General features: G+C 68.6%; 61 protein-coding genes, 2 tRNA genes and 3 pseudogenes (1 of these 66 only partly in view). 30 read left to right on the forward strand and 36 right to left on the reverse strand.

What is annotated here, in order from left to right:
* Positions 1-138 precede the first annotated feature (138 nt).
* The 10 genes from pth to AWC16_RS00590 form a co-directional block, all read right to left on the reverse strand.
* Positions 139-723, reverse strand: a complete 585-nt coding sequence (pth, locus tag AWC16_RS00545) for an aminoacyl-tRNA hydrolase (RefSeq protein WP_085262891.1) — start codon at positions 721-723, stop codon at positions 139-141.
* Positions 724-735: 12 nt separating this feature from the next.
* Positions 736-1,377, reverse strand: coding sequence for a 50S ribosomal protein L25/general stress protein Ctc (locus AWC16_RS00550; protein ID WP_085262892.1), 642 nt, complete (start codon positions 1,375-1,377; stop codon positions 736-738).
* Positions 1,378-1,516: 139 nt separating this feature from the next.
* Complete coding sequence (locus AWC16_RS00555) at positions 1,517-2,389, reverse strand: oxidoreductase (RefSeq protein WP_085262893.1); 873 nt, start codon at positions 2,387-2,389, stop codon at positions 1,517-1,519.
* 29 nt (positions 2,390-2,418) lie between these two features.
* Positions 2,419-2,688 (reverse strand): hypothetical protein, encoded by a 270-nt coding sequence (locus AWC16_RS00560; RefSeq protein ID WP_085262894.1) that lies wholly within the window; start codon positions 2,686-2,688, stop codon positions 2,419-2,421.
* Complete coding sequence (locus AWC16_RS00565) at positions 2,688-3,056, reverse strand: heme-binding protein (RefSeq protein WP_085262895.1); 369 nt, start codon at positions 3,054-3,056, stop codon at positions 2,688-2,690. The genes AWC16_RS00560 and AWC16_RS00565 overlap by 1 nt, the downstream gene beginning before the upstream one ends.
* 58 nt (positions 3,057-3,114) lie before the next feature.
* Positions 3,115-3,744, reverse strand: coding sequence for an LpqN/LpqT family lipoprotein (locus tag AWC16_RS00570; protein WP_085262949.1), 630 nt, complete (start codon positions 3,742-3,744; stop codon positions 3,115-3,117).
* A 23-nt stretch (positions 3,745-3,767) separates the two neighbouring features.
* Positions 3,768-4,112 (reverse strand): arsenate reductase (glutaredoxin), encoded by a 345-nt coding sequence (gene arsC / locus AWC16_RS00575; RefSeq protein ID WP_085262896.1) that lies wholly within the window; start codon positions 4,110-4,112, stop codon positions 3,768-3,770.
* Between the two features lies 1 nt (position 4,113).
* Positions 4,114-5,094 carry a ribose-phosphate diphosphokinase gene (locus AWC16_RS00580; RefSeq protein ID WP_085262897.1) on the reverse strand — a complete coding sequence of 327 codons (981 nt, stop codon included), beginning with the start codon at positions 5,092-5,094 and terminating at the stop codon, positions 4,114-4,116.
* Positions 5,095-5,203: 109 nt separating this feature from the next.
* Complete coding sequence (gene glmU / locus AWC16_RS00585; protein WP_085262898.1) at positions 5,204-6,706, reverse strand: bifunctional UDP-N-acetylglucosamine diphosphorylase/glucosamine-1-phosphate N-acetyltransferase GlmU; 1,503 nt, start codon at positions 6,704-6,706, stop codon at positions 5,204-5,206.
* A 57-nt stretch (positions 6,707-6,763) separates the two neighbouring features.
* Positions 6,764-6,835, reverse strand: a tRNA-Gln gene (locus AWC16_RS00590).
* 87 nt (positions 6,836-6,922) lie between these two features.
* On the opposite strand from AWC16_RS00590, the gene AWC16_RS00595 reads away from it, so the two are divergent.
* The 3 genes from AWC16_RS00595 to AWC16_RS00605 are packed head-to-tail and all read left to right on the forward strand — an operon-like array spanning position 6,923 to position 12,113.
* Positions 6,923-7,525, forward strand: coding sequence for a TetR/AcrR family transcriptional regulator (locus tag AWC16_RS00595; RefSeq protein WP_024442510.1), 603 nt, complete (start codon positions 6,923-6,925; stop codon positions 7,523-7,525).
* Between the two features lie 59 nt (positions 7,526-7,584).
* Entirely contained in the window at positions 7,585-11,223 is a 3,639-nt protein-coding gene (gene mfd, locus AWC16_RS00600; protein WP_085262899.1) for a transcription-repair coupling factor, read from the forward strand.
* A 5-nt stretch (positions 11,224-11,228) separates the two neighbouring features.
* A complete protein-coding gene (locus AWC16_RS00605; RefSeq protein WP_085262900.1) occupies positions 11,229-12,113 on the forward strand; it encodes a nucleoside triphosphate pyrophosphohydrolase in 885 nt (294 codons plus the stop codon).
* A gap of 29 nt (positions 12,114-12,142) precedes the next feature.
* On the opposite strand, the gene AWC16_RS00610 is transcribed toward AWC16_RS00605, so the two are convergent.
* Genes AWC16_RS00610 through AWC16_RS00620 form a run of 3 tightly spaced genes read right to left on the reverse strand, consistent with a single transcriptional unit; the run spans position 12,143 to position 14,389 of the window.
* Positions 12,143-12,526, reverse strand: coding sequence for a type II toxin-antitoxin system VapC family toxin (locus AWC16_RS00610; protein WP_085262901.1), 384 nt, complete (start codon positions 12,524-12,526; stop codon positions 12,143-12,145).
* The gene (locus AWC16_RS00615; RefSeq protein ID WP_085262902.1) at positions 12,523-12,792 is read right to left on the reverse strand and encodes a hypothetical protein; all 270 of its coding nucleotides are present in this window, start codon (positions 12,790-12,792) and stop codon (positions 12,523-12,525) included. Before AWC16_RS00615 ends, AWC16_RS00610 begins: the two co-directional genes overlap by 4 nt.
* A 49-nt stretch (positions 12,793-12,841) precedes the next feature.
* On the reverse strand, positions 12,842-14,389 hold the full coding sequence (locus AWC16_RS00620; protein WP_085262903.1) for a PPE family protein: 1,548 nt from the start codon (positions 14,387-14,389) through the stop codon (positions 12,842-12,844).
* Positions 14,390-14,513: 124 nt separating this feature from the next.
* On the opposite strand from AWC16_RS00620, the pseudogene AWC16_RS24800 reads away from it, so the two are divergent.
* From AWC16_RS24800 to AWC16_RS00650, 7 genes and pseudogenes are all read left to right on the forward strand, one after another.
* Positions 14,514-15,182 (forward strand): annotated as a pseudogene (locus AWC16_RS24800) (DUF2275 domain-containing protein); the annotation flags it as partial.
* Positions 15,183-15,323: 141 nt separating this feature from the next.
* A complete protein-coding gene (sigC, locus tag AWC16_RS24805; protein ID WP_234812067.1) occupies positions 15,324-15,884 on the forward strand; it encodes an RNA polymerase sigma factor SigC in 561 nt (186 codons plus the stop codon).
* Between the two features lie 239 nt (positions 15,885-16,123).
* The gene (locus AWC16_RS00630) at positions 16,124-16,858 is read left to right on the forward strand and encodes a lytic transglycosylase domain-containing protein (RefSeq protein ID WP_085262904.1); all 735 of its coding nucleotides are present in this window, start codon (positions 16,124-16,126) and stop codon (positions 16,856-16,858) included.
* Positions 16,859-16,941: 83 nt separating this feature from the next.
* Entirely contained in the window at positions 16,942-18,231 is a 1,290-nt protein-coding gene (gene eno, locus AWC16_RS00635) for a phosphopyruvate hydratase (protein WP_085262905.1), read from the forward strand.
* Positions 18,232-18,249: 18 nt separating this feature from the next.
* Positions 18,250-18,900: an FtsB family cell division protein gene (locus AWC16_RS00640; protein ID WP_085262906.1), complete on the forward strand. Its 651-nt coding sequence runs from the start codon at positions 18,250-18,252 to the stop codon at positions 18,898-18,900.
* Positions 18,893-19,384, forward strand: coding sequence for a DUF501 domain-containing protein (locus AWC16_RS00645; protein ID WP_085262907.1), 492 nt, complete (start codon positions 18,893-18,895; stop codon positions 19,382-19,384). The genes AWC16_RS00640 and AWC16_RS00645 overlap by 8 nt, the downstream gene beginning before the upstream one ends.
* Positions 19,381-20,328: a Ppx/GppA phosphatase family protein gene (locus tag AWC16_RS00650; protein WP_085262908.1), complete on the forward strand. Its 948-nt coding sequence runs from the start codon at positions 19,381-19,383 to the stop codon at positions 20,326-20,328. Before AWC16_RS00645 ends, AWC16_RS00650 begins: the two co-directional genes overlap by 4 nt.
* An 85-nt stretch (positions 20,329-20,413) precedes the next feature.
* On the opposite strand, the gene AWC16_RS00655 is transcribed toward AWC16_RS00650, so the two are convergent.
* The 13 genes from AWC16_RS00655 to AWC16_RS00715 all read right to left on the reverse strand — a co-directional run bounded on the left by AWC16_RS00655 (position 20,414) and on the right by AWC16_RS00715 (position 29,715).
* Positions 20,414-20,872, reverse strand: a complete 459-nt coding sequence (locus AWC16_RS00655; RefSeq protein ID WP_085262909.1) for a DUF1942 domain-containing protein — start codon at positions 20,870-20,872, stop codon at positions 20,414-20,416.
* 50 nt (positions 20,873-20,922) lie between these two features.
* Positions 20,923-21,606 carry a response regulator gene (locus AWC16_RS00660; RefSeq protein WP_085262910.1) on the reverse strand — a complete coding sequence of 228 codons (684 nt, stop codon included), beginning with the start codon at positions 21,604-21,606 and terminating at the stop codon, positions 20,923-20,925.
* A complete protein-coding gene (locus AWC16_RS00665) occupies positions 21,606-24,116 on the reverse strand; it encodes a sensor histidine kinase (protein ID WP_109561230.1) in 2,511 nt (836 codons plus the stop codon). The genes AWC16_RS00660 and AWC16_RS00665 overlap by 1 nt, the downstream gene beginning before the upstream one ends.
* A gap of 37 nt (positions 24,117-24,153) precedes the next feature.
* Entirely contained in the window at positions 24,154-25,314 is a 1,161-nt protein-coding gene (locus AWC16_RS00670; protein WP_085262912.1) for a PPE family protein, read from the reverse strand.
* A 50-nt stretch (positions 25,315-25,364) separates the two neighbouring features.
* Entirely contained in the window at positions 25,365-26,174 is an 810-nt protein-coding gene (locus tag AWC16_RS25450) for a PE family protein (RefSeq protein ID WP_085262913.1), read from the reverse strand.
* Between the two features lie 134 nt (positions 26,175-26,308).
* Positions 26,309-26,593 carry a WXG100 family type VII secretion target gene (locus AWC16_RS00680; RefSeq protein ID WP_085262914.1) on the reverse strand — a complete coding sequence of 95 codons (285 nt, stop codon included), beginning with the start codon at positions 26,591-26,593 and terminating at the stop codon, positions 26,309-26,311.
* Positions 26,594-26,625: 32 nt separating this feature from the next.
* Positions 26,626-26,922, reverse strand: coding sequence for a WXG100 family type VII secretion target (locus AWC16_RS00685; protein ID WP_085262915.1), 297 nt, complete (start codon positions 26,920-26,922; stop codon positions 26,626-26,628).
* Positions 26,923-26,958: 36 nt separating this feature from the next.
* Positions 26,959-28,062: a PPE family protein gene (locus AWC16_RS00690; protein WP_085262951.1), complete on the reverse strand. Its 1,104-nt coding sequence runs from the start codon at positions 28,060-28,062 to the stop codon at positions 26,959-26,961.
* 30 nt (positions 28,063-28,092) lie between these two features.
* Positions 28,093-28,392 (reverse strand): PE family protein, encoded by a 300-nt coding sequence (locus AWC16_RS00695; RefSeq protein WP_085262952.1) that lies wholly within the window; start codon positions 28,390-28,392, stop codon positions 28,093-28,095.
* Positions 28,393-28,597: 205 nt separating this feature from the next.
* Positions 28,598-28,882 (reverse strand): WXG100 family type VII secretion target, encoded by a 285-nt coding sequence (locus AWC16_RS00700; protein WP_085262916.1) that lies wholly within the window; start codon positions 28,880-28,882, stop codon positions 28,598-28,600.
* A 16-nt stretch (positions 28,883-28,898) separates the two neighbouring features.
* Positions 28,899-29,195, reverse strand: a complete 297-nt coding sequence (locus AWC16_RS00705) for a WXG100 family type VII secretion target (protein ID WP_085262917.1) — start codon at positions 29,193-29,195, stop codon at positions 28,899-28,901.
* 49 nt (positions 29,196-29,244) lie between these two features.
* Positions 29,245-29,406, reverse strand: a complete 162-nt coding sequence (locus AWC16_RS25455; RefSeq protein ID WP_085262918.1) for a PPE domain-containing protein — start codon at positions 29,404-29,406, stop codon at positions 29,245-29,247.
* Between the two features lie 9 nt (positions 29,407-29,415).
* The gene (locus AWC16_RS00715; protein ID WP_085262919.1) at positions 29,416-29,715 is read right to left on the reverse strand and encodes a PE family protein; all 300 of its coding nucleotides are present in this window, start codon (positions 29,713-29,715) and stop codon (positions 29,416-29,418) included.
* 198 nt (positions 29,716-29,913) lie between these two features.
* Between AWC16_RS00715 and AWC16_RS00720 the strand changes: the two genes are divergently transcribed.
* The 3 genes from AWC16_RS00720 (at position 29,914) to AWC16_RS00730 (ending at position 30,891) form a co-directional block, all read left to right on the forward strand.
* Entirely contained in the window at positions 29,914-30,390 is a 477-nt protein-coding gene (locus AWC16_RS00720) for a hypothetical protein (RefSeq protein WP_085262920.1), read from the forward strand.
* Entirely contained in the window at positions 30,391-30,744 is a 354-nt protein-coding gene (locus AWC16_RS00725) for a hypothetical protein (RefSeq protein ID WP_085262921.1), read from the forward strand.
* Positions 30,745-30,817: 73 nt separating this feature from the next.
* Positions 30,818-30,891: transfer RNA gene (locus tag AWC16_RS00730), tRNA-Leu, on the forward strand.
* Between the two features lie 5 nt (positions 30,892-30,896).
* On the opposite strand, the gene AWC16_RS00735 is transcribed toward AWC16_RS00730, so the two are convergent.
* Positions 30,897-31,181, reverse strand: a complete 285-nt coding sequence (locus AWC16_RS00735) for a hypothetical protein (protein ID WP_133055896.1) — start codon at positions 31,179-31,181, stop codon at positions 30,897-30,899.
* Between the two features lie 244 nt (positions 31,182-31,425).
* On the opposite strand from AWC16_RS00735, the gene AWC16_RS24825 reads away from it, so the two are divergent.
* From AWC16_RS24825 to AWC16_RS00765, 6 genes and pseudogenes are all read left to right on the forward strand, one after another.
* On the forward strand, positions 31,426-31,902 hold the full coding sequence (locus AWC16_RS24825; protein ID WP_264016737.1) for a limonene-1,2-epoxide hydrolase family protein: 477 nt from the start codon (positions 31,426-31,428) through the stop codon (positions 31,900-31,902).
* Positions 31,903-31,930: 28 nt separating this feature from the next.
* A pseudogene (locus AWC16_RS00745) lies at positions 31,931-32,248 on the forward strand (type II toxin-antitoxin system VapC family toxin); the annotation flags it as partial.
* A 452-nt stretch (positions 32,249-32,700) separates the two neighbouring features.
* The gene (locus tag AWC16_RS00750; RefSeq protein WP_234812065.1) at positions 32,701-33,681 is read left to right on the forward strand and encodes a YncE family protein; all 981 of its coding nucleotides are present in this window, start codon (positions 32,701-32,703) and stop codon (positions 33,679-33,681) included.
* Positions 33,682-33,722: 41 nt separating this feature from the next.
* Entirely contained in the window at positions 33,723-35,363 is a 1,641-nt protein-coding gene (locus AWC16_RS00755; RefSeq protein ID WP_085262925.1) for a long-chain fatty acid--CoA ligase, read from the forward strand.
* Entirely contained in the window at positions 35,363-36,421 is a 1,059-nt protein-coding gene (locus AWC16_RS00760; protein ID WP_085262926.1) for an NAD(P)H-dependent amine dehydrogenase family protein, read from the forward strand. Before AWC16_RS00755 ends, AWC16_RS00760 begins: the two co-directional genes overlap by 1 nt.
* A 4-nt stretch (positions 36,422-36,425) precedes the next feature.
* A complete protein-coding gene (locus AWC16_RS00765; RefSeq protein ID WP_085262927.1) occupies positions 36,426-37,286 on the forward strand; it encodes a patatin-like phospholipase family protein in 861 nt (286 codons plus the stop codon).
* Here the strand turns inward: AWC16_RS00765 and AWC16_RS00770 are convergent.
* Positions 37,283-38,329 (reverse strand): patatin-like phospholipase family protein, encoded by a 1,047-nt coding sequence (locus tag AWC16_RS00770; RefSeq protein WP_085262953.1) that lies wholly within the window; start codon positions 38,327-38,329, stop codon positions 37,283-37,285. The genes AWC16_RS00765 and AWC16_RS00770 overlap by 4 nt on opposite strands.
* Before the next feature lie 277 nt (positions 38,330-38,606).
* Here AWC16_RS00770 and AWC16_RS00775 point away from each other — a divergent pair, with 277 nt between their 5' ends.
* Both AWC16_RS00775 and AWC16_RS00780 read left to right on the forward strand, forming a co-directional pair.
* Complete coding sequence (locus tag AWC16_RS00775; protein ID WP_085262928.1) at positions 38,607-39,143, forward strand: cysteine dioxygenase; 537 nt, start codon at positions 38,607-38,609, stop codon at positions 39,141-39,143.
* Positions 39,144-39,154: 11 nt separating this feature from the next.
* On the forward strand, positions 39,155-39,541 hold the full coding sequence (locus tag AWC16_RS00780; RefSeq protein WP_085262954.1) for a rhodanese-like domain-containing protein: 387 nt from the start codon (positions 39,155-39,157) through the stop codon (positions 39,539-39,541).
* Between the two features lie 91 nt (positions 39,542-39,632).
* Here AWC16_RS00780 and AWC16_RS00785 read toward each other — a convergent pair whose 3' ends face one another.
* The 3 genes from AWC16_RS00785 to AWC16_RS00795 are packed head-to-tail and all read right to left on the reverse strand — an operon-like array spanning position 39,633 to position 43,160.
* Entirely contained in the window at positions 39,633-41,327 is a 1,695-nt protein-coding gene (locus AWC16_RS00785; protein ID WP_085262929.1) for an alpha/beta hydrolase, read from the reverse strand.
* A 9-nt stretch (positions 41,328-41,336) separates the two neighbouring features.
* Positions 41,337-42,110 carry an enoyl-CoA hydratase gene (locus tag AWC16_RS00790; RefSeq protein WP_085262930.1) on the reverse strand — a complete coding sequence of 258 codons (774 nt, stop codon included), beginning with the start codon at positions 42,108-42,110 and terminating at the stop codon, positions 41,337-41,339.
* Between the two features lie 21 nt (positions 42,111-42,131).
* Positions 42,132-43,160, reverse strand: coding sequence for an enoyl-CoA hydratase/isomerase family protein (locus AWC16_RS00795; protein ID WP_109561231.1), 1,029 nt, complete (start codon positions 43,158-43,160; stop codon positions 42,132-42,134).
* A gap of 211 nt (positions 43,161-43,371) precedes the next feature.
* On the opposite strand from AWC16_RS00795, the gene AWC16_RS00800 reads away from it, so the two are divergent.
* Positions 43,372-44,220 carry a Bax inhibitor-1/YccA family protein gene (locus tag AWC16_RS00800; RefSeq protein ID WP_085262931.1) on the forward strand — a complete coding sequence of 283 codons (849 nt, stop codon included), beginning with the start codon at positions 43,372-43,374 and terminating at the stop codon, positions 44,218-44,220.
* Between the two features lie 130 nt (positions 44,221-44,350).
* The gene (locus AWC16_RS00805) at positions 44,351-45,196 is read left to right on the forward strand and encodes a hypothetical protein (RefSeq protein WP_085262932.1); all 846 of its coding nucleotides are present in this window, start codon (positions 44,351-44,353) and stop codon (positions 45,194-45,196) included.
* Positions 45,197-45,249: 53 nt separating this feature from the next.
* Here AWC16_RS00805 and AWC16_RS00810 read toward each other — a convergent pair whose 3' ends face one another.
* Both AWC16_RS00810 and AWC16_RS00815 read right to left on the reverse strand, forming a co-directional pair.
* The gene (locus AWC16_RS00810) at positions 45,250-46,467 is read right to left on the reverse strand and encodes an acetyl-CoA C-acetyltransferase (RefSeq protein WP_085262933.1); all 1,218 of its coding nucleotides are present in this window, start codon (positions 46,465-46,467) and stop codon (positions 45,250-45,252) included.
* A 34-nt stretch (positions 46,468-46,501) separates the two neighbouring features.
* The gene (locus AWC16_RS00815; RefSeq protein ID WP_085262934.1) at positions 46,502-47,356 is read right to left on the reverse strand and encodes an SGNH/GDSL hydrolase family protein; all 855 of its coding nucleotides are present in this window, start codon (positions 47,354-47,356) and stop codon (positions 46,502-46,504) included.
* Positions 47,357-47,538: 182 nt separating this feature from the next.
* Between AWC16_RS00815 and AWC16_RS00820 the strand changes: the two genes are divergently transcribed.
* From AWC16_RS00820 to AWC16_RS00835, 4 genes and pseudogenes are all read left to right on the forward strand, one after another.
* A complete protein-coding gene (locus tag AWC16_RS00820; protein ID WP_085262956.1) occupies positions 47,539-48,585 on the forward strand; it encodes an alpha/beta hydrolase in 1,047 nt (348 codons plus the stop codon).
* A 46-nt stretch (positions 48,586-48,631) separates the two neighbouring features.
* Positions 48,632-50,026, forward strand: a complete 1,395-nt coding sequence (locus AWC16_RS00825; RefSeq protein WP_085262935.1) for a cystathionine beta-synthase — start codon at positions 48,632-48,634, stop codon at positions 50,024-50,026.
* Positions 50,027-50,096: 70 nt separating this feature from the next.
* Positions 50,097-50,734: pseudogene (locus AWC16_RS00830) on the forward strand (RDD family protein).
* On the forward strand, positions 50,731-51,891 hold the full coding sequence (locus AWC16_RS00835; protein ID WP_085262936.1) for a cystathionine gamma-synthase: 1,161 nt from the start codon (positions 50,731-50,733) through the stop codon (positions 51,889-51,891). The pseudogene AWC16_RS00830 and the gene AWC16_RS00835 overlap by 4 nt, the downstream one beginning before the upstream one ends.
* Positions 51,892-51,917: 26 nt before the next feature.
* Here AWC16_RS00835 and greA read toward each other — a convergent pair whose 3' ends face one another.
* Positions 51,918-52,412 (reverse strand): transcription elongation factor GreA, encoded by a 495-nt coding sequence (greA, locus tag AWC16_RS00840; protein ID WP_085262937.1) that lies wholly within the window; start codon positions 52,410-52,412, stop codon positions 51,918-51,920.
* A 137-nt stretch (positions 52,413-52,549) separates the two neighbouring features.
* The gene (locus AWC16_RS00845; RefSeq protein WP_085262938.1) at positions 52,550-52,972 is read right to left on the reverse strand and encodes a DUF4307 domain-containing protein; all 423 of its coding nucleotides are present in this window, start codon (positions 52,970-52,972) and stop codon (positions 52,550-52,552) included.
* Between the two features lie 153 nt (positions 52,973-53,125).
* Between AWC16_RS00845 and mca the strand changes: the two genes are divergently transcribed.
* The 3 genes from mca (at position 53,126) to AWC16_RS00860 (ending at position 54,767) form a co-directional block, all read left to right on the forward strand.
* Positions 53,126-53,998: a mycothiol conjugate amidase Mca gene (gene mca / locus AWC16_RS00850; protein WP_085262939.1), complete on the forward strand. Its 873-nt coding sequence runs from the start codon at positions 53,126-53,128 to the stop codon at positions 53,996-53,998.
* Positions 53,995-54,294 carry a hypothetical protein gene (locus AWC16_RS00855; RefSeq protein ID WP_085262940.1) on the forward strand — a complete coding sequence of 100 codons (300 nt, stop codon included), beginning with the start codon at positions 53,995-53,997 and terminating at the stop codon, positions 54,292-54,294. Before mca ends, AWC16_RS00855 begins: the two co-directional genes overlap by 4 nt.
* A gap of 149 nt (positions 54,295-54,443) precedes the next feature.
* The gene (locus AWC16_RS00860; RefSeq protein ID WP_085262941.1) at positions 54,444-54,767 is read left to right on the forward strand and encodes a DUF732 domain-containing protein; all 324 of its coding nucleotides are present in this window, start codon (positions 54,444-54,446) and stop codon (positions 54,765-54,767) included.
* A gap of 21 nt (positions 54,768-54,788) precedes the next feature.
* On the opposite strand, the gene AWC16_RS00865 is transcribed toward AWC16_RS00860, so the two are convergent.
* Positions 54,789-54,915, reverse strand: partial view of a PPE family protein gene (locus AWC16_RS00865; protein WP_085262942.1) — the end only. Its footprint extends 986 nt past the window's final position; the window shows 127 of its 1,113 coding nt (coding positions 987-1,113); its start codon lies off the right edge, out of view — the gene reads right to left on this strand; it ends in the stop codon at positions 54,789-54,791.

Consider the following 54,915-nt stretch of genomic DNA (forward strand, 5'->3'; position numbering starts at 1 on the left):
TGCATGTTTTGAGCCAGACTCCAGATGGGAAAGAACCCAACCACCGCAACAGCGGCAACACCGACAATGACACTGAGAGCGTGTTTGTACAGCGACACGCCGAGTTCGGCGTACAACGGCGCACGCTCGCGGATGGGGTCAGCCCCAGGCGTGTATGACGTTCTGTGCGGGCTCCAGCCCCAACTCGACCAGCAGCTCGGTGGCGTCGGCGGCTTGCTCGCAGATCGTCGGCAACTCCTCGCGTTCCCGCGCACCGAACGCCTGCAGCACAAAGGCCGCGGGATCCTGGCGTCCCGGCGGCCGGCCGATCCCGAGACGGACCCGCTGAAAGTCCTTGGTGCCCAACACGGTCGCTACCGAGCGCAGACCGTTGTGGCCGCCCTCGCCACCACCCTGCTTGAGCCGGATCCGACCGAAGTCCAGGTCGAGGTCGTCGTGAATCACCACCATGGCTTCCGGCGGCACCGAATAGAACTTGGCCAGCGGCCCCACCTGGCGCCCCGACTCGTTCATGTAGCAGCGGGGCCGGGCCAGCACCACCGAGCGCCCGCTGAGGCGCCCGGTGGCCACGTCGGCGCCGGACTTCTTGTGCAGCTTGAACGCTGACCCGATCCGCCCGGCGAGCAGGTCGACGACCATGAAGCCCACGTTGTGCCGGGTGCGGGCATAGTTCGGGCCCGGGTTGCCCAGGCCGACCACCAGTATCGGCGGTGACTCGGCCATGCCGTACTCGGACTACTCGGTCTCGGCGGCTTCGGCGGCCTCGCCGGCCTCTTCGCCGGCTTCCTCGCCCGCCTCGGCCTCAGCCTCCGGCTCCTCGGCGGCCTGCGCCTCGGTCACGTTGACCAGCAGCAGGTCCGGGTCGGAGATCAGGGTGACGCCCTTGGGCAGCTCCAGGCCGCTGGCCGTGAACTGGGTGCCGGCCTCGGCGCCCTCGATGGAGAGGGTCAGCTGCTCCGGGATCGACAGCGCCTCGGCCTCGACCTGGACGGTGGTGTTGTCCTGGGTGACCAGCGTGCCGGAGATGGCGTCGCCTTCGATGACGACGTTGACGTCGACGGTGACCTTCTCGCCGCGCTTGACCACGATCAGGTCGGCGTGCTGGATGGTGCGGCGGATCGGGTGCACCTCCAGCGCCTTGGTCAGTGCCAGCTGCTCCTTGCCCTCGATGTCGAGGGTGAGCACCGCGTTGGTGCCGGAGTGGCGCAGCACGGCCGCGAAGTCGTGGGCGTTGAGCTCCAGGTGTTGCGGGTCGGTGCCGTGGCCGTAGAGCACCGCGGGGACCTTGCCCTCGCGGCGGGCCCGGCGGGAGGCACCCTTGCCGGTCTCGGAACGCACCGACACGGTGAGCTTGTTGGGGGTCGAAGACTTGGCCATCGGTACTCCTTGGTTGCTGCGGCGTGCATGAGGCACGGCCAGATCGCGACAACCATCTAGGAGGTCCTCGCCGATAACGGCGGCCGGAATGGGTGGCCGCCCTCGCCGTGACGCCTGGTCAGGCTAGCGCATCAGCACCTCAGAGCGGAAATTGCGCCCCGGTGAGCTGCGCGGACAGCTCCCACAACCCGGCGGCGGTGGAGCCGCGCTTGGCCAGCAGGCTGCGGCCCACCGAGCCGGTGGGGCCGATGAAGGCGAACCGCGGACCGACGAAGGTGTTGCCGGACAGATCCTGCGACGCCGCATACAGGGTTTGGCGCGCCCCGAAGTCGGGGCTGGTGGCCAACAGGCCGTTGCCGAACGTGCGCATCAGCACGTCACCCACCCGGTTGCCGGTTTGGCCCTGCAGGTTGGTGCTCGAATAGCCGGGGTGGGCGGCCAGCGCGCGCAGCGGTGAACCGGCCGCCACCAGCCGGCGCTGCAGTTCGCTGGTGAACAGCAGATTGGCCAGCTTGGACTGGCCGTAGGCCAGCCACGCCGAGTACCGCCGCGACTCCCAGTTCAGGTCTTTCAGGCTCACGTAGCCCATCCGGTGCAGGAACGACGACACCGTGACCACCCGGTCGGTGATCTTGGGCAGCAGCAGGTTGGTCAGTGCGAAATGGCCCAGGTGGTTGGTGCCGATCTGACTCTCGAAACCGTCGACGGTCTTGGCGTAGGGCACCGCCATGATGCCCGCGTTGTTGATCAGGACGTCGACCTGTGCCGTCTCGTCGGCGAACCGCCGCACCGAGGACAGGTCCATCAGGTCCAGGGCGCGCACGGTCACGTCACCGGGCATGTCGGCCGCGGCGGCCCGGCCCTTGTCCGTGTTGCGAACCGCCAGCGTGACACTGGCGCCCGCCCGGGCCAGCTCGCGTGCCGTGACGGCACCCAATCCGCTGTTGGCGCCGGTGACGATGACGCTGCGGCCGGCGAACGAGGGAAGGTCTGCGGCAGTCCAGGAGCTCATGGCTGCCACATTAGTGATCGCCGGCGCCGTCAGTGGCAGTTGTTGGTGTCGATCCAGCGGCCGTTGTAGCCGACGCAGGTCTGCACCGGGGGCGGTGGTGGCGGCGGCGGGGGCATGTCCTCGGGCAGCGGCGCGTAGTAGGCCGGCGGCGGTGTGAGGTCGGTGCACCCGCTGACATGGATGCGCCGGCCCACGCCGACGCACACGTCGGCGGCGGCGGTGCCGGCCGGCGTGACGACGACGAGCCCCGGCACCACGGCCAGCGCCAGGGCCGCGGCGGCGCGGATCCGGCGGGCCATCACTGGCTCAGCAGGGGGCGGTCGGGCTCGGCGATCCCGCAGCGGCTGCGGAACTCGACCATGGGCGCGCGGATACCCAGCAGGTCGGAGTGCGCCTGCGGGTTGTCGGCGAAGAAGCCGCGAACGGCCTCGGCCATCTCGCCGTCGGGCCGGTCGCGCAGGCCGGTGTAGAAGGCGTTGACGTCGGGATGGGCGAACAGGTAGCCCGAGGTCGACGTCGCCACGCCGCCGGCCACACTGGCGAAGTCGGCGGCCGTGCATCCCGGCGGCGGCTCGGCCATCGCGGCCGGCGGGGCCAGCAGACCGGCGGCGAGTGCGGCGGCACCGATGCCGGCGACGCGCAGCGGGCGGGTGAGGGTGAGGGCCATGGCAAACTCCCTTCGACGGGTGCGTCGCACTGTAACAAGCCCCGGGAGCAGAGCGGGATCACTTCGCGGCGACGGTGAACCCGTTCATGATCGCCTCGACATCGGCGGCCTGCTTGGGCGCCTCGTCGGCCGGGGCGGTGACCGCCAACTGCGCCAGGTAGCGCTGGTTGGCCGGTGCCGAACCGGTGGCGATCACCATCCGGAACCAGCTGTGCAGGCGCTCGCCGTTCATGTCGTGGGTGCCCTGGACCATCGACGACGGAAAGCCCTGGTAGTCCTCGTTGGAGGCGTCCAGCAGCCGGAACTTCGGCGTGAGCTGGGCGTCGACCACCCCGTGTCTGATGGCTTCGTTCGCGTCGAAGTCCCCGGTGAGTTTGACCACGCTCAAGATCGCCCGGGGGTATTTCTCGCCCTTGCCCAGGACCAGGGTGGTCGCCGGCAACATGGGGTTCTCTTTCTTGGTCCAGCCCGCAGGGGTGGGGATCGACACGGTCAGGTCGGTCGGTGCGTTGGGGGCCACCGCTTCGGCAGCCACGCCCTGATCCTCCAGGTATCGCCCCACCGTCACCGGTGCCTCGGGAGTCTCCGAGGTGGTGGTGGTTGCGGTGCCGTTGGTCCAGATCGATTGGTAGTCAGGCGTTTTGGCACCGCATCCCGACACCGCTGCGATCAGAGCCGCGCAGGCCATCCCCGCGGCCGCCAAGCGCGGCCTCACAGGATCTCGCGGACCGCGTCAATCGGGCGGGCCAGCCGGGTGCCGTTGCCGGTGACGACGAATGGGCGCTGGATCAGGATCGGGTTCGCGGCCATCGCGTCGAGCAGTTCGTCGTCGGTTGCCTCAGCCAGATTCAGCTCGGCGTACACCGCCTCGCCGGTGCGTACCGCGTCGCGCACTCCGATCCCGGCGTCGTGGATCATTTTCGCCAGCTCCGCGCGTGACGGCGGGGTTTTCAGGTACTCCACGATGGTCGGCTCGATACCGTTGTCGCGCAGCAGGTCCAGCGTCTTGCGGGAGGTCGAACAGCGCGGGTTGTGATAGACGACGGCGTCAGCCATGTCAGGCGTCTCCGTCGAAAAGCCCGGTGACCGAGCCGTTTTCGAACACCGCACGGATGGTGCTGGCCAGCAGCGGGGCGATCGACAGCACGGTCAGCTGCGGGAATCGCTTGTCCTCGGGGATCGGCAGGGTGTTGGTGACGATCACCTCGCAGGCGCCGGAGGCGGCCAGCCGCTCGGCGGCCGGGTCGCTCAATACCCCGTGGGTGGCGGCGATGACGACGTCTTTGGCCCCGTCCTCGCGCAGCAGATTCACCGCCGCGGCGATGGTGCCGCCGGTGTCGATCATGTCGTCGATCAGCACGCAGGTCTTGCCCTGCACCTCACCGACCACGCGGTTGGACTTCACCTGGTTGGGCACCAGCGGGTCGCGGGTCTTGTGAATGAACGCCAGCGGCACCCCGCCCAGCGAGTCGGCCCACTTCTCGGCGATGCGCACCCGGCCGGAGTCGGGGGAGACCACCACGACGTCGGAGTTGCCGTAGTTCTCCTTGATGTAGCCGATCAGCAGCGGCTGGGCCCGCATGTGGTCCACCGGGCCGTCGAAGAAGCCCTGGATCTGGTCGGTGTGCAGGTCCACGGTGACGATCCGGTCGGCGCCCGCCGTCTTGAGCAGGTCGGCCACCAGGCGGGCCGAGATCGGCTCCCGGCCCCGGTGCTTCTTGTCCTGCCGGGCGTAGGGGTAGAACGGCACGATCGCGGTGATCCGCTTGGCGCTGCCGCGCTTGAGCGCGTCGATCATGATCAGCTGTTCCATCAGCCACTGGTTCAGCGGCGCCGGGTGCGACTGCAGCACGAAGGCGTCGCAGCCACGCACCGATTCCTCGAAACGCACGAAGATCTCGCCGTTGGCAAAGTCACGGGCGGTCTGGGCGGTGACCGGGACGTCGAGCTCCTTGGCGACCTGATCGGCCAGCTCCGGGTGTGCCCGACCAGCGAAGAGCATCAGGTTTTTGCGGTTGTCTGTCCACTCGTGGCTCACGTGCTGCCCCCGCCGTTGGAAATCAAGGAAATGGATCGAGTTAACTCGGGCCTTATGGTACGTAGCCCGGTGCGCGATTTCGCCCCGGGCTGCCCCAACACCGTCAAGCTCATGACGGTCGATCGGTCTCGTCGCCGGAGTGGGCGGTTCCGGCGGCCTTCTCGGCCGCCTCGGCGGCCGCGCTGCCGGGCCGCTTGCGCTGCACCCAGTTCTCGATGTTGCGTTGCGGGCCGGCCGACACCGCCAGCGCCCCCGGTGGCACGTCGTTGCGCACCACGGTCCCGGCACCGGTGTAGGCCCCGTCGCCGATGGTGACCGGTGCCACGAACATGGTGTCCGAGCCGGTGCGCACGTGCGAGCCGACGGTGGTCCGCCGCTTGGTCTGGCCGTCGTAGTTGACGAACACGCTCGAGGCGCCGATGTTGCTGTGGTCGCCGATGTCGGCGTCGCCGACATAGGTCAGGTGCGGAACCTTGGTCCCGGTGCCGATGGTGGCGTTCTTGGTCTCGACGAAGGCGCCCAGCTTGCCGTCGGCGCCCAGAGCGGTGCCGGGACGCAGGTAGCTGAACGGCCCGACGGTCGCGCCGGCGCCGACCGACGACGAGGCGGCGTGGCTGCGGATCACCGAGGCGCCGTCGCCCACCGTGACGTCGGTCAGTGTGCTGCCCGGCCCGATGGTGCAGTGCTCGCCGACGGTGGTGTGGCCGAGCAGCTGGCTTCCAGGCGCGACGGTGGTGTCGCGGCCGATGACGACGTCCACGTCGATCCAGGTGGTGGCGGGGTCGACGATCGTCACCCCGGCCCGCTGATGGGCGGCCACCAGGCGCCGGTTGAGTTCGCCTGCCAGCTCGGACAGCTGTACGCGGTCATTGACGCCGGCGACCAGGGCCGTGTCGTCGACGTGGCGGGCGTGCACCACCTGGCCGTCGCCGCGGACGATGCCGATCACGTCGGTGAGGTACAGCTCGTGCTGGGCGTTGTCCGAGCCGAGCCGGCTCAGCGCGGAGCGCAGCGCCGCGATGTCGAAGGCGTACACCCCGGCGTTGACCTCGCGGATCTCCCGCTGTGACTCGGTGGCGTCGGCCTGCTCCACGATCGCGGTCACTTCACCGTCCTGGGTGTGCAGGATGCGCCCGTAGCCGGTGGGGTCGGCCAGCGTGGTGGTGAGCACCGTGACCGCGGCGGGGGCCTCGCGGTGGGTGTCGATCAGCGCCTGCATGGTGGCGGTGTCCAACAGCGGGATGTCGCCGGAGGTGACGACGACGGTGCCGGCGAAGTCGTCCGGCAGGGCCGACAGACCGCACAGCACCGCGTGCCCGGTTCCGAGCTGCTGGTCCTGCAGGGCGATGTCGATGTGGCAGTCCAGGGCCTGCGCCAGTTCGGCGACCGGACCGGCGATGCGCTCGTGGGCGTGGCCCAGCACCACCACCAGGTGGCGGGGGTCGACCCCGGCGGCCGCACGCAGGCAGTGCTCCAGCATGCTGCGCCCGCCGAGGGTGTGCAGCACCTTGGGGGTGTCGGAGACCATCCGGGTTCCGGCCCCGGCCGCCAGGACAATGACGGCGTCCTGGGCGTCTTCTTGCCGCGACTGTGCGTGTTTGTGCGTCGACACGCCGCCTAGCCTGTCATTCTGTGCACGCTCGCGCCAAAGGGGTGGGACAAATCTGAGCTCCGTCGCCAGGACTCGAACCTGAACTATCTGAACCAAAATCAGAGGTGCTGCCGATTACACCACGACGGATCGGTGCTCGGCAGTGACTCTAGTCCAAAGGACTACCCTGGTCGCGTGGCTGGTCTGGACAAGGACGGTCGCGCGCCGCGGGCCCGGATGACCGGTAGCGAGCGCCGGCACCAACTCATCGACGTCGCCCGCTCGCTGTTCGCCGAACGGGGTTATGAGGGCACCTCCATCGAGGAGATCGCGCAGCGCGCCAACGTGTCCAAACCTGTGGTCTACGAGCACTTCGGCGGTAAAGAGGGGCTCTACGCCGTGGTGGTCGACCGGGAGATGTCGGCGTTGCTGGACGGCATCACCACGTCGCTGACCAAGGCCACCAACAACCAGTCCCGGCTGCGGGTGGAGCGGGTCGCTCTGGCGCTGCTGACCTACGTCGACGAGCACACCGACGGCTTCCGCATCCTGATCCGCGACTCCCCGGCGTCGATCAGTTCCGGCACCTACTCCACCCTGCTCAACGACGCGATCGGCCAGGTGTCGTCGATCCTGGCCGGCGACTTCGCCAAACGCGGCCTGGACCCGGAGACCGCGCCGCTGTACGCGCAGGCGCTGGTCGGTTCGGTGTCGATGACGGCCCAGTGGTGGCTGGATGTGCGCGAGCCCAAGAAAGAGGTGGTGGCCGCGCACCTGGTCAACCTGTGCTGGAACGGACTGACCCACCTGGAGTCCGATCCGACCCTGCACGACGAATAAGGCCTGTACCGCAACGCAAATCGTCGGCCTGCGCCGCACCGCATAGAATTGCCCGCATCATGACCGCACCGGGGCACCCGACTGTCCAGACCCCGATCGCGGGGCTCGTCGACCTGGCGTTGACCGCGCCGGTCTTCGCCGAACTCATCGAGCGGGCCGGTGAGCCGCCCGCGGAGCTCTCCCTGGTCGGCCCCGTCGCGGCGCGGCCGTTCGTCGCCGCCGCGCTGGCCCGCAACACCCCGCTGCTGGTGGTCACGGCCACCGGCCACGAGGCCGATGACCTGACCGCGGAGCTGCGCGGCGTCTACGGCGACACGGTGGCGCTGTTCCCGTCCTGGGAGACCCTGCCGCACGAACGGCTCTCACCGGGCGTGGACACCGTCGGTGCCCGCCTGCTGCTGCTGCGCCGGCTGGCCCGGCCCGACGACACCCGGCTAGGCCCGCCCCTGCGGGTGGTGGTGACCACGGCCCGATCGCTGCTGCAGCCGATGACCCCGCAACTGGACGCGATCGAGCCGGTCATCCTGGCCGTCGGTGACGAGACCCCGTTCGAGGCGGTGATCGCACGGCTGGTCGAGCTCGCCTACACCCGGGCGGACTTGGTCGGCAAACGCGGCGAGTTCGCGGTGCGCGGCGGGATCCTCGACCTCTTCCCGCCGACCGCCGAGCATCCGGTGCGCATCGAGTTCTGGGGCGACGAGATCACCGAGATGCGGCCGTTCTCGGTGGCCGACCAACGCTCCATCCCCGAAGTCGAGGCCGGGTTCGTGGTGGCGGTGCCCTGCCGCGAGCTGCTGCTCACCGACGACGTGCGCGCCACGGCAGCAGAGTTGGCCCGAGGCCAGCCGCGCAACGACGACAACGCCGTCACCGGCACCGTCGGTGACATGCTGGCCAAGCTCGCCGAGGGCATCCCGGTCGACGGTATGGAGGCGCTGGGGCCGGTGTTGCGCCCCGGTCCGCAGGCGCTGCTGACCGACCAGCTCGGCGCCGGCACCCCGGTGCTGGTCTGCGATCCGGAGAAGGTCCGCGCCCGCGCCGCCGACCTGATCAAGACCGGCCGGGAATTCCTGGAGGCGTCCTGGTCGGTGGCGGCCATCGGCGGGGACGCGCCGATCGACATCGAGCAGCTGGGCGGGTCGGGATTCCGTGAGCTCGCGGAGGTGCGCAAGGCCGCGCTCGATACCGGGCATCCGTGGTGGACGCTGAGCCAGCTGCCCGATCCGGAGGCGACGGAGCTCGACGTGCGCTCGTCGCCGTCCGCGCGGGGCCGCCAGCGCGATGTCGACGAGATCTTCGCCATGCTGCGCGCGCACGTCACCACCGGTGGATGCGCGGCGCTGGTGGCCCCCGGCGTCGGCACCGCCCGCCGGATGGTGGAGCAGCTGGGCGAATCCGACATCGCGGCAACGCTGTTGGAGTCGGGGACGGCGCCGCAGCCCGGGGTGGTCGGGGTGCTGCAGGGCCCGCTGCACGAGGGGATCGTGATCCCCGGCGCCAACCTGGTCGTCATCACCGAGACCGACCTGACCGGCAACCGGGTCAGCGGGCCGGAAGGCAAGCGGCTGGCGGCCAAGCGCCGCAACGCCGTCGACCCGCTGGCGCTGACCGCCGGCGACCTGGTGGTGCACGATCAGCACGGCATCGGCAAGTTCGTGGAGATGACCGAGCGCACCGTCGGCGGAGCGCGACGCGAATACCTGGTGCTGGAGTACGCCTCCGGCAAACGCGGCGTGAACGGTACCGACAAGCTTTACGTGCCGATGGACTCCCTGGATCAGCTGTCCCGCTACGTCGGCGGGCAGGCCCCCGCGCTGAGCAGGCTCGGCGGCAGCGACTGGAGCCAGACCAAGACCAAGGCCCGCAAGGCGGTCCGGGAGATCGCCGACGAACTCGTCTCGCTCTACGCCAAGCGTCAAGCCGCACCCGGGCACGCGTTCGCCCCGGACACCCCGTGGCAGGCCGAGATGGAGGACGCGTTCGGGTTCACCGAGACCGTCGACCAGCTCACCGCGATCAGCGAGGTCAAAGCCGACATGGAGAAACCGGTCCCGATGGACCGGGTGATCTGCGGCGACGTCGGCTACGGCAAGACCGAGATCGCGGTGCGGGCGGCGTTCAAGGCCGTCCAGGACGGCCGCCAGGTCGCGGTGCTGGTGCCCACCACGCTGCTGGCCGATCAGCACCTGCAGACGTTCAGCACCCGGATGGCCGGCTTCCCGGTCACCGTCAAGGGCCTGTCGCGCTTCACCGACGCCAAGGAGTCCAAGGCGACCATCGACGGCCTGGCCGACGGCTCCGTCGACGTGGTGATCGGCACCCACCGGCTGCTGCAGACCGGCGTGCGCTGGAAGAACCTCGGCCTGGTGGTCGTCGACGAGGAGCAGCGGTTCGGCGTCGAGCACAAGGAACACATCAAAGCCCTGCGCACCCACGTCGACGTGCTCACCATGAGTGCCACCCCGATCCCGCGCACCCTGGAGATGAGCCTGGCCGGCATCCGGGAGATGTCGACGATCCTCACCCCGCCCGAAGACCGCTACCCGGTGCTCACCTACGTCGGCGCCCATGACGACAAGCAGGTGGCGGCCGCGCTGCGCCGGGAGCTGCTGCGCGACGGGCAGGTGTTCTACGTGCACAACCGGGTCAGCTCCATCGATGCGGCCGCCGCCCGGGTGCGTGCGCTGGTGCCCGAGGCCCGCGTCGTTGTGGCGCACGGCCAGATGCCGGAGGAAATGCTCGAGACCACCGTGCAGGGCTTCTGGAACCGGGAGTACGACATCCTGGTCTGCACCACGATCATCGAGACCGGCCTGGACATCTCCAACGCCAACACCCTGATCGTGGAGCGCGCCGACACTTTCGGGCTCTCCCAGCTGCACCAGCTGAGGGGCCGGGTGGGCCGCAGCCGGGAACGCGGCTACGCCTACTTCCTCTACCCGCGGGACACCCCGCTGACCGAGACCGCCCACGACCGGCTGGCCACCATCGCGCAGAACAACGAGCTCGGCGCCGGGATGGCGGTGGCGATGAAGGACCTGGAGATCCGCGGGGCCGGCAACGTGTTGGGGGTGGAGCAGTCCGGTCACGTCGCCGGGGTGGGTTTCGACCTGTATGTGCGGTTGGTCGGTGAGGCCGTCGAGGCGTATCGGGCGGCGTTCAACGGGGAGACCGTCACCACCGAGGAGGTCAAGGACGTCCGGATCGACCTGCCGGTCGACGCCCATCTGCCGCCGGAGTACATCAACTCCGACCGGCTGCGGCTGGAGGCCTACCGGCGCCTGGCGGCCGCCACCGGTGACGACGAGATCGCCGCGGTGGTCGAAGAACTGACCGACCGCTACGGGCCGCTGCCCGAACCGGCCGGCCGGCTGGTGGCGGTCGCCCGGCTGCGGCTGTTGTGCCGCAGCGTCGGTATCACCGAGATCAGCGCGGCCTCGGCGGCAACCCTGCGACTGACCCCGATCACCCTGCCGGACTCCGCCCAGTTGCGGCTCAAGCGGATGTACCCGTCCGCCGGCTACCGCGCCACCACGGCCACGGTGCAGGTTCCGATACCCCGGGCCGGGAACTCAGTCGGGGCACCCCGTGTCCGCGACGTCGAACTCGTCCAGATGGTGGCCGACCTGATCTCGGCATTGGACGGCAAGCCGCAGGGCCACGTCGACGTCACCGGCCTGGTGTCGGCAGTACGGTAACGACGATGACCGTTGTGCTGGTCGACCCCCGCCGGCCCACTCTGGTGCCGGTGGAAGCGTGCGCGCTGCTCGCCGGCGACATCGTCTACACCGAGGAACTGCCGATCGTGGTGCCCTGGTCCCTGCCGGCGGCCCGGTCGGTGCTGTCCGGCGCCGATGCTCCGGTGCTGCTGTCCTCGGACCGCAACCATCCCGCGGTGACCGCCCGCCTGGCCGCCGGTGAAGCACTGATCGCCGCACCCGACGCGCCGGCGGGGGAGCGGCTGATCGACGCGGTCGCGATCATGGACCGGCTGCGCAGCACCGGTCCGTGGGAGGGCGAGCAGACCCACGACTCGTTGCGCCGGTTCCTGCTGGAGGAGACCTACGAGCTGTTCGACGCGGTCCGCACCGGCGACGCCGACGAGCTGTGCGCGGAGCTCGGCGACGTGTTGCTGCAGGTGCTGTTTCACGCCCGCATCGCCGAAGACGCGCCGGAGAACCCGTTCGGCATCGACGACGTCGCCGAATCACTGCTGCGCAAGCTGGCCAATCGGGTGCCGGCGGTGCTCGCCGGCGAGGAGATCTCGCTGACCGATCAGGTGGCCCAGTGGGAAGAACGCAAAGCGCTGGAGAAGGCATCCAGGGACTCGATCATGGACGACCTGCCGACCGCCCAACCGGCTTTGGCTTTGGCGAGCAAGGTGCTGCAGCGGCTCGCCCGTGCCGATGTGCCCGCGGATCTGATCCCCGAGGCGGTGACCTCCATCTCCGTTGCCGCCGGTGTGGATGCGGAGAATGACTTGCGCACCGCGGTTCTGGAACTCATGGACACCGTGCGCGCTGCCGAGAAGATGATCATCGGGGAGCCCAGCGAGCAGCAGTGGCGCACCTACTGGCCGCAGCCCTAGCACCTAGCCGAACGCGGGCCGGTGTTTGATCAGGTCGCGATTCTCAGCCCGAGAGCCTTAGCACGCCTGGCGAGCTGCTCGTCAAAGGTGGCGATCATCGCGCCGTGACGCTCGGCGGTGTAGAGCACGCAGCAGTCCGGCATTTTCAGTTTGGTGGTCGCGCGGAGCTCACCGAGACGGCGAGCGGCATCGGACGGCAGGTCCACGCTGTCGATTCCCAATCGTGCCAGCGCCCGGCTGAGCTGATCGGCCTTCCCGGCCCGGGTGGCGCCCGTGTACACCTCGGCGAGGGTGATCACGCTTGCCGTGAATCGCGTGGCGGAATGTGCCTTGAGTAGGGCAGTCGCGGCGGCGTGGTGGGCGTCGGATGCCTCGAAATGCCCGATCAGCACGCTGGCGTCGAGAACGATCACTCGTCCCAGTCCTCGCGCAGCTCCTTGAGGTAGTCCGGGCCGAAGATGCCGGTAAATGCGCCACTGGTTTCATCGATCGCCTGCTGTCGTTCGCGATCGGTCGCGGAATGATCGTGCGCGAGCGCATTGCGGCCGACCAGGATGAGTTGGCGCAACAATGCGCTGGGTTTGGCCGCGAGATCGGGCCATGTGCGGCGCGCGATCTCCAGCGCGTTGCTGATGTCGTCGGTCTCGGTGATGGCGTGGCGCCGGTGCTCGGTCGGCATGCGCAAGTGTAACACTTGGCGCCAGGTGTTACACCTAGCTGAAAAGCTGTCAGCTCGCGTCTTCGCCCCAGCTGCCGGGCAGCATCGGGATCCGCGGCTCGGTGTCGAGACCGTCGCCGCTCAGCACGGTGATGCCGGTGGCCCGTCGGCGCACGTCGGTGGCGGTGCCGGTGAATCCCAGCGCGCCGGCGCCGGAATCCGAGGCGCTCGCCGCGCCCGGCGGCTGATCCCAGTCCGGCGTCACCTCGACGTTCATGTCCATGTATTCATCGCCGAACCCGCGTTGCTGGGCGCGCTGCCGGCGCCGGCGCTTCGCGGCCAGGGCCTGCGCCTCGGCCTCACCGGGGGCGCCTTGGCTCTCCGAGGCATCTTCCTCGGCGCTGCGGGAGCGCCGGGAGCCGCTGGACCGTTTCGCCGGCGACGAAGCGCTGCTGACCAGATACAGGCAGGAGGTCGGCCCGAAACCGACACCCGGTCCACCGCCCGCCGCCCCGCCGGCAGGCATCCCGCCACCGACGGTGCCCGGGGCCGGCTGGCCGGCCGACGAGATGGGGTCCGCGCAGGCGCACACCTCCGCCCCCGCCGGTACCACGGCTCCCGCCGTGACCGGCGGGGCTACCCCGCCCGCCACGGGCAGCACCGGCGCAGGATCGATGACCGGGTTGGCAGCGCCCACCGCACCGATGGCGCCGAGTGCGCCGAGGCCGGCGGCAGCGGCGAGGGCGGGCACCGCGGCCATGACGATCGGGATCGCCATCTGCAACGCGATCTGGCCCAGCGGCCACAACAGCGTCAGCGTGTGGAAGGTGGTCCAGCCCAGGGCCCCGGCCAGAATCGGGGTCATCCCCGGGACCTGCATCAGCATCTGAGTCACCGCGCTGGCAAACGGAAACGCCTCGATCGGATATCCGTCGACACCTAACAGCGACCACAGCCACCTGGCGATCGGGTCCACCAGGCCCATGTTGAATTCCCTGAGCCAGTCGGCGATCTGTTGTTCCCAGCTCGGATTGGCGGGGGCCTCACCACCGTCACCACCGTGACCACCGTGACCATCGTGGGCGACGACCGGCGGCGCGTGCGCGGCCATCGGAACCGACGCCAGCGCCGCTCCGGCGACGCCCTGGTAGACGGTCATCATCTCGGCGGCCTGGATCCACATCCGGACGTAGTCGGCTTCATTGAGCGCGATCGGGATGGTGTTGATGCCGAAGAAGTTCGTCGCCACCAGGGTCGCGTGCACGGCATGATTGGCGGCGAGTTCGGCCAGCGTGGGCATGCCGGCCAGCGCGGAGGTGTAGGCGGCGGCGGCGGTCTGATGCAGCGTGGCCGCGCCGGCGCTCTTGGCGGCGCTGTCGATCAGCCAGCTCAGATACGGCGCGTGCGCGGCCGCGTACTGCTGGGCGCTGGGTCCCTGCCAGGCGCCGGCCTGCACACCGGCCAGTACCGCGTCGAGCTCGGCGGCCACCTCCGCGTATTCGGCGCTCATCACCGACCACGCCGACGCCGCCTCCAGCAGCGGACCGGGTCCCGGCCCCGCACTGAGCAGTGCCGAGTGCACCTCCGGCGGCGATGCCAGCCAGACCGGTGCGGTCATGAAACACCTCTTCCAAGCAATTCGCGATCTTGTTCGGTCAACCAAGTGGTCGCTTCGCCATCCGGTTTGGTTCCCGCACGCGCGAATCTTTGTGTCCGGCCGCCGAATGAGCCACTATGTCGGCATGCGGTGCGAGGTGGTGCGGGAGACATTGTCGGCGCTGCTCGACGGCGAGCAGCAGGAGCTGCCCGCGCAGCAGGTCGACGCGCACCTGGCATCATGCCGCAGCTGCCGGCGCTGGCTCGTCGGCGCCGCCGCGCAGGCCCGCCGGCTGACCACGATCGAGAGCGGGGCTGACGCCCAGGCCGGCCCTGACCTGGCCGCGCAGATCCTGGCGGCCGCCGGGGTGACATCGGTCACCGCTGAGATTTCCGGCCGAGGCTGGTCGCAGTGGGGCCTTCGCCGGCCGGCGCTGATCGCGGTCGGAGTGCTGCAGGTGGTGATGGCGCTGGCGCAGATCGCCGGTGTGGACTTCGGGATGGTGTCGGCGCACGGGCACGGCGCGGCCACCGGTGCGCATTTGCTGCATGAGTCAACCGCATGGCTGTTGGCGTTGGGCGGGGCGATGATCGCCGCCGGCATCTGGCCCGCCGTGGCGCTCGGCGTCGCGGCGATCACCGGGGTATATGCGCTGGCACTGGGCGGTTACGTCGCGGTGGACGCCTACCACGGGCAGGTGACGGCAGCGCGGATCGCCAGCCACGTGCCGGTGCTGGTGGGTCTGGTGTTCGCGTTGCTGGTGGCCCGTCAGCGCACCGGTGGTTCCGGCTCGTCGGCGGCCCCCGGGGACGCAGACGGCACTGCCGGCGGGGTTCCGCCGGCGGCGGCGGGCCGTCGCGGCCGGCGCCGCCATCTGAAGTCCGTCAACCGCTCCACCACCCCTACGACCATGCGTCGTAGGGGTGTCCCGACGCCAGGTCTAAGGTGGATGTTCATGGCGGGAGCTGACCGGGTCGATGACGACGTTGTCACCACTCTCGCCGTTGCCGCCGCCGCCGGGGACGCGGGCGCGCTGGAGGCGTTCATCAAGGCCACCCAGCACGACGTCTGGCGATTCGTGGCCTACCTTTTCGACGGTGTCAGTGCCGACGATCTGACGCAGGAGACCTTCCTGCGGGCGATCGGCGCGATCCCGCGGTTCGCCGGCCGTTCCAGCGCTCGGACCTGGCTGCTGGCCATCGCGCGCCGAGTGGTCGCCGACCACATCCGCTACCTGAAGTCGCGTCCGCGCACCGCCGGGGGTGTCGACCCCGCGCTGCTGCTTGACCGCGACCGGCCCGCCCGCGGCTTCGAGGACGTCGTCGAAGTGACCACGCTGATCGCCGGGCTGTCGTCCGATCAGCGCGAGGCGCTGCTGCTGACCCAACTGTTCGGACTGTCCTATCAAGACGCCGCGGCGGTCTGCGGCTGCCCGGTGGGCACCATCCGGTCCCGGGTCGCGCGGGCGCGTGATGCGCTGCTCGCCGACCCCGAACGCGGTGAGCTGACCGGTTAACCGGCGGTTCAGCGAGGCTCGACGCAGGAGAGCCGAAGCTGGGACCGCCGCACAGACCCGGCGGTTCAGCGAAGCCGGGACCGCCGCATCGACCCGCATAGACTCAGCCGGATCCGTGCTGGCAGGACGGACTTTCCCGGACTGTAGGCCCGGTGATAGCCGTCGGTGGTGCCTCGCTCACGGGATGGTCATGGAACGATGGATACAGAACCCTAGTTTCGAGGTTGGGAGAGCGAGCGGTGTCGGCGCTACGTTGGCTGCGGACGGCCGCCGTCGTGGGCGCGACGGCTGTGCTGCTGGCTTCCAGCTGCAGCTGGCAACTCGGTAACCCCATTCCCCAGGGCGTGCCACCGCCGCCCGGGGACCCGGTCCCGGCGGTGAACACCAATCTGGCGACTGGTCGGCCCGCCGATCAGCTGTACCAGTGGGCCGCCGAGCGGGCCCCGATGCTCGACATCCCGATCACCGCGCTGGAGGCCTACGCCTACGCCGCGCGCGTCGCCGAGGTGGAGAACCCCAACTGCCACCTGGGCTGGACCACGTTGGCGGGCATCGGCCAGATCGAGAGCCATCACGGCCGCTACAACAACGCCACGATCGCGCGCAACGGCGACGTGCGGCCCAAGATCCGCGGGGTCCGGCTCGACGGCTCCGGCGGCAACCTGCACATCGTCGAGGACGTGCAACCGGATCTGGCCGACGACGACGGCGTGGTCCGCGCGATGGGCCCGATGCAGTTCATTCCGGAGACCTGGCGGCTCTACGGCGTCGACGCCAACAACGACGGCATCGTCAGCCCGGACAACATCGACGACGCCGCGCTGTCGGCGGCCGGTTATCTGTGCTGGCGCGGAAAAGATCTGGCCACGCCCAAGGGCTGGATGACGGCGCTGATGGCCTACAACGAGTCGGAGATCTACGCCCGCGCCGTCCGGGACTGGGCCGCCGCATACGCGGCCGGCCGCCCGCTGTGACGTGTCCGGTCCGGGCCACTAGGCTCCCAACAGGCCCACGATAGGCAAGACGGCCAGCCCCCACCCAGCTCAAGGAGAAGTCAGTGCCCATCATCCAGCAGGTAGGCGCCCGCGAGATCCTCGATTCCCGCGGCAACCCCACGGTCGAGGTCGAGGTCGCGCTGGAGGACGGGACGTTCGCCCGGGCCGCGGTGCCCTCCGGCGCCTCCACCGGAGAACACGAGGCCGTCGAACTCCGTGACGGTGGCAGCCGCTACGGCGGCAAGGGCGTGCAGAAGGCGGTCGCCGCGGTACTGGACCAGATCGCACCCGCGGTCATCGGGATCAGCGCCGATGACCAGCGGTTGGTGGACCAGGCCCTGGTGGATCTGGACGGCACCCCGGACAAGTCCCGGCTGGGCGCCAACGCCATGCTCGGGGTCTCGCTGGCGGTGGCCAAGGCCGCCGCCGACTCCGCGGCGCTGCCGCTGTACCGCTACCTCGGCGGTCCCAACGCCCACATCCTGCCGGTCCCGATGATGAACATCCTCAACGGCGGCGCGCACGCCGACACCGGCGTCGACGTTCAGGAGTTCATGGTCGCCCCGATCGGCGCGCCCAGCTTCGCCGAGTCGCTGCGCTGGGGCACGGAGGTCTACCACGCGTTGAAGGCGGTGCTCAAGAAGCAGGGGCTGGCCACCGGGCTGGGTGACGAGGGCGGCTTCGCTCCCGACGTCGCCGGCACCACCGCCGCGCTGGACCTGATCAGCACCGCGATCGAATCCACCGGGTTGAAGCTGGGCACCGACGTGGCGCTGGCGCTCGACGTCGCGGCCACCGAGTTCTACACCGACGGCAGCGGATACGCGTTCGAGAAGCAGAACCGCACCGCCGCCCAACTGTCCGAGTTCTACGCCAAGCTGCTCGACAGCTATCCGCTGGTGTCGATCGAAGACCCGCTGTCCGAGGACGACTGGGACGGCTGGGTGGCGCTGACCACGGCGATCGGGGACCGGGTCCAGCTCGTCGGCGATGACCTGTTCGTCACCAACCCGGAGCGTTTGGAGGAGGGCATCGAGCGCGGCGCGGCGAACGCGTTGCTGGTCAAGGTCAACCAGATCGGCACGCTGACCGAAACCCTGGACGCGGTGACGCTGGCCCACCACAGCGGCTACCGCACCATGATGAGCCACCGCAGCGGCGAGACCGAGGACACCACCATCGCCGACCTGGCGGTGGCCGTCAGCAGCGGCCAGATCAAGACCGGCGCGCCGGCCCGCAGTGAGCGGGTTGCCAAGTACAACCAGCTGCTGCGCATCGAGGAGGAACTCGGCGACGCCGCCCGCTACGCCGGCGACCTGGCTTTCCCCCGCTACGCGCCGGAGAGCAAGTAGCAGCCAGGGGCCGCTGCCATGTCCGATCCGAAACGGCCCGAAAAGCGGCGCGCCGCGAAGTCGCGGCCCGGCCGGGCCGGCGAAACGCGACGGGCACGCCCGCGCCCCGCACCGGCGGTCCGCCGCGGATCGGGCAATTCGCGCACCCCGCCGGAATCACCCGCCGGGGCGGTCAAGCGGGCCATCGCGGCGGCGGCCGACCAGAGCTCTGAGCTTCGGGTCGGTCTGACCGCGCGGCGGGCGGTCATCCTGGCGGCGGTGATGTGCGTGCTCACCCTGACCCTCGCCGGGCCGGTGCGGACCTTTTTCGCCCAGCACGCGGAGATGAAACAGCAGTCCCAACTGGAGATCACCCTGCACCGCCAGATCACCGACCTGCAGCAGCAGAAGGCCAACCTGGACGACCCAGCACACATCCGGGCACAGGCCCGGGAGCGGCTCGGCTTCGTCATGCCCGGCGAGATCCCCTACCAGGTCCAGCTGCCGGCGCCCCCGGAGGTGCCGGGCGAGCCGGGCGCCGAACCCCTGGCCGGCCCCAGCGATGACCCCTGGTACACCGCGCTGTGGCACACCATCGCCGACGTCCCACATCAGCCGCCGCCTCCGGCGGTGTCTCCAGGCCCGCCGGGCCTCCCGGTCCCGCCTGTCCCGGTGGTTCCGGGTGGTTGACCCCGCCGACCTGGACGCGGTGGGCAGGCAGTTGGGCCGAGAACCCCGCGGCGTCCTGGAGGTCTCCTACCGGTGCCCCAACGGCGAACCCGCCGTGGTCAAGACGGCTCCGAGGCTGCCCGACGGGACACCGTTTCCCACCCTGTACTACCTGACCCATCCGGCGCTGACCGCCGCGGCCAGTCGGTTGGAGTCCTCGGGGCTGATGGCCGACATGACCGAGCGGCTGCGGCACGACCCCGAACTCGCCGCCGCCTACCGCGCCGCCCATGAGTCCTATCTGGCCGAGCGGGACGCGATCGAGCCGTTGGGAACCACGTTCTCCGGCGGGGGGATGCCCGACCGGGTGAAGTGCCTGCATGTGCTGATGGCGCACGCACTGGCCAAGGGACGCGGCGTCAACCTGTTCGGCGATGAGGCGCTGGCGATCTTGGCCGCCGAACCGGCGATGGCCGGGATTCTGGTTGCCGAGGAGTGGCTATGACGCGCATCGCCGGAATCGACTGCGGCACCAACTCGATTCGGCTGTTGATCGCTGAGCCGGTGGAGGGCCGGCTGCACGACATCCACCGGGAGATGCGCATCGTCCGGTTGGGCGAGGGAGTCGACGCCACCGGACAGTTCGCCCCCGAGGCGCTCGAACGCACCCGAGCGGCCCTGGCCGACTACACCGCATTGCTTATCGCACATGGCGTTTCGCGAGTGCGGATGGTGGCGACCTCGGCCACCCGCGACGCGGCCAACCGTGACGTGTTCTTCGCCATGACGGCTCAGGTGCTCGGCGAAGCCGTTCCCGGCGCTGTTGCCGAGGTGATCACCGGTGAGCAGGAGGCGGCGCTGTCCTTCCGCGGTGCGGTGGGCGAATTGGACGGCGCCGACAGGCCGTTCCTCGTGGTCGACCTGGGTGGTGGCTCCACCGAGTTGGTGCTGGGTGATCCAGACAACGGAGTCCAGGTCAGCTACTCGGCCGACATCGGCTGTGTCCGGTTGACCGAACGCTGCCTGCATTCCGACCCGCCGACCGCCGAGGAGGTCGCCGCCGCCCGCGGCGTGGCCCGCGAGCTGCTGGGCGAGGCACTGCGCGTGGTCCCGGTGCAACAGGCCCGGACCTGGGTCGGGGTGGCGGGCACCATGACGACGTTGTCGGCGTTGGCGCACGGTCTCACCGAATACGACTCAACCGCAATTCACCTGTCGCGAACCGGCTTCGATGATCTGACGTTGGTCTGCGACCAGCTGATCGGTATGACTCGCGCGCAGCGGGCTGCGCTGGGACCGATGCACCCCGGCCGCGTCGACGTCATCGGCGGCGGGGCGATCGTGGTGCAGGAACTGACTCGCGCACTCGCCGACCGGGCCGGCATCGGTGAGCTGGTGGTCAGCGAGCACGACATCCTGGACGGCATAGCGCTGTCGATCGCCGTATAGGCCGGGCGGTTAGCAAGCCTCGACGAAGGAGAGGCGAAGCTGGACCGCCGTATTGGGCCGACAGCGCTTAGCCGTTCAGCACCGGTCAGTGCTGCTTCCAGACGACCTTGTCTTGGCCGCTGGCCTCCCGGTAGACGACGCTGTCGGGCGCGGTGCCGTTCTTGACGTCGAAGTACAGCCGGCCGCTGGTCTCGCTGCCCTGGGTGATCGGTGCGTTGGGCAGACCGTCGACCTCATTGCCCTTCATGACCGCGTATGTCGAACTGTTCACGGCACGGGCGTTGAAGTCAGCGATATTCGGGGTGGGCGAACCGGTGACCGCCCTGGCAGTCACCTCCGAGTACCAGATTCCGTCGTTATGGCCGCTGGGCTGCAGATTCTTGACGGTGTAGTCAATGGCCCCGCCGGGGCTTTGAATCTCCTCGGCTTGGCCGAACCCGACGGTCTGTGGGTCCGCAGAGGCCGGCGCGACCGCCACCATTCCGGCCGTCGCGAGGCCGACTGCTGTCACCGCCGTCTTCTTGGCGATATGGGAGAACATCACGGCAAAACTCCTTCCGCTAGGTCTCCCATACATATCCGCGTGGGTGGATTTCAAACCTCGAAGCGGTAACCCATGCCCGCTTCGGTCAGCAGATGCTTGGGATTCGACGGATCGTTTTCAAGTTTCCGCCGCAGCTGTGCCAGGTAAACCCGCAGGTACTGGGTTTCTTTCGCGTAGGCAGGTCCCCATACCTGGGTGAGCAGTTCATCGCGGCCGACCAGCTTGCCCCGATTGCGCACCAGCATTTCCAACATGCCCCACTCGGTGGGGGTCAGGTGCACCTCACGCGAGTCCTTGATGACTTTCTTGGCGGCCAGATCAACGGTGAACGATGAGGTTTCGATGATCGGCTGGTCGATTTCGGCGGCGGCGGCGTTGCGGCGGGCGGCGGCCCGCAGTCGGGCCAGGAACTCGTCCATCCCGAACGGTTTGGTCACGTAGTCGTCGGCACCGGCGTCGAGCGCTTCTACTTTGTCGGCGGAGTCGGTGCGGGCCGACAGCACGATCACCGGGACGGTCAGCCAACCGCGCAGCCCGGCCAGCACCTCGATACCGGAGATGTCGGGCAGCCCCAGATCGAGGATCACCACGTCCGGGCGTTGTTCAGCGGCGGCGCGCAAGGCCCCGGCGCCGGTCGCCGCCGTCACGACCTCGTAGCCGCGCACCGACAGGTTGATCTTCAGTGCGCGCAGGATCTGCGGCTCGTCGTCGACCACCAGGACCCGTGTGCTCATCAGCTCTCTTCCGCCGGTGCGGCCAGATCCACCACCATGGTCAACCCGCCCCCGGGTGTCTCTGTCGCCGAGATGGTACCGCCCATCGCCTCGGTGAAACCCCGTGCAACCGACAGCCCCAGGCCGACACCGCTGGTGTTGTCGCGGTCGCCGAGGCGTTGGAAGGGATCGAATACGTGTGCCTCGCCGCCCCTGGGCAGCCCGCGGCCGTCGTCGGCGACGTTGATCAGTACCCGGTCGCCGACTCGGCTTGCCGTCACCCGCACCACGCTGTCGGAGGCGTAGCGCAGCGCATTGTCGATCACGTTGGCCAGCACGCGTTCCAGTAGGCCGGCGTCGGCCATCGCCACGGTCGGCCCGACCTCGACCTTCACCTGATCCAGGCCGCCACGACCGAAGACGTTGCTGCGCTTGCCGATTCCGATCAGGGAACGCTGCACCACCTCCTCCAGATAGACTTTGGTCAGCTCTGGCCGGATCACGCCGGCGGCCAACCGCGAGGAATCGAGCAGGTTGCCCACCAGGTCGGTGAGTTGGTCGACCGATTCCTCCACGGTGGCCAGCAGTTCGGCGGTGTCGTCGGGAGAGAAGTCGACGTCGTCGGCGCGCAGGCTCGAGACCGCGGCCTTGGCGGCCGCCAGTGGGGTGCGCAGGTCGTGGCTGACCGCCGACAACAGGGAGCGCCGCAACTCGTCGGTCCGCATGACCGCGTCGGCGCGGTCGGCCTCGGCCGCCAGTTCCTCCTGCCGGACCAGTCCGGCCGCCTGCCGTGCAACCACCGACAGCACCCGGCGGTCACGGGAGGCCAACTGTCGGCCGACCATCAGCATCCAGAATTCTTTGTCACCGACATCGATCGAGGTGTCCGCGAGATCCACCGAGGTGCAGGGAGTCTCGCCGACCGACGCCATGACTTCGGGTACCGCGGCGCCACTCGGAACGCGGACCAGGCTCACAGTCCGCTGGGCGTAGGTTTCCCGGACCCGTTCCAGCAGGGTGTCCAGGTCCGCGCCGCGCAGCACCGACCCGGCGAACAATGTCATCAGCTCGGCTTCGCGGGACGCGCGGCCGGCTTCCCGGGCCCGCTTGGCTGCTCCATCGACCAGGGCAGCAACCGCGACCGCCACCAGCAGCAGTACGGCCTCGGTCACCGCGGCGTCGTGTTCGGCGATGGTGAAGTCGCGGCGCGGCGTGAGTAGGAAGTAGTTCAGCAACAGCCCGGACAGCAACGCTGAGAGCACCGCCGGGGCGATACCGCCGAGCAGGGCAACCACCAGCACCCCGACAACGAACAGCGCACTCTGCCCGGTGTTGAGATACCGATCCAGCCAGCCCACCACGATCGCGCACATCAGGCACGGCACGATGACCGCTGCCAGCCAGGACATCACCCTCCGTTCCGGAGGGGAGATCGACAGCGCCCGGGAACTCGGCTTGGCGTCCTCGTTGGTAACGATGTGTACGTCGATGTCGCCGGATTGCTGAACCACCGCCGCGCCTACGCCCTCATCGAGGATCCGCGCCCATCGGGACCGCATCGAGCTGCCGATCACCAATTGGGTGGCGTTGACGTCACGGGCGAAGTCCAACAGTGCGGTCGGCACATCATCGCCGATCACGGTGTGTAGCGAGGCGCCCAGGCTGACCGCCAGCTGGCGGATCTTGCCTACCCATGGGGCCGGCGCACCGGGGCGCCCGCCATCGGCCAGGACATGCAGGACCAGTAGTTCACCGCCGGCCTTCGACGCGATCCGGGAGGCCCGGCGCACCAACGCTTCGGACTCCGGGCCACCGGTCACCGCCGCGACGATGCGTTCGCGCGCCTCCCACGTCTCGGTGATCTTTTTGTCGGCCCGGTATCGCGTGAGCGCCGCGTCGACCTGTCCCGCCAGCCACAGCAGTGCTAATTCGCGCAGGGCGGTTAGGGTTTCACCGCGGAAGTAGCCGGCCAGTGCCGCGTCGACCTTTTCCGGCGGATAGACGTCTCCGTGGGAGAGTCTGCGGCGCAAAGCTTCCGGTGCGACGTCGATGAGTTCGATCTGCGATGCCTGGCGCACCACCGCGTCGGGGACGGTGTCGTGCTGGATGGTGCCGATGATCTTGGCCGCGACGTCGCTGATGCTCTCCAGCTGCTGCACGTTGACGGTGGAGATCACTGTGATCCCGGCGGCAAGAAGCTCTTCGATGTCTTGCCAGCGCTTGGGATTGCGGCTGCCCGGGGGGTTGGTGTGCGCGAGATCGTCGACCAGGACCACCTCGGGCCGGCGGGCCAGCACCGCAGCCACGTCGAGTTCGGCGCCGAGGGAGCCGACGGTCTCCATTCCCTGCAGCAGTTCCGCGGTCTTGCTGCGGCCGTGCGTCTCGACCGCAGCGGCGACTACGTCGGTCCCGCGGTCGGCCCGGCGGTGGGCTTCCGAGAGCATCGCGTAGGTCTTGCCGACCCCGGGCGAGGCGCCGAGGTAGATGCGGAGTTCGCCCCGCGGTTCTGCAGGCTGGCCGCGCTGACTCACGACACTCACCAGACCATCATCCCGGCAACCGCCGTGATCAGCCAGCGGCGACCGGTCGCGCCATGACAGTGGGTTTGAACCCGTAGCGCGGGTTGCTCGAACCCGAACCACCGCGACCGGCCGTTGCCATGCCCGGCATCCCGGCCCCGACGGTGTTCACCGCGCCACCCTCTTCGGCGTCGGTCCAGCCGTGGCTGACCAGGGTCGCGGCGTTCTCGGGGATCGAGGTGGCGGGGTTCGGAACGGCGGCTGGCCAGCTCTGCGGCACCGACAGCCCGCCGACCGGGGCGGCCTTGCCGAGTCCGGCCAGCACGGGCGCGCCGCCGGCTGACGTTCCAACCTCGGTGGCAACCGAGTCCACGAACATGCCCGCGGCCCCCGCCGCCGGCGGCCCGTGCGCGATGGCGATGGCGCTGGCGATACCGGAGAACAAGTGCCAGGCGCCGATGTTGCTCAACGCCCCGCTATAGGTGTGCAACTCGGGCCAGAGCCCGACATTCTGCGTGGACTCGGCCAGGCCACCCAGGAGGTCACCCAACCCGCTCTGGGCAGGGCCGGCAGCCAGGCTCTGCACCGCCGCGGGCAGCTCGGATATCAGCTGCGACAGTCCGTTCTGTGCGCCTCCGGCCGAAGCCTGCGCCACCGCCGCACCCTGATTCGCAATTCCCGCCGGGTTGGTGTTGGGCGCGGGAGAGCTCAGCGGCTGCAACACCCCGGCAAGCGAGGACGACGCTGCGTATCCGTACATCGCCATAGCGTCCTGCGCCCACATCTCGGCGTATTGGGCCTCGACCGCCGCGATCGCCGCGGTGTTGACTCCTAGGAGGTTGGTCGCCACCAGGGCCGCGAGCTGCGTCCGGTTCGCCGCGACCACCGGCGGTGGCACCGTCATCGCGAATGCCGCCTCGTAGGCGGCCGCCGATGCCGACGCCTGGGACGCGGCATGCTCGGCGGCGGACGCGGTGGTGTTGAGCCAGGCGATGTAGGGCCGCGCCGCGGCAGCCATCGCTGTGGCTGCCGGGCCCCGCCACTCCTCGTCGGTCAGCGTAGAGATCACCGACTCATAGCCGGCTGCGGTGGCGGTCAGTTCCGCGGCCAGCGCATTCCACGTTGCCGCTGCGCTCATCATCGGTGCGGCCCCGGCGCCGGTGTACATCCGCGCGGAGTTGATCTCCGGGGGCAGCGCTGCGTAGTCCATGTCGTGGCAGTCCGTTTCCTGTAAATGATTCCGGTGGAAGCTTGCCGCTGCTAAACGATCGGCTTACGCGGCATGATGACGGGTTTGACGCCGTAGCGCGGCCGTCCGAACCCGTAGCCGCCGCGATTGGCCAACGCGGCGGCCGGTGCACCGGCGGGCAGGGTGGTGGCCGCGTGCGGCTCCGGAGCGGGTTCGGCCTCGACGAGCGGGCTTGCCGGGGTCTCTGGTTCGGGGTCGGTGGCCCAACTCGGAGGTGCCGACAGCTTGCTGGCCTGGGCCGCCGGTCCAGTGGCTGGGGCGACGGGTGCGACCGCCGTGGCGGGCGTGTTGTGGGAGGCCAAGTTACCCGTGGCGGCTCCCGTGACGCTGTGGATGACACCGGACGGGTTGGTGATGAAGCCGGTGCCCAAGCTGGTGAACGCCGCTGTGGCGGAGCCAAAGTTCGCGCCGTTCGCTGCGGCCAGGATGGCGGAGTTGCTGGCGACTCCGCCCGGCCCGAATGTCGGGTCAACTGCGGCCCCCGAGCCGACAGCTCCCGTCGCGGTGCCCAGCCCCGACGTCGCGGTGGCCGCCGCCGAGTTGACCGTCTCGGTCTCCCCGTAGGAGTCGGCGCTGGTCCGCAAGGTATGAACGAACATCTCCTGCATCGCCGCGGCCTGCGCGCTGATCTGTTGGTACAGGGTGCCGTAGGCCGAGAACTGAGTGGCTTGCAGCGCCGAAACCTCGTCGGCGGCGGCCGGGGCCAGCCCGGTGATCGGGCTGGCCGCGGCCGCGTTCTGGGCGTGCAATGCCGCGTCGATCGTCTGCAGGTCGCCGGCCGCCGCGGACAACGCCTCGGGGTGGGTGGTCAGGAACGACATGACACTCCTTGTGCGATACGAGCCGGCCCCCAGCTGGGCTCGGTGACCGCTCCACTGTCCCTGGCCGAGTCCCCAATAGCGGAGGTCGTTAACGACTTCTTTACGGTCTTTCACGGATTCTTGACGGTTTGCTTTCAGGCCCAGCTGGAGCCGATGGCGGCGTCGGTGTTGGCCATGTTGTTGCCGGCCGTTTGCACCTTCTGACCGTGGGCGTTGGCCTGCTCGTAGATGACCTGGAAGTTCCGCCCGATCTGGGTGATGAACTCCTGGCAGGCCACCGAGCCGGCGCCGCCCCAGAAGTCCCCGGCGGCCAGCACGTCGTGCACGATCGCCTGGTGCTCGGCCTCCAGGGCGGCGGCCTGGGCGCGGATCAACGCGCCGTGGGCGTCGACGTCACCGAACTGATAGTTGATGGACATTGTCTTTCTCCCTTTCTTGGTGGTTTTGCTAGTTAGCTGCTCAGGACCTGCTGTGAAGCGGCTTCCTGCTGTTCGTACTGGTTGGCGTCCCGGATCAAGCCGTCGCGCACGCCGTGCAGCATGGTGACGATGTTGCGGAACGCGGTCTGCATCTGGGCCATGGTGTCGTAGGAGGTGCGTTCGGCCAGGCCGCCCCAGCCGGCGCCGGAGATGTTGGTCGAAGACGCCCACATCCGGCGGGCCTCGTCCTCAACGGTTTGGGCGTGGGTGTCGAAACGGGCTGCCGTCGCACGCATTGCGTCCGGATCGGTCATAAAACGTGTGGTCATGGGTGTTCTCTTTCTGGTTGGGTGATTTCTTCCTGCTCAGCCGGCCGCCACCGGATGCATGGTGACGGTGGGCCGAAATCCGTAGCTCGGGGCGGGGGCCGCCGAGGTGGCGCGCGCCCCGAGCGCGCCGACGGGCATGCCGGCGGGCATCGCCCCCAGACCTCGTTCGGCAGCGGCGGTCAAGGTGGCGCCCGGCAGGACCGTCGCGGTGCTGCCGGCCGTCGTGGCGTTCGCGGCCCACGTCGGCGGCACCGAGAGCAGCCCGACGGAGCCGGCCCGGCCCATACCCGCCGACACCCCAGCGCCGATCCCGCTCCAGCCGGCGGGGCCCGCGAGGCCCGCAACGCCGGTCAGCGCCGGCCCCGCCGTACCCGGAACCCCGGCCAGGGCGGGCGTCGGCGTTGTGGCGCCGCCGAAGCTGCTGGAGATGCCCAGCATGCTCGACAGCACCCCGATCAGGTTGGATCCGTTGGAACTTGCCATCGAGCCCAGGCCGGTAGGGTCCAGGAGGTCGCTTAGTGCCGTCGACGATCCCGCTTGCAGTGGCGAAGCGAAACCTTGCAGTGCCGAAGGCAATTCGGAGATCAACTGGGTGATCCCGGTGAGCCCGGCCGGGCTGGCCGTCGGCGCAGGGTCGGTGAACGGGGTCACCTGGGCTGCTGCCGCTGACGCGCCCGCATAGCCGTACATGGCGGTGGCGTCCTGCGCCCACATCTGCGCGTACTGGGCCTCGGTGGCCGCGATCGCCGGGGTGTTCTGCCCCAGGAAGTTGGTCGCGACCAGCGTCATCAGCAGGCTGCGGTTCGCCACGATCACCGACGGCGGCACCGTCATGGCGAACGCCGTCTCGAATGCGACCGCGGCCGCGGTGGCCTGGGTGGCCGCCTGCTCGGCCAGCGCGGCGGTGGTGTTCAGCCACGCCACGTAGGGAGTGACCGCCGATACCATCGACGACGACGCCGAACCGGTCCACAGCTCGGTTGCCATTCGGGTGACCACGGCCTGGTAGGCCGCGGCGGTCGACTCCAGCTCGGCTGCCAGACCATGCCAGGCCGCGGCCACCGCTATCATCGGCGCCGCTCCCGGTCCGGTGTACATCCAGGCTGAGTTGACTTCCGGTGGCAACGCACCGAATTCCATCATTTTTGGGTCCGTAGTTTTTGCTTGGGCCTAGCGGGCCGCGATCGCGTTGGCGACCTCGGTCGCCTCATACGATGCGGCGCTGGCCGTCAGGGTGGTGACAAACATCTGGTGAATGGCGTTCGCCTGGGCACTGACCGCCTGATACAGGCCGGCGTGCGCAACGAACTGTGCGGCTGTCAACGCCGACACCGGGTCCGCCGCCGCGGGCACCACGCCGGTGGTCACCGCTTCAGCAGCTGCGTTCTGGGCGGCCAATGCCGCTCCGATGCCGGTCAACTCGCCGGCCGCGGCGGTCAGCTCTTCAGGCTGCGCGCTCACGAACGACACCAACGACATCACCATCTCCTAACCGAACGAGCCGGCACCATGCCGGCTACGAGATCCACCGTGTCGCAACGGTGCTCGGTTAGCACTCGTCCTTACGCGCTCTTAACGGCGCGGGGCCGAACCTTGATGAGTCCTTGATGTCCGGGAACAGAAACCCGGCGCAACCCCCTCCGTTGCGCCGGGTTTCCCAGGTTCTCGCTTTGTGTCAGGCCCAGCTGGATCCGACCGAGGCGTCGGTGTTGGCCATGTTGTTGCCGGCGCTCTGCACCTTCTGGCCGTGGGCGTTGGCCTGCTCGTAGATCACTGCGAAGTTGCGGCCGAGCTGGCCGATGAACTCCTGGCAGGCCACCGAACCGGCGCCGCCCCAGAAGTCCCCGGCGGCCAGCACGTCGTGCACGATGGCCTGGTGCTCGGCTTCCAGGGAAGCGGCCTGGGCGCGGATCAGGGCACCGTGGGCGTGGACATCACCGAACATGTAGTTGATTGACATCTTTGCGGTTCTCCTTCTAGCTCGACAGGATCTGCTGCGAGGCAGCTTCTTGCTGCTCGTAGTGGTTGGCGTCACGAATCAGGCCGTCGCGGACCCCGTGCAGCATGTTCACGATGTTGCGGAACGCGGTCTGCATCTGGCCCATGGTGTCCATCGAGGTGCGCTCGGCCAGACCGCCCCAGCCGGCGCCGGAGATGTTGGTCGAGGATGCCCACATCCGGCGGGCCTCGTCCTCAACGGTCTGGGCGTGGGTGTCGAAACGACCCGCCATCGCACGCATCGCGTCCGGATCCGTCATAAATCGTGTTGCCATTGCTGCCTCTCCTTATCTGAAGGTCGTTCTCGTAGCCGGAATTCGGGTCTTACCCGGCGATGCCCGGGCCGGACATCACCGTCTCGTAGGAGTGTGCCGTCGACATCAGTTCGGCGGCCAGGGCGCGCCACGCCGCGGAGGCGGCTGTCATCGGCGTCGACCCCGGTCTGGTGTGCCTGCGACCGGCGGGCGCGGCTTCGTGATTCAGCATGACTTCCGCCTAACCCGCCGCGATCGCGTTCGCGGCCTCGGCGGCCGCGTAGGCCTCCGAGCTGCCACTGAGGGTGGCCACGAACATCTCGTGGACGGCGGCGGCCTGTGCGGCAACCGACTGGTACAGGCCGGCTTGCGCGTTGAACTGCGCGGCGGTCAGTGCCGAAACCTCGTCGGCAGCCGGGGGAACGACGCCGGCGGTCGGGCCTGCCGCCGCGGCGCTTTGTGCGTTGAGTGCCGAACCGATCGACTGCAGACTGCTGGCGGCGCTCGAGAGGGCCTCCGGCTGGGCGGTCACGAAAGACATAGCATCTCCTTACGGACCCGGCTACGACCGGCTCCTGGGCATCACGCTCCCGTATGACTGCCCGAAAACGGAAGCCGGTTAACCGCTTTTTAACCCCGGTGTCGGAACTCTTTACACGCAGGTCAGCACCGAGCACGCCGCAATGCCGGGTGCCGACACACATTGCCGAAAGACGACTTTAAAAGTAATTTAGATGTCATGGACGTCGTGTCATTCTCCGATCTGCAGCTGCGGGGCAAGGCCACGGTCGAGTCCTGGCTGCGCGAGTCTGCCAACCGTGTTCTGGTGGTGCGCCGCCGTGATGCCGAAGACCTGGTGCTGACAACGGCCTCGCGGGCCGCGCAGGCACGCGAAGCCTCCTCGGTGACGTCGCGGTTGTTTGTCGCGTTGATGCAGCAGGATCCGCATGTTCAGGATCTGATCGCCGATGTCGTTCCCGAGGTATTTCCGTGGGTGACGTTCTTGTCGCGGGACGAGCTCGATGAGTTCGTCGTCGAGTTGGTCTCGACGATCAAGGCTGCTGAGTCGATCGACAACCCTGCGCCGATAGCCCGGGTGATCGACGCCTGGCGACACACCGCCGAGGTGCTGGCTGACCCGGAACTCGCGGCTGTTCTGTCCGCGCCCAGTGACGAGGACTTCGGTCCGGTGCCGGAGCCGGGGGCTCGTCGATAGGTGGCGCCAAAGCGTGGAGATCGTGTCGCGCCGCCTGCCGGCAGTGGTGAGTGGGAGCTGCGATTCGCCACCAGCGAGGCCGCCAAGGGCTGGGAAGCGTTGAGTCAGCAGGCTGCCGCCAACACCGCAGCGGCCTGGCGCGAACTTCGGGTCCGTCCCCAACGGCCGGCGCCCACCAGTCGGCATCACCAACTCAAAGGACGGCTTGCCACCGCGGTGCACCGCGGTATCGACATGGAGCAATGGCAGTACGAGGTGACTGGCGCCGGCCGCATCTGGTACCTAGTCGACACCGCCAATCGCACCCTGTGGCTGAGGCACGCCGGTCCGGGTCATCCGAAGGCCACTGAGTGACGGGAGCGCGCGCGGCGGATCGGACCGCGTTCTGTGGTGACGACGTCGCCGCCAGTACGCTCTGAGCTGCGAAGCCCCCATAGCCCAATTGGCAGAGGCAGCGGACTTAAAATCCGCAAAGTGTCGGTTCGAGTCCGACTGGGGGCACGGTGTCAGCCGACTTTCACCAGCTGCATGGGCGCCTTTATAAAGCCGCACCCATACGTGCCGGCCAGCGTGGCACTGTCGAAGCGAGCCACGCAGTTGTCGCCGAAATCCAGAGTCCACGTGGTGCCCTCGGCGCGCCAGCCCGGTGTGCAGCCTGGGCCGCAGTCGGCGAACGTCCAAGTTGTCTTGCGCTCACCGTTCATCATCACGTCATAAGTGCCGCTGATCGGCTCCGCCGCCGCCGGGCCCGCCAGAGTAAGCGATGCACCCGCCATGAGCGCTGCCGGCACCGCTACGAGAATAGACTTCATCGCTTTGCCCCCAACGAGAACTAGGTCGCTACCGCTCCGGTCGCGAAATGCAGCGACTTGCCAGGAGTACGACTGTACCCGTGCGCGATTGGTAGGGAGGGCATTCCAGGAATGCAGTCCGCGGCCGGCGTTTGCGTGGGGTCGAGCGAGTTTGCTGGCGGGTTCCCGCCCGCTCACCGCAAAACAGCTCCTGGCGGTGCGGCATGCGGAATACGCTGGGTGGGTGGATGGCCAGCCGAGCGCCGTGGGTTCTTCGGCGACCACACCGGCTGAAGTAGTCGAGGCATTCCTCTATGCGGTCATGCGCGACAAGGACTTCGATGCGGCTCGTGAGCTGATGGCCGACGACATCGTCTTTCGCAATGTCGGATATACGACCATGCACGGGGCGGAGCGTATCGAAGGCACCTTCCGCGCCATGGCCGCCCGCCTGCCGTTCCTGAACTGGGACGTGGTCAACCATCAAATCGTCAGTGGGGGCACCACCGTCCTTACGGAGCGCACCGACTCGCTCATTGTCGGCCGGTTCCGAGCTGACTTCTGGGCGTGCGGCACCTTCGAGGTACGGGACGGGAAGGTGGCGTTGTGGCGTGACCACTTCGACCTTCTGGACATCCTCAAAGGCACGATTCGCGGGCTCGTCGCTCTCGCGATTCCCTCTCTGCAACGGCGGTCGAGAAGGCCCCTGGCTCGTTCCTGAATCCGCCCAGTGTCGTTCGGCGCGTCCTGAAGCACCCCTTGTCTCCCGCCTGGAACACGATGAGGTCGGGTGTCACCCGCTCGTGATTGAGGAACTGGCTCTCGGCTCGACCAAGCAGCGCGACACCGTCTTAGAGCTTCTCGAAGACCTGCGCCAGTTCCCCGCGCTGAGCCACGCCGAGGTGGTGACGCTCGTAGACGAACGCCGGCTCAGGGGCCTGAGCGCCGTCGACGCACACCTGCTCGGCGCGGTGCTGCTTACGGGCGGATCGCGGTTGTGGACGCGCGACAAGCGGCTGGTCTCCGTATGTCGCGAAGTGGGTGTCGCCTACGTCGACGCGTCGTAGAGGCTCGCCTGCCGGACCTGCGCCATACCCGCCCGCCCGCAAGTTCGCAAGGGTTGGGCGCCGGAAATCCCGAATTGCCTGGTGGGATTCTTAATTTCTTATTCAACGCTAATCGTGACGCGGATCCGACGTTGCCCAGAACCCGCGAAACACCTGTTCACGGCACATAACCCAGCTTGCTGAGGGAGGTCCGATCCTGCGCCTTCGCCCGCCGCTGCGTGGGGTTGGTGGGATTAGCGTGCGACCTCGATCACAATAATTACGACATTTTCCTGTTACCTCAAATTAACCGCTAGGATCGACCGGACGCCTAGCCGGGCCGCACTGCGGCAGCCGCGGGCGCACGTGCAACGACGATACGAACTGACGATACGAACTTGGTCGATGGGAGCGATGTGGAAGACGTGCCGGCTTATGGATTGGCCAACTCTGCATCCGGCATCGTCGACACCGTGAGGCTGGATCGCGGCCCCATTGGCGGCATTGCGGTCACCGCGGACGGCACCCGACTGCTGGCCACCAACTACGGCGACGACACCGTCTCCATCATCGACACGGCCACCCGTCGCATCGTGAGCACCGTCTTCCACGCCGACGAGCCGTTCGCCATCGCCGCCGGCGCTGCCGGTACCGGCTGGGCCTATGTCACCGCGGGTTCCACGGCGCTGGACGCCGTGCTGGCGATCGACGTCGACACGGCCGAGGTCACCGGCTGCTACCCGGTGGCCATGGACATCGGCGACCTGGTCGCCGACCCGATGAGCAGCCGCGTGTACCTCACCCGCACCGGCTCGTCCGGTGTGGACGTGCTCGCGCTCGACGCGACCATGCGCCCCGCCGGCTCGGTCGGCGTGTCCGGCCATCCTGCGGCCGCCGCGGCGGGTCTGCGGATCAGCCCGGACGGTCGGCGGCTCTACGTCACGGTCCGTCAGCCCACCGGCGACACCGTCACTGTCCTGGACCGCGACCTGCACGTTCTCGACAGGATCAAGGTCGGCTCGAACGTCGTCGATGTCGCGGTCAGCCCCGACGGTGCCCGGCTGTACGTGGCGACGTCCGGTTCCGACGGCCGCGGGACCGTCTACGTCGTCGACGTCCGCAGCCACGCGGTCATCTCCAGCCGCGGTGTGGACGCCCAGCTGATCCAGCTGATCGCCGGCCGCGACGGCGAGCGCGTCTACCTGGTCACCTCGGTCGGAGTCCTGGTGGTGTGCGCCCGCACCAACGAGGCCCTCGGCACGCTGACCGGTATCGCGGCACCGTCCTGTGCCGCGGAGAGCCCGGACGGCAGCCGGCTCTACATCGCCGGTTTCGACGGCGCGGTGACGGTCGCCTCGCTGGCCGACCTGCCGTCGCCGTCGGCGTCGCTGCACGAACAACTCGAGCTCGACGACGCCGTCAGCCGGATGCTGCAACTCGAACCTGCGTTGTAACCAACGGCCCATGCCGGATGTCGGCGTGATCGAATAGGCCGATGCACAGCACCATGCAGAGCTGGCCGTTGACGGTCGGCGCCATCCTGCGGCATGCCACCACCATCCACGGTGCTCGCACCGTCACCACCATGACCGACGACGGGTTTCGGGCCACCACCTACGCGGAGCTGGGTAAGCAGGCGGCCCGGTTGGCCAATGCGCTGCGGCGCCTCGGCATCACCGGCGACGAGCGGGTGGCCACGTTCATGTGGAACAACACCGAACATCTGGCCGCCTACCTGGCGGTTCCGGCGATGGGCGCGGTGCTGCACACCCTCAACATCCGGCTGTTCGCCGAACAGATCGTCTTCGTCGCCAACGAGGCCGAGGACAGGGTGATCCTGGTCGACGCGTCCCTGATACCGCTGCTGGCGCCGGTGCTGGCACAACTGGAGACCGTGCACACCGTGATCGTGGTCGGTGACGGCGACCCCCTGTCTTTCGAAGCGTTGGAGGCCTCCGGCACGACCGTGCTGCGCTACGCCGAGCTGCTGGCCGCCGAGGCCGACGAGTTCGACTGGCCGGTCATCGACGAGAACTCCGCGGCCGCCATGTGTTACACCAGCGGCACCACCGGCAACCCCAAGGGCGTGGTGTACAGCCACCGGTCCAGCTACCTGCACTCCATGGCGGGATGCATGACCAACGGCACCGCGGTCGGCTCGGAAGACTGCGTGCTGCCCATCGTGCCGATGTTTCACGCCAACGCCTGGGGGCTGCCGTATTCGGCGCTGATGGCCGGCGCGGACCTGGCTCTGCCGGACCGGCACCTGGACGCCAAGTCATTGGTCGCCCTGATCGAGGCGCAGCGGCCCACCGTGGCCGGTGCGGTGCCGACCATCTGGAACGACGTCATGCACTACCTGGATCGTGAACCCGGCCATGATATTTCGTCACTGCGGATGGTGGCCTGCGGTGGGTCGGCGGTCCCGGTGTCGTTGATGCAGGCCTTCGAGCAGCGGCACGGTGTGCAGGTGCGGCAGCTATGGGGCATGACCGAGACCTCGCCGATGGCCACCATGGCGTGGCCGCCGCCGGGCACCCCGCCCGAGCGGCACTGGGCGCTGCGCGGCACCCAGGGACGGCCGGTGTGCGGTGTCGAGGCCCGCATCGTCGACGACGAGGACCGGGTGCTGCCCAACGACAACGAAGCGGTCGGCGAGCTGGAGGTGCGTGGTGCGTGGATCACCGGCGCCTACTACCGCGGCCAGGATGAGGCCAAGTTCTCCTCCGGCTGGCTGCGCACCGGCGACGTGGGACGCATCGACGAGCAGGGCTTCATCACCCTGACAGACCGGGCCAAGGACGTGATCAAGTCCGGTGGCGAGTGGATCTCCTCGGTGGAGCTGGAGAACGACCTGATCGGCCACCCCGATGTGGTGGAAGCCGCGGTGGTCGGAGTGCCCGACGAGCGCTGGCAGGAACGGCCGCTGGCCGTGGTGGTGGCCCGGGAGGGTTCTGAGGTTAGCGCCGCAGACCTACGAAAATTCCTGTCCGACAAGGTTGCCCGCTGGTGGCTGCCGGAGCGCTGGACGTTCGTCGAGAAGATTCCGCGCACCAGCGTCGGCAAGTACGACAAGAAGACCATCCGGGCCCGATATGCCGAGGACCAATACCAAGTGAGCGAGGTGCGTGACTGATGAGCCTGCGTGTCATCCAATGGGCAACCGGTTCGGTCGGGGTGGCTGCCATCAAGGGGGTGCTCGAGCATCCCGACCTCGAACTGGTCGGTTGCTGGGTGCACTCGAAGTCCAAGAGCGGCAAGGACGTCGGAGAACTCATCGGTACCGCGCCGGTGGGCGTCACAGCCACCGACAGCGTCGATGAGGTGCTGGCCCTCGACGCCGACGCGGTGATCTACGCGCCCCTGCTGCCCAACCCCGACGAGGTCGCCGCGCTGCTGCGTTCCGGCAAGAACGTCGTCACCCCGGTCGGCTGGTTCTACCCGACCGAGAAGGAGGCGGCCCCGCTGGAGGCAGCCGCACGTGACGGCAACGTGACCCTGCACGGCGCCGGCATCGGTCCGGGCGCGGCCACTGAACTGTTCCCGCTGCTGCTGTCGGTGATGTCCACCGGCGTGACATTCGTTCGCGGCGAAGAGTATTCGGACCTGCGCACCTACGGCGCCCCGGATGTGTTGCGGCACGTGATGGGGTTCGGCGGCACCCCGGATCAGGCGCTGAGCGGCCCCATGCAGAAGTTGCTGGACGGCGGATTCCGTCAAGCGGTGCGGCTGTGCGTGGACCGCATCGGCTTCGCCGCCGACGAGCGCATCCGCTCATCACAGGAGGTGGCGGTGGCCACCGCGCCGATCGATTCCCCGATCGGGGTCATCGAACCCGGCCAGGTCGCCGGCCGACGGTTCCACTGGGAAGCCACCGTCGGCGAGGACGTGGTGGTACGGGTCACGGTCAACTGGCTGATGGGCGAGGAGAACCTCGACCCGCCATGGGATTTCGGCCCGGCCGGGGAGCGCTACGAGATGGAGGTGCGGGGCAACCCGGACACCTTCGTCACCGTCAAGGGTTGGCAGCCCGAGACCGTCGAGGCCGGCCTGATCAGCAACCCCGGCATCGTGGCGACCGCGGCGCACTGCGTCAACGCCATTCCGGCGACCTGTGCCGCCCCGGCCGGTATCGCCGGGTTCTTCGACCTGCCGCTGATCACCGGCCGGGCCGCCCCGGGCCTGGCGCGCTGAGCGCATGACGTCCAAACGCGCCCTGGTGCTGGCCGGCGGGGGAGTGGCGGGCATCGCTTGGGAGACCGGCGTGCTGTGCGGCATCGCCGACGAGTCCCCCGCCACGGCGGCGGCACTGCTGGAATCCGATGTGCTGGTGGGGACTTCGGCCGGCTCGGCGGTGAGCGCCCAGATCGGCAGCGGGACCGGTCTCGATGAGCTGTTCGCCCGCCAGGTCGCCGACACCTCACCGGAACTCGATCCCGGGGTGGGCGGCGAGGAGATCGCGGAGCTGTTCCTGACCGTGATGACCGCACCGAACACCTCGGCCGTGCAGAAGATGCAGCGCATCGGCGCGGTGGCGCTGTCGGCCGAGACGGTCCCGGTCGCGGTGCGCCGCCAGGTGATCGAGCGCCGGCTGCCGTCGCACCGGTGGCCGGACCGCTGCCTGCGGATCACCGCGATCGACATCGACACCGGGGAACTGGTGGTGTTCGACCGGGATTCGGGAGTTGACCTGGTCGACGCGGTGGCCGCCAGCTGTGCCGTGCCGGGGGTCTGGCCGCCGGTGGTGATCGGCGGGCGGCGCTATATGGACGGTGGAATGCGCAGCGGGATCAATCTCGACGTCGCCGATGATTGCCAGGTGGCCGTGGTGCTGGTGCCCTCCGGGGAATCGTCGCCGTCACCATTCGGTGCCGGTGCGGCCGCCGAGGTCGCGGCGTTCGGCGGGCGCGTGTTCGCGGTGTTCGCCGACGGTGTTGCGGTGCGCGCCTTCGGCAGCAACCCGCTGGACCCGGCGTGCCGGGTGCCGTCGGCGCGGGCGGGACGCGAACAGGGCCGACAGCACGCCGCCGCCATCGCCGAGTTCTTGGCCAAGGGCTAAATCGACTTCATCGAGTCGAGCGCGCGGCCGGCGAGCTCCCGGCCGACGTCGATCAGCTCGGCCGCGCGGTGGAAGTCCAGGCTGCGACAGGCCGTGCGGGGCACCTCGATGAGCAGATCGGGTGGATGCGACGCCAGCTGATGGCGGGCCAGCGCCGCCTGGGCGATGTCGATGGTGCGGTTCATCACCTCGAAGCTGCCGAGTTTGGGCACCCCCGGCACGCCGGATGCCGACTCCTCGGCCTCGGCCTCGTCCTCGTCGGGTCCATACCGTTCGGGTTCACCGCTGCTGAACCGGTCCAGGACCGCCCGTGCCGTCGGACGGTCCAGCAGCGACCGCACCCCACTGGTGTCCAGCAGCGCAGAAGTGCTGCGCAACATGCGATTCAGCCGCCCGGCCGGCGCGCCCCGCTCCGAATCCTCCGCGGCCGGGCCGGCCGCCGCCGGGTCGCCCCCATTGAGGCTCACCGCCACCGTCAGGTCGGCGTTGACGGCGCTCAAGGGTGCCATCGGCAGCGGGTCGAGGATCCCGCCGTCGGCCAGCAGACGGCCGTCGACCACATGGGGTGCGATCAACCCGGGGATGGCGATCGAGGCCCGGATGGCGGTGTCGACCGGACCGCGCTGCAGCCACACCGACCGGCCCGCGATCAGATCGGTCGCGACGGCGGTGTAGGGAACCGGCAGTCCTTCGATATCGATGTCGCCCAACATGTCCCGGACGACATCGAGAATCTTGCCGGCCCGCAGCACCCCGGCCGAGGTGAACGACGGGTCCAGCAGTCGCAGCACCGCACCCTGGGTGAGCGACTTGGCCCACTCGGCGAATTCGTCGAGGTGCCCGGCGGCCTGCAGGCCACCGACCAGCGCACCCATCGACGACCCGGAGATTCCGACGATGTCGTAGCCGCGCTCGCGCAGTTCGGTGATCACCCCGATGTGGGCGTAGCCGCGCGCGCCGCCGCTGCCCAGCACCAAAGACACCCGGGGTGGCCGGGATGCCTGGGGCGCCTGCGATTCCTGGGACGCTCCCGCAGAGGTCATGTCCACCATTTTGCGGGCAATACCGCGTCGGTTCTTTCTGTCATGGTGATTACAACCGTAGTGGCCGGACGAACATGCAGGTCACAGCGGGTATCCGGGGCGTGGAACAGGCCGGGATCCGCCCCGTGGGGCACGACGGACCGGTGCGCCGGGCGTCGCAGCCGCCTACCATTGCCGCTGTGATGGAGCACGTCGGATCCCAGGGTTGTTGTTGCCGCAGCTGAAGGCTGCCCGACCCCGGTCTTGAATCCACCCATCCATATCTGGAGTTCTCACCATGACTATCGCTGATCCGATCGCGTTGCGGCGTCCGGTCTCCCGGCCGCGCTCGCTGCGCCTGCCCGACCTTCTGCAGACCACCGACCTGGCTGCCGACGCGGTGCTCGCCGGCCGCTACAACGACCTGCTGCCCGCCTCGGGGCTGCCCGACGACAATCGCTGGTTCGCCCGAATCCACGGCGACGAGCGGCTCGACATCTGGCTGATCAGCTGGGTGCCGGGACACGCGACCGAACTGCACGATCACGGCGACTCGCTCGGCGCGTTGACCGTGCTGTCCGGATCGCTGGACGAATTCCATTGGGATGGGACTCAGTTGGCGCAGCGACGCCTGGAGGCCGGAGACCAGGCCACGTTCACGCGTGGCTGGGTGCACGACGTGGTCTGGGCGCCGTCTCCCGAACCGTCCGGCCCTACGTTGAGCGTGCACGCCTACTCACCGCCACTGGCCGAGATGTCCTACTACGACGTCACTGCCGGGGGCACTCTGCGCCGGCAGCGCACCGAACTCACCGAACACCCAGAGGCGTCGTGACCGCAACCCAGTTGACCAGCCGTATCGACGGGATACTCGCGTCGGCGCGGGCCCGGCTGCGCCGGCTGACCGCCGACGAGGTGCCCGCGGCGCTGCGCGAGGGGGCGCTGCTGGTCGACATTCGGCCGGCAGCCCAGCGCGCTCTGGAGGGGGAGGTGCCCGGCGCGCTGGTCATCGAACGCAACGTGCTGGAGTGGCGCTGCGACCCCACCAGTGACGCCCGGCTGCCGCAGGCGGTCGACGACGACGTGCAGTGGGTGATCCTGTGCTCGGAGGGCTACACCTCAAGCCTGGCGGCGGCCGCGCTGCTGGACCTGGGCCTGCACCGCGCCACCGACGTCATCGGCGGGTATCACGCACTGGCCGCCGCCGGGGTGCTGGTCGCGTCGAGCAAATAGCCCGCTCCGGAACGCCTCAGTGGTGGTGTGAGTGATGGTGCCCCGGAGTGCGCGGGACAATGCCATTGTTGGACCACGGTGCCCCCTTCCATCAGCTGCTCTCGTCGGAATGCAGACGGTGTCGCAGTTGGCCGGTTTTCTCCGGCGTCCAGCCCGGGGGCTGCAGCACCGCCGCCCAGCCGTCGGCGACATCCTGGGTGTAGTGGTGACCATGCCCGGACGGCACGTCGATCGCGACCGCCAAGTCGGCGGAGACCTGCAGGAACGTCACCACCGGCAGCCAACGCATTTCGGGCAGCACGTCGTAGCCGCGCGGTTCGCTGAGCCAGGCGGGTTTCTTGAACAGCAGCCGGGGATTCCACCACGCGATCGGGTCGGAAGCATGCTGCAGGTAGGTCACCCGCGGGCTCTCCCAGGCGGTGTCCGGGCGGTGCAGGTCGTCCGGACGTGCCACGAACCGCACATGGCGGCCGTCCCGGTAGATCGGCAGCCATTGCGGCGAGCCCGGATCGCGGGTGGCGGTCAGATCGGTCCAGACGGTGTTCTGGAACGTCGGCCCGGAAAACAGCGCTCCGTCCGTGCGGGCCAGCACGTTGTTGAGGTTCATGAACGGGGCCTCGCCGCCGAATGACCCCAGGCTCTCGCCGAACACCACCAGCTTCGGGCGCCGCGACTCCGGCAACTCCCGCACCAGCCTGTCGACCGCTTCGAAGAGCATGGTGCCGGCTCGGCGGGCGTTCTCCTTGTCCACCAGGAAGGACAGCCAGCTGGGCAGAAATGAGTACTGCATGCTCACGACAGCGGTGTTGCCGTTGTACATGTACTCCAGCGACGTGGGATCCGGCGAGGTGACCCAGCCGGTGCCGGTACTGGTCCCCACGGCGACTATCTCGCGGTCCAGCCCGCCGGCACGCTGCAGTTCCCGCGCGGCGAGCTCGGCGGTCGCGGCGATCCCGTCGGCGGAGTGCAGCCCCGCGTAGACGCGGATCGGTTCTTTCGCCGGCTTTCCGTTGAACGCGGAGAGGTCGGCGACGGTGGGGCCGCTCCCGACGAAAACCCGGCCCTCCCGGCCCAGCGACTCCCACGAGGCGAGTGATTCCGGACCGCCGGAGCGGTACCGGCTGTCCGGTGCGGCGGTGTCCGGACCCATCTCGTTGTTGACCGCGTCGAAGGTGTGGTTCAGGGTGCGCATCGCGACTTTCACCACCACGCCGTTGAGCAGGGCGATGACCAGAGCCACCAGCAACGACACCGTGACCACCGCGGAAATCCGCGGCGGCGCAACCCGATTGAGCTGCCCGATCAGAAACCGGGTCAGGCGCCGGATCAACTGACCGATCTCCACCAGCGTGAAGAGCACGATCACCGACAGCAGCGCGGCCCACGGATAGGCGAGCCAGTCCAGATGCGGCACACCCATCAGATCCCGCACCCGGTCCTGCCAGACGTGGAACCAGAAGCTCATGCCGACAAGGCCGGCGACGGCCACCGGGACCAGCACGGCCCAGGCCCAACGCGGGGCCGGCGGGCTGGAATCTGCAGACCGCATGTAGCGGACCAGCCACACCGCGAACACGCCCAGGCCATAACCGACGGCTCCGGAAGCGCCGCTGACCAGGCCCTGGAACAGCGGGCCGCGAGGCAGCAGCGACGGTGTCAGCGACAGCCAGATGAGCACCACGCCGCACGCGGTCCCGGTGAATGTGTAACGCCGGACCCACCAGGGCTTGGTGGGCGGCTCCGGCGGTACCGGCTCGGCGGCGGCCACCACGGCTGTGTCGGACACCCGGATCTCCTAGCGGTGGGTGAAATTCGGTGCGCGCTTCTCGGTGAAGGCCGCCATGCCCTCGGTCTGGTCGTCGGTGGCGAATGCCGAATGGAACAGCCGGCGTTCGTAGAGCAGCCCTTCGGCCAGCGTGGATTCGAAGGCCCGGTTCACCGCCTCCTTGGCCATCCGGGCCGCCGACAGGCTCATCCCGGCGATGGTGGCCGCCACCTTGCCGGCCTCGGCCAACAGGTCGTCGGCCGGGACCACGCGCGACACCAGGCCGGAGCGTTCGGCTTCGGCGGCGTCGATGGTGCGGCCGGTCAGGATCAGGTCCATCGCCTTGGCCTTGCCGATGGCCCGGGTCAGTCGCTGCGAGCCGCCCATGCCGGGCAGCACGCCGAGCTTGATCTCCGGCTGGCCGAACTTCGCGGTGTCGGCGGCGATCAGCACGTCGCACATCATCGCCAGTTCGCAACCGCCGCCCAGGGCGTGCCCGGCCACCGCGGCGATCGTCGGGGTGCGTACCGCGGCCAGCTTGGACCAGGCGGCGAAGAAGTCGGCGGCGAACACGTCGGCGAAGCTGAGGTCGGCCATCTCCTTGATGTCTGCCCCGGCGGCGAATGCCTTGGCGCTGCCGGTGATGATGATCGCGCCGATACCCGAGTCGGCGTCGAATTCGGCTGCGGCGGTGGTGACTTCGTTCATCACCTGGCTGTTGAGGGCGTTGAGTGCCTGCGGCCGGTTCAAGGTGATGGTGCCGACGCGTCCGTCGCGGTCGACGAGGATCGTTTCATATGACATGGCAAGGGCTCCTTAAAACACTTAAAACACTAGGTCGGGTTCGGCGGGGGCGAAGTACGTCTCGATGTCGGCGGTGGTCACCTCGGCCAGGGTGGCCGGCGACCACTGCGGGTTGCGGTCCTTGTCGACCAGCTGGGCGCGGATTCCCTCCACCAGGTCATGGGAGCGCAGCGAGGCACACGACACCCGGTATTCCTGGACCAGAACGTCTTCCAGCGTGGCAAGCTCACTCGCCCGCCGCACCGCGGCCAGCGTGACCGACAACGCGATCGGCGAGCGGGTGCCGATCAGCTCGGCGGCGGCGTTGGCCTCGGGGCTGGCGTGTCCGGCCAGCGCGGCCACGATCTCAGCGACGGTGTCGTGGGCGTAGCACTCGTCGATCCAGTCGCTGTGTGCGGCAAGCGGACTCGGTGGCGGTTCGACTGCGTGGGCGGCCAGCGCGCCGTCCACGCCGTGGGCGGTGATCGCCGCGGTGAAGGCGTCCAACTCCGAATGCGGCACGTAGTGATCGGCGAAGCCCAGGGCGATGGCGTCCGGGCCGGAGAACGGGGCGCCGGTCAGTGCCGCGTGCAGGCCCAGGTTGCCCGGCGCGCGCGACAGCAGATAGGTGCCGCCGACGTCGGGGATGAACCCGATGCCCACTTCGGGCATGGCCATCTTGGTGGTGTCGGTGACCACCCGGGTGTTGGCGTGCGCCCCGACCCCGACGCCGCCGCCCATCACGATGCCGTCCATCAACGACACGTACGGCTTGGGAAATCTGCCGATCTGCGCGTTGAGCAGGTACTCGTCGTACCAGAACCGGCGCGCGTCGGCGCCGTCGGCTTTGGCGCTGTGGTAGATCGCAACAACGTCGCCGCCGGCGCACAGCCCGCGCTCGCCGGCCCCGGCCAGGACCACCGCTGTTACCGCCGGATCATCGGCCCAGGTGGTCAGCGCCGTGGTCATCGCGGTGACCATCGGAAGGTTCAGCGAGTTGATCGCCTTCGGCCGGTTGAGTGTCAGCAGGCCGACCCCATCGGCAACGCGGGCCAGGATGTCGGGGTTCAGGGCGTCGGGGTTCAGGGCGTCGGGGTTCAGGGCACTGCCAGATTCGCCTGTCACGCCTTCGCAATGTAGATCCCTAGCCGCGGTCGCCGATCCGCGGGTAAGGTTTGGCGACAGAACGACCCGAATGCCGTCGGGAACTCTGGCGGGTCGGTCAACGTTGAACCAGTGTTCGCAAACCTTCGCTTCAGAAGCATAAGAGAGGATCGGGACGGTGCGGGAGACCAGCAACCCGGTATTTCGTTCGTTGCCCAAACAGGGCGGTTACGCGCAGTTCGGTACCGGTGTCGCCGGCGCCACTCAGCAGGTCGGCCAGACTTACCAGGTCGATCCGGCTGTTTCGCAGTACCAGCGGGAGGTCACTCGCCCGCTGACCATCGACGACGTGGTCACCAAGACCGGCATGACGTTGGGGGTGCTCAGCGTCGCCGCGATCATTTCCTACTTCCTGGTGGCGGCCAACCAGGCGTTGGCAGCTCCGCTGACCTTCATCGGTGCGTTCGGCGGTCTGGCCCTGGTCATGGTCGGCGTGTTCGCCCGCAAGCAGGACAGCAAGGCCCTGGTGCTCAGCTACGCGGTGCTTGAGGGTCTGTTCCTGGGTGCCATCTCGTTCGTGCTGACCGCGGTCACGGTCGGGACCAGCAACGCCGGCTCGATGATCGGCCAGGCCGTGATGGGCACCTTCGGGGTGTTCGCCGGCATGCTCGTCGTCTACAAGACCGGCGCCATCCGCGTCACTCCTAAGTTCACCCGCATGCTGGTCGCCGGAATGTTCGGCGTGCTGGCCCTGATGATCGGCAACCTGGTGCTGTCGCTGTTCGGCGTCGGCGGGGGTGAGGGCCTGGGCCTGCGCAGCGGCGGGACCCTGTCGATCATCTTCTCGCTGGTGTGCATCGGTATCGCCGCGTTCAGCTTCCTGATCGACTTCGACGCCGCGGACCAGCTGATCCGGGCCGGGGCGCCGGAGAAGGCGGCCTGGGGTATCGCACTCGGCCTGACCGTGACCCTGGTCTGGCTGTACCTGGAGATCCTGCGCCTGCTCAGCTACTTCCAGAGCGAGTGACCTCCAGCCTTACCCATTGACTCTGCGCTGAGGGCGCCAAAGTGCGAGTAGCACCAGCCCTCAGCGCAGAGTCATTTCTACTTGTGGATGACCGTCACCGTGCCGGCGTCGAAGCTGCCACCATCTGGCCATGGAGGAGCCCTTCATCGGCAGCGAGGCGTTGGCGTCCGGGGCGCTGAGCAGGCATGAGCTACGCACGTATTGCACGGCTATCCTGCCGAACGTCTACCTGGACAAGCGCACCCAGCCCACACTTCTGCAGCGGACGTTCGCCGCGTGGCTGTGGTCGGGTCGGCAGGCCGTGGTGGCGGGAACAGCTGCATCCGCACTGCACGGCGCGAAATGGGTCGACGACGCTGAGCCCATCGACCTGATCTGGCCGAACGCCAGGGCGCCGCGGGGTGTGCGGACCAGGGATGACCGACTCCTTGAGCACGAGACCCAACGACGTCGGGGCATGGTGCTGACCTCGGTCGAGCGCACGGCGTTCGACCTGGGCCGGCGCGGACCACTTGGTCATGCGGTCGCCAGGCTCGACGCGCTGGCGAACGCCACGCATTTCAAGGTCGACGACGTTGCGGAGCTGGCGGCACGGCACCGGCATACTCGCGGCCTGCGGCAACTGGAAATCGCCCTGGATCTGGTCGACGCGGGGGCGGAGTCGCCGAAAGAGACCTGGCTGCGCCTCTTACTGATCAACGCCGGATTCCCCCGGCCGCAAACCCAGATCCCCGTGCTAGGCCCGGACGGCTATCCGAAGTACTTCCTGGATATGGGTTGGGAGGGCATCATGCTCACCGTCGAATATGACGGCGATCAGCACCGCACCAGCCGGCCGCAGTTCGTGAAGGATGCCGAGCGCCTCGAGTACATCCAAAGTGTCGGCTGGATGCACATCAAGGTGCTTGCCGAACACCGGGGCTACGATGTGATCCGCCGCGTCCAGCGTGCCTGGGATGCGTTGAGTCTGCGCTGAGGGCGGGCGCTACTCGAACTTTCCCGCCCTACGCGCAGAGTCAACGGGAAAGGTTAGGCGAGGCGCTCGACCACCATGGCCATGCCCTGGCCGCCGCCCACACACATGGTCTCCACGCCGAAGGTCTTGTCGTAGGTCGCCAAGTTGTTCAGCAGAGTGGCGGTGATGCGGGCGCCGGTCATACCGAACGGGTGACCCAGTGCGATCGCCCCGCCGGACACGTTCAGCTTGTCCTCGTCGATGCCCAGCTCGCGGGCCGAGCCCAGCACCTGCACGGCGAAGGCCTCGTTGATCTCGAACAGGTCGATGTCGGAGACCGACATCTTCGCGTTCATCAGCGCCTTCTTGACGGCTTCGATCGGGCCGAGACCCATGATCTCCGGCGACAGGCCCGACACCGCGGTGGACACGATCCGGGCCAGCGGCTTGAGACCCAGCTCCTTGGCCTTGGTGTCGCTGGTGATGATCACCGCGGCAGCGCCGTCGTTGAGCGGGCAGGCGTTGCCGGCGGTGATCGTGCCGTTGGGCCGGAACACCGGCTTGAGCTGACTGATCTTCTCGTAGGTGGTTCCGGCGCGGGGGCCGTCGTCGGTGCTCACCACGGTGCCGTCGGCCAGGGTGACCGGGGAGATCTCCCGCGCGAAGAAGCCGTTCTTGATGGCTTCCTCGGCGCGGTTCTGGCTGCGCACGCCCCAGTGGTCCTGGTCTTCGCGGCTGATCCCGGTGTGCAGCACGACGTTCTCGGCGGTCTGGCCCATCGCGATGTAGATGTCGGGCACCAACCCGTCGGCACGCGGGTCGTGCCATTCGCCTGAGCCGGCCGCAGCGGCCTCGGTGCGGGCCTGGGCCTCCTCGAAAATCGGGTTCTTGCTGTTCGGTGCACCGTCGGCGGCACCGATAGCGAACTGCGACACGGTCTCCACCCCGGCGGAGATGAAGGCGTCGCCCTCGCCGGCCTTGATCGCGTGGAACGCCATCCGGGTGGTCTGCAACGACGACGAGCAGTACCGGTTCACGGTGGTGCCCGGCAGGAAGTCATAGCCGAGCAGTACCGCGACCACCCGCGCGATGTTGTAGCCGGACGCGCCGCCCGGCTGGCCGCAGCCCATCATCAGGTCGTCGATCTGGTGCGGGTTCAGCTCGGGCACCTTGTCGAGGGCGGCGCGCACCATCTGGGCGGCCAGGTCATCCGGCCGCATGGTGACCAGCGATCCCTTACCGGCCCGGCCGATCGGCGAACGAGCAGTTGAGACGATGACGGCTTCGGGCACGGTGACTCCTTGGGATCGGGTACTCCAGGCGAATCTAGCCCGAAGACGCCCATACCCGGGAATCGGGCCGGTCCAGGGCGGCGCACAGCGCGGGGATCACCTGACTGGCCGCCAGCGCATACCCCGCGGCCGACGGGTGGTACTGATCCTGGGCAAACAGCAGCTCAGGGGCGTCGTGGAACTCCCGAGCCCGGAAGTCGGCGAACGGCACGGCGATACCACCGGCGGCCTTGACGGCCTGGGTCTGGGCCCGGGCCAACTGCCGGGCTCGAGTGTGCGCCACCCAGCGCAACGGCTGGGGCAGCGCGGTGACCGTACCCAGATCCGGGCAGGTGCCGACGATCACCACGGCGCCGCTGGCGCGCAGCCGTGCCACCGTCGTGCGCAGCCGCTGGGCCGAAGCGGCGATGCCGTTGAGCGCGGTGACGTCGTTGGCCCCGATCATGATCACCGCGACATCCGGCGGCGGCCCCGCGACGAACATCGCGTCGACCTGGCCGGCGAGACCCTTGGAGGTGGCGCCCACGATCGCCTTGGTGCTCAAGCGAATCCGCATGCCGGTGTGCTGCGCAAGCGCGTGAGCGATCAGTGCTCCGGGAACCTCGTCGGGGGAATGGCAGCCGTAGCCGGTCGCGGTCGAGTCACCGAAAACCATCAGGTGCAGATCGACAGCCATGCCACGCTGAAAACGCTGCGCCGGGCCCTCGCCGGCCTCGTAGACACCGTCGGCGCGAGGCGGGATGGCGCACGCCCTGGGGATGGTCTGGCGGGCTCGGTCGGCCTGACCGGCCAGGAGATTGCGCACGCCCACGTAGAGCGTGCCGCTGGAGGCGACCGCTCCGGCGGTCACCAGCGTGACCGCCGACGGACGCGGTACCCGGATCCCCATGCCGCAAGTCTAGGGAGCGGAACGGCCCTGATGCCCGGCTGCAGCAAACAGAAATGATCACGATGCGGACCCGATGCAGTATCGGAACGAATCCTAAGATTTCTTCACATACTTTTGCGTGTGACGATACGTTGTACCGCGTTGGCTGTGCCGGCCCGGGCCGGCTGGAGGGAGTGTGCACCATGACCGCACCCAGCAAGATTCCCAGCTCGTCGTATGCTCTCACCCGTCTGTACACCGCCGCTCGCCCCCGCCGCTTCGGCCGCAATGACGGGTTGCCCGTCGAGGTCGTCGAAGACTCGCCCAGCGTCGAAGGGCGGCTGGCATGGCTGGCGGCACGGGTCACCATCAGGCCGGTGCTTTCGGTCGGCAGCTACCTTCCGCGCATGCCGTGGCCGTTCGGTCTGCTCGACTTCGCGGCCAAGGCGGTGCTGCCCGCGCCCGGTACCGTCCGCGCCACCATCCGGCTGCCGCGCTGCAGGGCTCAACTGGTGCGGGCCGCCGGGGTGCTGCCGGCCGACGGCACCCGCCGGGTGGTGCTGTACATGCACGGCGGCGCCTTCTTGACCTGCGGAGCCAACACCCACGGCCGGCTGGTCACCAAGTTGTCGAAGTACGCCGACAGCCCGGTCCTGGTGGTGGAGTACCGGATGATCCCCAAACACTCCATCGCCGACGCGATCGACGACTGTTACGACGGCTACCGCTGGCTGCGCCGCCAGGGCTACGAACCGGACCAGATCGTGCTGGCCGGCGACTCCGCCGGCGGTTACCTGTCGCTGGCGCTGGCGGAGCGGCTGCTGGAGGAAGGGGAGGACCCGGCGGCCATCGTGGCGATGTCGCCGCTGCTGGAGATCGCCAAGGAAGCCAAGAAGGCCCACCCCAACATCCACGCCGGGGCGGAGTTCCCGCCCAAGGCATTCGACGCCTTCGTCGAACTGATCGAAGCGGCGGCGCGGCGGGACCGCACGCACGGCGGCGAAGTCCTCGAACCCCTGCAACACGTCAAGCCCGGCTTGCCGCGCACCCTGATCCACGTCTCCGGTTCCGAGGTGCTGCTGCACGACGCCCGGTTGGGCGCCAAGGTGCTGGCGGCGGCCGGTGTCCCGGTGGAACTGCGGGTGTGGCCCGGCCAGATCCACGTCTTCCAGATCGCCGCACCGTTCGTGCCGGAGGCCACCCGTTCACTGCGCCAGATCGGTGAATACATTCGCGAGGCCACCGGCTAGATGGGCCGTTGGCCGGTGATCCGGGCCGCCTGAGACGATGGCAGGCATGCGGATTGCGCGCCACATCAGCGACCTCATCGGCAACACCCCACTGGTCGAGCTGAATTCGATCGTGCCTGCCGGGGCGGGCCGGGTGGTCGCCAAGATCGAGTACCTCAACCCGGGTGCCAGCTCCAAGGACCGCATCGCGGTGAAGATGATCGACGCCGCAGAGGCCAGCGGGGCGCTCAAGCCGGGCGGCACCATCGTCGAACCCACCTCCGGCAACACCGGTGTCGGGCTGGCGTTGGTCGCCCAGCGCCGCGGTTACAAGTGCGTATTCGTCTGCCCGGACAAGGTCAGCGAGGACAAGCAGAATGTGTTGCGGGCCTACGGCGCCGAGGTGGTGGTGTGCCCCACCGCGGTGCCGCCGGACGACCCGGCCAGCTACTACAGCGTGTCCAACCGCCTGGTCGAGGAGATAGACGGGGCCTGGAAGCCCGACCAGTACTCCAACCCGGCGGGTCCGGAGAGTCACTATGAGACCACCGGCCCGGAGATCTGGGCCGACACCGACGGTCAGGTCACCCACTTCGTCGCCGGGATCGGCACCGGAGGGACCATCACCGGTACCGGCCGCTACCTCAAAGAGGTGTCGGGAGGCCGGGTGCAGATCGTCGGCGCCGACCCGGAAGGCTCGGTGTACTCCGGCGGCACCGGCCGGCCGTATCTGGTGGAGGGTGTCGGCGAGGACTTCTGGCCGGCCGCCTACGACCCGAGCATTCCCGACGAGATCATCGCGGTGTCCGACGCCGACTCGTTCGACATGACTCGGCGCCTGGCCCGCGAGGAAGCGCTGCTGGTCGGCGGGTCCTGCGGGATGGCGGTGGTGGCGGCGGTGGAAGCGGCCGTCAAGGCGGGGCCCGACGCACTGGTCGTCGTGCTGCTTCCGGACGGCGGCCGCGGCTACATGTCGAAGATCTTCAACGACGCCTGGATGTCGTCCTACGGGTTCCTGCGGTCCCGGCTGGACGGCTCGACGGTGCAGCCCACGGTGGGCGACGTGCTGCGGGCCAAGTCCGGGGTGCTGCCGGACCTGGTGCACACCCATCCGGCGGAGACGCTGCGCGACGCCATCGGGATCCTGCGCGAGTACGGGGTCTCGCAGATGCCCGTCGTCGGCGCCGAGCCGCCGGTGATGGCCGGTGAAGTGGCCGGCAGTGTGTCCGAGCGCGATCTGCTCTCCGCGGTGTTCGAGGGCCGTGCCAAGCTCGCCGACGCGGTGTCGCAGCACATGGGCCCGCCGCTGCCGCTGATCGGCTCCGGGGAGGTCGTCGGTGTCGCCGCGGCCACGCTGGCCGAGGTTGACGCGGTGATGGTGGTCGAGGGCGGTAAGCCGGTGGGCGTCATCACCCGACATGACCTGTTGGGCTTCCTCTCCGACGGGCCACGCCGACGATAACGGAGGTTCCGATCACCGACCTGCGGTAGCGTTTTGGACAATTTCGCCGACCCGACCCGAAGGGGTGGAGATGACCGACATTCCGCCGTCCGGCAGTTACCCGCCCCCGTCCGGCGATTACCCGCCTCCGGGCAACTACCCCCCGCCGCCGCCGGGCAACTACCCCCCGCGGGCAATTACCCGCCGCCGGCTCCGGGCTACGGGTCGTACGGAAGCCCGGCCGGAACCCCGGTCGGCCAGCTGCCTCCGGAGGCCTACACCTCGTGGCTGACCCGGGTGGGCGCGTACTTCATCGACTTCATCCCGATCCTGGTGCTCTACGGAATCCCCGCGATGATCGCCGGTACCACGGCCAACAAGGAGTGCGTCACCACCTCGGCTGGGTTCGCGTGCACGGTCACACCGTCCAGCGCCGGTGCGGCGCTGATGTTTGTGGGCTGGCTGGCGGCGCTCGGCTTCGGAATCTGGAACTTCGGCTACCGGCAGGGCACCACCGGGTCGAGCATCGGCAAATCGGCGATGAAGTTCAAGGTGGTCTCCGAAGCCACCGGGCAGCCGATCGGGTTCGGAATGTCGATCGTGCGCCAATTGGCCCACATCGTCGACAGCTTGATCTTGGGCATCGGCTACCTGTTCCCGCTGTGGGACGCCAAACGCCAGACGTTGGCCGACAAGATCATGACCACCGTCTGCCTGCCGATCCGGTGAGCCAGAGTCAACGACACCGCAAGACAGGACTGTCCACCACCGCGATCCACGCCGGTTTCCGGCCCGACCCGGCTACCGGAGCGGTCAACGCACCGATCTACGCCAGCAGCACCTTCGCCCAGGACGGCGTCGGCGGCCTGCGCGGTGGTTACGAGTACGCGCGCACCGGCAACCCGACCCGGGCCGCTTTGGAAACCGCGCTGGCCGCGGTGGAGGGCGGCCGGTTCGGCCGGGCCTTCGGTTCGGGGATGGCCGCCACTGATTGCGCCCTGCGGGCCATCCTGCGCCCCGGCGACCACCTGATCATCCCGGACGACGCCTACGGCGGCACTTTCCGGCTGATCGACAAGGTGTTCACCCAGTGGGGTGTGGCGTACACGCCGGTCGCGCTGTCCGACCTGGATGCGGTGCGTGCCGCGCTCACCGGCCGCACCCGGCTGATCTGGGTGGAGACGCCCACCAACCCGTTGCTGTCCATCGCCGATATCGCCGCGCTCTCCGCCATCGGCCGAAGCGGCGGCGCAAAAGTTCTGGTGGACAACACCTTTGCCTCGCCTGCGCTGCAGCAGCCGCTGTCGCTGGGCGCCGACGTGGTGCTGCACTCGACCACCAAGTACATCGGCGGCCACTCCGACGTGGTGGGCGGCGCGCTGGTCACCGACGATGACGAGCTCGACGCTGCCTTCGCGTTCCTGCAGAACGGTGCCGGGGCGGTGCCCGGCCCCTTCGACGCCTACCTGACCCTGCGGGGCTTGAAGACGCTGGTGCTGCGGATGCAGCGGCACAGCGAGAACGCCATGGCGGTCGCGGAATTCCTCACCCGTCATGCTGCGGTCAGCCGGGTGCTCTACCCGGGTCTGCCCGGCCATCCCGGCCACGATGTGGCCGCGGCGCAGATGCGCGGGTTCGGCGGCATGGTGTCGGTCCGGATGCGTGGCGGGCGGGCCGCCGCCGAGAAGCTGTGCGCCGGAACCGAGATCTTCATCCTGGCGGAGTCACTGGGCGGGGTGGAGTCGCTGATCGAACACCCGGGTGCGATGACGCATGCGTCGACGGCGGGTTCTCAACTCGAGGTTCCCGACGACCTGGTCCGGCTGTCGGTGGGCGTCGAGGACATTGACGACCTGATCGCTGATTTGCAGCAGGCGCTGGCCTGAGCGGCTGCGCTCAGGAGCGGCCGCGCTCAGGAATGGTAGGGCTCGGCGCTGACCAGGGTCACCCTGACGGTCTTGCCGCTGGGCACGGTGTAGCTGCGCTCCTCGTCCACCTTGGCGCCGAGCAGGGCGTGGCCCAGCGGCGAGTTCGGTGAGTAGACCTCGAGCTTGTCGTCGTTGACGCCCTCTTGGCGAGTGGCGATCAGGAAGGTCTCGGTGTCGGATTTGTCGCCGTCGTAGAAGACCTTGACCACCGAACCCGGCAGCGCCACGCCGGACTGCGTCGGCGCCTCGCCGACCTTGGCATTGTTGAGCAGTTCCTGCAGCTGCCGGATGCGGGCCTCCTGCTGGCCCTGCTCCTCGCGGGCCGCGTGGTAGCCGCCGTTCTCCCGCAGGTCGCCCTCTTCGCGGCGGTCATTGATCTCCGCGGCGATCACCGGACGATTCGCGATCAGCTGGTCGAGCTCCGCCTTGAGCCGGTCGTGTGACTCCTGCGTCAACCAGGTCACCTGGGTGTCCGTCATCTCACTGTGCTCCCTTGTGTCGTCGGACCCGACGCTTTCGGGTTCAGCGGGTCGACGCCTTCTAATGCAGTCGTTCTAATGCAGCAATACACGGTCCCAGCTGGAACCGTGTATCCGGATAGGGTACCACCGCGACGTTACGGCGACTGCAGATAACCGGGCACGTCACTACCGCAACCGTAGACATCGCCCATAACAGGTTGCTGGGAGGATTTGACGATCGTCGTCACCTGTACGGTCGCCGAATCCGACGGCGGGATCAGCACTTCGCGCCGTCCGGTCTCGCTTCCATCGATGGCCCGGACCCGCACGATGCACGCGGCAGGGCGGGACGGATCGGATCGGGTCACGCTGAACTTAACTGACACCGTCTGGTTGTCGAGCACCTCGTATCCGTACAGTTCACCCTTCACCTCGGCGGTGGCGATCCGCTGAAATCCCAGCACGGCGACCGCGGCAGCCGCCGCGATCCCCAGCGTTGCCAGTGCGATCGCCAGCAGCCGCCGGGGCAGGACGCGGCCCGGGGAATCCCCGTATCGGGCCGGCTTCGAGTCGGTCATCGTGCGGTGTGTCCCATGGTCGCCGGTGGTGTCGGGATCGGTTACCGCGCCCGCCGCAGATGGTGGAACGATGGGACCGGAAACCATCTGGAACTATAGGCGTCCAGTCCGGCGTTCCGGCAGGAGGAACCGGGAGGAAACGGGGATGTGCACATGAGTGGACTGCGGCTGATGGCGGTGCACGCCCACCCCGACGACGAGTCCAGCAAGGGCGCGGCCACGCTGGCCCGCTACGCCGCCGCCGGCCACCGGGTGATGGTGGTGACGCTGACCGGCGGCGAGCGCGGCGACATTCTCAATCCCGCCATGGATCTGCCCGATGTACACGGTCACATCGCCGATATCCGACGCAATGAGATGGCCAAAGCCGCCGAGATCCTCGGCGTCGAACACCACTGGCTGGGCTTCGTCGACTCCGGACTGCCCAAGGGCGACCCCCTGCCGCCGCTGCCCGAGGACTGCTTCGCGCTGGTACCGCTGGAGGTGTCGACGGAGCGCCTGGTGGAGGTCGTCCGGGACTTTCGGCCGCATGTGATGACCACCTACGACGAGAACGGCGGCTACCCGCACCCCGATCACATCCGTTGCCACCAGGTGTCGGTGGCCGCCTTCGAGGCCGCCGCCGACTACCGTCGCTTTCCCGGCGCGGGTGAGGTCTGGTCGGTCTCCAAGCTGTACTACAACCACGGATTCCTGCGGCAACGGATGCAGTTGCTGCAGGACGAGTTCGCCCGCAACGGCGAGGTCGGCCCGTTCGCGAAGTGGCTGCAGCACTGGCAGCCCGACCATGACGTGTTCGCCGACCGGGTGACCAGCCGCGTCGAGTGTGCCGCCTACTTCAGCCAGCGTGACGACGCGCTGCGGGCACACGCCACCCAGATCGACCCGAACGGTGATTTCTTCGCCGCTCCTATCGAGTGGCAGCAACGGCTGTGGCCCACCGAGGAGTTCGAGCTGGCCCGGTCGCGAGTGCCGGTTAGTCTGCCGGAGACAGACCTGTTCGCCGGGATCGAGGACAACCGATGAACCACGCCGCGCTGACCGCGCTTTGGATTTTGGCCGAGGAGGTGCCCCGCGACACCGGGCCGGACTTCGGCAAGGCCAGCCCGCTCGGGCTGCTGGTCATCGTGCTGCTGCTATTGGGCACGTTCGGGTTGGTGCGGTCGATGAACCGGCAGCTCAAGAAGTTGCCGGAGTCCTTCGACCGGGATGATCCCGCCGCTGATCAGGCCGCCGACGAAGGGACCGTCGGGTCTATCTCGGCCGGCGATTTCCCGGGTGACGACGGTCCTGGCGCAGCGCCGCCGGAGCCCTCCCGCTAACAGCTCCCCAACGCTGGGTTTCGGGCACCTGACCTCCGGATTAACCTTTGCCCCTTGTGGTTTCGGACGCCTGGAGGGTGATCGCCGACCGTTGTGCCGCATGAGATGATGGCCCTGACCGCGGCTTGTAGAAGGGTTCAGGGTTGGCCATGCTCGCAGATCGCTCGCCCGGGTTGGCGCTGTCGCCGATCATCTTGACGGTGCTACTGCTCGGCCTCATCAAGGTTCCGGCCGTGCACGCTGATGCGGTCGACACCACCTTTCTGGGTGCACTGAACTCCAAGGGCATCGATTTCGCCAATGGGCAGTCTGCGGTCATCGCCGGTCATGAGGTCTGCGACGAGCTCGACGGAGGTCGGCCGAAGAGCGACGTGGTTTCCGAAGTGATGCAAAGCAGCCAGCTCGATGGCTACCACGCCGGCTTCTTCGTCGGGGTCAGTGTGAGTGCGTTCTGCCCGAGGCACCGCAGTTAGTCGCAGTTGATGTAGTCGCGGTCAGCCCGCACACGGCGGCTTCGGCATGACCGGGCCCCCGAGCTCCAAACCGACTTCCAGATCCTCATACCGCTGCTGCTTGCGCTTGCGCCAGCCACTGCCGGCCGCGGTCGATGGCGGCACAACC

Source organism: Mycolicibacter longobardus (genome assembly GCF_002102265.1).
Lineage (GTDB): Bacteria > Actinomycetota > Actinomycetes > Mycobacteriales > Mycobacteriaceae > Mycobacterium > Mycobacterium longobardum.

Excerpts from the sequence above, each read along its gene's own strand:
- AWC16_RS00670 (WP_085262912.1), bottom strand. The coding sequence starts at position 25,314 with ATGGACTACGCAGCGCTGCCCCCGGAGATCAACTCCGCGCGGATGTAC.
- AWC16_RS00615 (WP_085262902.1), bottom strand. The coding sequence starts at position 12,792 with ATGCCGACCGAGCACCGGCGCCACGCCATCACCGAGACCGACGACATC.
- mca (WP_085262939.1), top strand. The coding sequence starts at position 53,126 with ATGAGTGGACTGCGGCTGATGGCGGTGCACGCCCACCCCGACGACGAG.
- AWC16_RS00720 (WP_085262920.1), top strand. The coding sequence starts at position 29,914 with ATGGACGTCGTGTCATTCTCCGATCTGCAGCTGCGGGGCAAGGCCACG.
- AWC16_RS00640 (WP_085262906.1), top strand. The coding sequence starts at position 18,250 with ATGTCCGATCCGAAACGGCCCGAAAAGCGGCGCGCCGCGAAGTCGCGG.
- AWC16_RS25450 (WP_085262913.1), bottom strand. The coding sequence starts at position 26,174 with ATGTCGTTCCTGACCACCCACCCCGAGGCGTTGTCCGCGGCGGCCGGC.
- AWC16_RS00845 (WP_085262938.1), bottom strand. The coding sequence starts at position 52,972 with ATGACCGACTCGAAGCCGGCCCGATACGGGGATTCCCCGGGCCGCGTC.
- AWC16_RS00690 (WP_085262951.1), bottom strand. The coding sequence starts at position 28,062 with ATGGAATTCGGTGCGTTGCCACCGGAAGTCAACTCAGCCTGGATGTAC.
- AWC16_RS00595 (WP_024442510.1), top strand. The coding sequence starts at position 6,923 with ATGACCGGTAGCGAGCGCCGGCACCAACTCATCGACGTCGCCCGCTCG.
- AWC16_RS00570 (WP_085262949.1), bottom strand. The coding sequence starts at position 3,744 with ATGGCCTGCGCGGCTCTGATCGCAGCGGTGTCGGGATGCGGTGCCAAA.
- AWC16_RS00565 (WP_085262895.1), bottom strand. The coding sequence starts at position 3,056 with ATGGCCCTCACCCTCACCCGCCCGCTGCGCGTCGCCGGCATCGGTGCC.
- sigC (WP_234812067.1), top strand. The coding sequence starts at position 15,324 with ATGGCGGGAGCTGACCGGGTCGATGACGACGTTGTCACCACTCTCGCC.
- AWC16_RS00775 (WP_085262928.1), top strand. The coding sequence starts at position 38,607 with ATGACTATCGCTGATCCGATCGCGTTGCGGCGTCCGGTCTCCCGGCCG.
- AWC16_RS00805 (WP_085262932.1), top strand. The coding sequence starts at position 44,351 with ATGGAGGAGCCCTTCATCGGCAGCGAGGCGTTGGCGTCCGGGGCGCTG.
- AWC16_RS00765 (WP_085262927.1), top strand. The coding sequence starts at position 36,426 with ATGACGTCCAAACGCGCCCTGGTGCTGGCCGGCGGGGGAGTGGCGGGC.
- AWC16_RS00715 (WP_085262919.1), bottom strand. The coding sequence starts at position 29,715 with ATGTCTTTCGTGACCGCCCAGCCGGAGGCCCTCTCGAGCGCCGCCAGC.
- AWC16_RS00855 (WP_085262940.1), top strand. The coding sequence starts at position 53,995 with ATGAACCACGCCGCGCTGACCGCGCTTTGGATTTTGGCCGAGGAGGTG.
- AWC16_RS00760 (WP_085262926.1), top strand. The coding sequence starts at position 35,363 with ATGAGCCTGCGTGTCATCCAATGGGCAACCGGTTCGGTCGGGGTGGCT.
- pth (WP_085262891.1), bottom strand. The coding sequence starts at position 723 with ATGGCCGAGTCACCGCCGATACTGGTGGTCGGCCTGGGCAACCCGGGC.
- AWC16_RS25455 (WP_085262918.1), bottom strand. The coding sequence starts at position 29,406 with ATGCTGAATCACGAAGCCGCGCCCGCCGGTCGCAGGCACACCAGACCG.
- AWC16_RS00605 (WP_085262900.1), top strand. The coding sequence starts at position 11,229 with ATGACCGTTGTGCTGGTCGACCCCCGCCGGCCCACTCTGGTGCCGGTG.
- AWC16_RS00820 (WP_085262956.1), top strand. The coding sequence starts at position 47,539 with ATGACCGCACCCAGCAAGATTCCCAGCTCGTCGTATGCTCTCACCCGT.
- AWC16_RS00700 (WP_085262916.1), bottom strand. The coding sequence starts at position 28,882 with ATGTCAATCAACTACATGTTCGGTGATGTCCACGCCCACGGTGCCCTG.
- AWC16_RS00770 (WP_085262953.1), bottom strand. The coding sequence starts at position 38,329 with ATGACCTCTGCGGGAGCGTCCCAGGAATCGCAGGCGCCCCAGGCATCC.
- AWC16_RS00790 (WP_085262930.1), bottom strand. The coding sequence starts at position 42,110 with ATGTCATATGAAACGATCCTCGTCGACCGCGACGGACGCGTCGGCACC.
- mfd (WP_085262899.1), top strand. The coding sequence starts at position 7,585 with ATGACCGCACCGGGGCACCCGACTGTCCAGACCCCGATCGCGGGGCTC.
- AWC16_RS00650 (WP_085262908.1), top strand. The coding sequence starts at position 19,381 with ATGACGCGCATCGCCGGAATCGACTGCGGCACCAACTCGATTCGGCTG.
- arsC (WP_085262896.1), bottom strand. The coding sequence starts at position 4,112 with ATGGCTGACGCCGTCGTCTATCACAACCCGCGCTGTTCGACCTCCCGC.
- AWC16_RS00620 (WP_085262903.1), bottom strand. The coding sequence starts at position 14,389 with ATGACCGCACCGGTCTGGCTGGCATCGCCGCCGGAGGTGCACTCGGCA.
- AWC16_RS00555 (WP_085262893.1), bottom strand. The coding sequence starts at position 2,389 with ATGAGCTCCTGGACTGCCGCAGACCTTCCCTCGTTCGCCGGCCGCAGC.
- AWC16_RS00660 (WP_085262910.1), bottom strand. The coding sequence starts at position 21,606 with ATGAGCACACGGGTCCTGGTGGTCGACGACGAGCCGCAGATCCTGCGC.
- AWC16_RS00860 (WP_085262941.1), top strand. The coding sequence starts at position 54,444 with ATGCTCGCAGATCGCTCGCCCGGGTTGGCGCTGTCGCCGATCATCTTG.
- AWC16_RS00825 (WP_085262935.1), top strand. The coding sequence starts at position 48,632 with ATGCGGATTGCGCGCCACATCAGCGACCTCATCGGCAACACCCCACTG.
- AWC16_RS00815 (WP_085262934.1), bottom strand. The coding sequence starts at position 47,356 with ATGGGGATCCGGGTACCGCGTCCGTCGGCGGTCACGCTGGTGACCGCC.
- AWC16_RS00550 (WP_085262892.1), bottom strand. The coding sequence starts at position 1,377 with ATGGCCAAGTCTTCGACCCCCAACAAGCTCACCGTGTCGGTGCGTTCC.
- AWC16_RS00560 (WP_085262894.1), bottom strand. The coding sequence starts at position 2,688 with ATGGCCCGCCGGATCCGCGCCGCCGCGGCCCTGGCGCTGGCCGTGGTG.
- AWC16_RS00705 (WP_085262917.1), bottom strand. The coding sequence starts at position 29,195 with ATGGCAACACGATTTATGACGGATCCGGACGCGATGCGTGCGATGGCG.
- AWC16_RS00680 (WP_085262914.1), bottom strand. The coding sequence starts at position 26,593 with ATGTCCATCAACTATCAGTTCGGTGACGTCGACGCCCACGGCGCGTTG.
- AWC16_RS00685 (WP_085262915.1), bottom strand. The coding sequence starts at position 26,922 with ATGACCACACGTTTTATGACCGATCCGGACGCAATGCGTGCGACGGCA.
- AWC16_RS00755 (WP_085262925.1), top strand. The coding sequence starts at position 33,723 with ATGCACAGCACCATGCAGAGCTGGCCGTTGACGGTCGGCGCCATCCTG.
- greA (WP_085262937.1), bottom strand. The coding sequence starts at position 52,412 with ATGACGGACACCCAGGTGACCTGGTTGACGCAGGAGTCACACGACCGG.